The sequence below is a fragment of the Desulfobacter curvatus DSM 3379 genome (genome assembly GCF_000373985.1).
Lineage (GTDB): Bacteria > Desulfobacterota > Desulfobacteria > Desulfobacterales > Desulfobacteraceae > Desulfobacter > Desulfobacter curvatus.
Window position 1 is genome coordinate 1 of sequence record NZ_KB893055.1, and the last position, 56,771, is coordinate 56,771.

Below are 56,771 nucleotides of genomic sequence, written 5' to 3' on the forward strand. Positions count from 1 at the left end.
TGACTTAAATTCGAAAATGTCTTTACCGTCTCGCGAATCTGTTCAAGTTCTGCGTTTTTAATCTGCCGACCACACTGGCTTATCACAGCGTTTTCTCCTCAAATGTAACGTTTCGATTGGTGGGTGAACTCACACACATCCACGTTACATTATCAAAAGACCTGCAGAGTGTCTATTATAATTTTGCGACAAAATAATTTTAGATGTCGCTCCGCCCCCCTGATATCATTGATAATAAATTTTGATGCGTCAGCGCTGCGCCTCTGCCATTTCTCTTGATAAATCAGACAGTTTATTATAGACTTAATTGGTTTAACAGTTGACAGAAAAAGGACCCTAAATGAAATTTTCCTTCAATAAAAAGGATATCCTGGAAGTTCTGGCAAGAATTCAGGGTATCACCGGCAGAAAAACAAATTTAAAAATCACCTCCGATATTTTAATCAAGGCAGTTGAGTCAAAGATAACCATCACGGCCAATGACCTTGAAACGGTTTTCATCGGCACCTATGAAGCACAGGTTGACACCCCGGGCATTCTGTCTATCAACTCAAAGAAATTCTTTGAAATCATCAGAGAATATCCCAATGAGAATATCTGCATCAACGAGGTTGAAAACCGGTGGGTTGAAATAGGATCCGGGGATAGTGTTTACCACATTGTCTCCTCGGATTATGAGAACTTCCCTGAAACCCCTGTGATTGAAAACGTCGACTTCATAGACGTTGCCGCCAAAGACCTGAAAAAGATGGTGGCTGTTTCTTCAGTGGTAGGATACCAGAACGAAGAAAAAAGGACCTATGTCCTGGGTACTCTAATTGAAAAGGCTGAGGTTGAAGGAAATCAAGTGCTGCGGATGGTTTCAACGGATTCAAGAAGACTTCACTGTTTTGACGCGCCGTTTAAAGGGAATCTTGATTTTGGAAGTTCCCGAATCATCATCCCCAAAAAAGGGCTGGCCGAACTTGGAAAATTCATTGATTCCGATATCGAAACCATCAAAGTGGGGGTTAAGAAAAATCATTTCGTGTTCCAGCGGGCCAATGAATCCATCATGATCAAACTGCTTGAAGGCGATTATCCGGACTACAAGCTTGTCATGAATATCGAAGACATGATCCCCATTGAAGTTGACCGGGCAATGTTTCTAACCCTGATGAAACGGGTATCCATCCTTACCTCGGAAGATTACAAAAGCGTTATATTCAACTTCACGGAAAACAATTTGACCGTCACCATCACCAACCCTGAAATCGGTGAATCAAAAGAACAGCTTATGGTTGGTTTCTCAGGCGAAGAGGTTAAAAGTGCTTTTAACCCCAGGTATTTCATGGACGCCCTGAATCTGTTCGAAGACGAGATTGTGACATTGAACATCAAAGACAGCAAAAGCCCCTGCATCGTTAAAAGCATGGAAAACGATAACCTTATCTGCGTAATAATGGCCATCCATCTATCATGAATAAAAACCAAGGAAGTAAAGATTACGGCGCAGGCGACATCAAAGTCTTAGAAGGCCTTGAAGCTGTCCGGAAAAGACCGTCCATGTACATCGGCAACGTGGACCTTGAAGGTCTGCACCACCTGGTATATGAGGTGGTGGACAATTGCATTGATGAAGCCATGGCAGGATATTGCGACACGGTTCTTGTCACCATCCACGAGGACATGTCGGTGAGTGTGGAGGACAACGGCCGGGGGATTCCGGTTGAAATGCACGCAACCGAGCATATACCGGCTTGCGAGGTGGTCATGACCAAACTGCATGCCGGCGGCAAATTCGATAAAGACGCCTATAAAGTCTCCGGCGGCCTGCATGGTGTGGGTATCTCTGTTGTCAATGCCCTGTCCGAGCATCTGACCATGGAGGTGTTCAAAAACGGTAAAATTTACAACCAGACCTATTCCAAAGGGCACAAACTCACTGAACTCGAAATCCTTGGTGATACGGAAAAAAGGGGAACCCGGATCACCTTTTCCCCGGATTTCACCATTATGAATCAAAATGAGTTCAGCTATGACACCCTGTCCCGGCGTATGCGGGAACTGGCTTTTTTGAACAAAGGGGTCAGAATTATCATTGAGGACGAACGGTCCGCCCAGAAGGATGACTTTCATTATGAAGGGGGAATTATCTCCTTTGTGGAATACCTAAACCGGTCCTGCACGCCGTTGCATGATCCCATCCACATTGAAGGAGATAAAAATGATGTCCAAATAGAGGTGGCCATCCAGTACAATGATACCTTTAAGGAGAAACTTTACTCTTTTGCCAACAATATCAGAACCATTGAAGGCGGATTCCATGTATCCGGGTTTAAAGGCGCCCTGACCCGTACGGTGAATGCCTATATTTCGGGCAACACCAGTCTGCCCAAAAACATGCAGAGCATCAAGATCAGCGGGGATGACATGCGAGAGGGGTTGGCTGTCATCATTTCGGTCAAGCTTATGGAACCCCAGTTTGAAGGCCAAACCAAAACAAAATTAGGCAACAATGAGGTCAAGGGCATTGTTGAATCCCTGCTCAATGAAAAATTAGGCCAATTCCTGGAAGAAAATCCCAATGTCGCCAAAAAAATCATCGCCAAGGGCGTGGATGCGGCACGGGCCAGGGATGCGGCAAAACGGGCCAGGGAGCTTGCCCGTAAAAAAGGGACATTGCTTGACTCCACACTGCCGGGTAAACTGGCCGAATGCCAGTTTGCCGATCCTGCTGAGCGTGAACTCTTCCTTGTGGAGGGCGATTCTGCAGGCGGGTCTGCCAAACAGGGCAGGGATCGCCGATTCCAGGCCATCCTGCCATTAAAAGGTAAAATCCTCAATGTGGAAAAGGCGCGGTTCGACAAAATTCTTCGAAGTGACGAGATAAAAAATATCATTACGGTGTTGGGCACAGGCGCGGGCAGGGAAGAGTACAACATAGAAAAAATCCGCTATCATAAAGTGGTCATCATGACGGATGCCGACGTGGACGGCTCCCACATCCGGACACTGCTGCTCACCTTTTTCTACCGCCAGATGCCGGACCTGATATCAAGTGGGTATCTGTATATTGCCCAGCCCCCGCTTTTCAGGGTGGGATCAAGGAAAAATGGCGTATACCTGAAGAATGAGAGTGAATACGCCAATTACCTGATCCGCAGGATTTCATCCCAGAAACAGATCGTGATCAACGGCCAGGACACGCCTCTGACCGAGGATGAATTCTATGCGTTCCTGCAAAACATGACAGACTACTACAACAGCATGGACCAGCTTCACAAACGCGATTATGATACGGATCTACTGTTCACTCTGATCAGGGAAGGGGTCAGCTCAAAACGTTTCCTGGAAGAAAAAACAAACCTGGAAGGGTTGTCCCGGATGCTTAAAGATAAAGGCTACACCCCCCGGGAGATTGAATTTGATGAGGAACGCAGCATTTATGAAATGGATATCCTGGACAACACGGGGCAGACAAAGCTGCTGCGTGTGGGAAGAGACATCCTTGGCACCAACGACTACCAGAAAATGCGCCAGGCCTATGAAAAAATAAAAGACTTAAACCAGCCACCCTTTTCCATATCCTCAAAGGCTGCTGATGCAAAAACCGTAACAACCCTTGATGATTTAAACGGCCTTCATGAATTTCTCATGGCCGAAGCCAAAAAGGGGATCAATATACAGCGCTACAAAGGTCTGGGTGAAATGAATGCGGATCAGCTGTGGGAAACAACCATGAATCCGGAAAAACGGATTATGCTCAAGGTGGATATTGAAGACGCGGAAAAGGCGGACGAAATATTTACCCTGCTCATGGGTGAAGAGGTAGAGCCCCGGCGCAATTTTATCCAGAAGCATGCACTGGAAGTGTCTTCCCTGGATTACTAATCAGATAAAAAGGAGAGTTGAATATGGCAGGTTTAAACAAGGTCATGCTTATCGGTAATTTGGGAAGAGACCCTGAAATCAGGTATACCCAGCAGGGATTGGCAGTGGTAAATTTCCCTCTTGCCACCACCGAATCCTGGACCGACAAAAACACAGGGGAGCGCCAGGATAAAACCGAATGGCACAGGATCAAGGTCTTTGGCAAACAGGCTGAAACCTGCGAAAAATACCTGTCCAAGGGCAGACAAATTTATCTTGAAGGCCGGCTGCAGACCAATTCCTGGGAGAAAGAGGGCCAGACACATTACACCACGGAAATTGTCGTTTCAAACTTCATGTTTCTGGGTAGCCGGGATGGTGGCGGTCAGTCCGGCCCAGGGGGGTCCGATTACCAGAGAGGTGGATATCAGAACCAGCCGAATTCAGGCGGTGGGGGTGGATATACCCCGAACCGTCCGGCACCCAATTCAGATAATTTCCAGGGACCGTCCCAGCCCGGCATGCCGGACGGGCCAGACCAATCCATTCCGGATGACGATATTCCATTCTAGACAGTATCATCATCTGAAAAGGCCTCTCATCGGCATTTATTTTAAAAAACAGAGGTAACATGGAACATATCGTAGGTGTAGCAGATATGAAACGCAGCAACCGGACCGATGATACCATTGTGACATACTCGCTTGGTTCATGCATCGGGGTTGCAATATATGATTCCCAAGCCAAAGTAGGGGGGATGCTTCACTATATGCTGCCGAACTCCGCCATTGATCCCCAAAAGGCAAAAAGCAATCCGTTCATGTTCGCTGATACCGGCATTCCAGAGCTGTTCAGACAAGTATATGCCCTAGGCGCCGAAAAATCCAGAATCAGAGTTTTTGTTGCAGGCGGCGCTGAAATTATGGAGCAGGAAGGCATTTTCAATCTCGGCAGACAAAACTATTCGGCACTGATGCAGATATTAAACAAAAATGATGTTTCCATATGGAAACAGGCTGTGGGGGGATATTCAAACCGGACAATAAAAATGGAAATCGCCTCCGGAAATATTTATTTGCAAACATCCGGATTAGGAGAGGTACGGTTATGACCAGCCTGCAAGTACTGATCAAGGAAATAAAAAATCTAAGACCCATCCCTGCCGTGGTCACCTCCCTTTTGGGAATCGTAGATGACCCCAATGCATCCATGAAAGAGATCACCAAAATCATCCGGTACGATCCTGCTATTACCGCAGATGTCCTTCGAACGGCCAATTCAGCATACTTTGGGTTGAAACATCCGGCTGAGACCATCCAGGAAGCAGCCACGATGATCGGCACTGACCGTCTTGTGGACCTGGTAATGCTCAAGGTGAGCGCCCAGGTCACCAAAGGCGCCCAGAAAGGTTATGATTTGCATGAAGGCGCGTTATGGAAATATTCCGTATCGTCAGCCCTCATTGCAAAACAGGTGGCTAACCAATTGGATCTGCCCAATAAAAACAGCATATTCACCGCCTCGCTTCTCAAGGATATGGGCAAAACAGTTCTGGATAAATTTGTCCAGGATGCCTTTGAAAAAATCTACAATCTGGTGATCAATGAAAATTTCAGTTTTATGGAGGCAGAAAAACAAATTATTGGCGTGGACCATGCCGAGCTTGGCGGCATGATTGCCAAAATGTGGAAATTCTCCCCTAAAATGGTCGGCATCATCCGTAATCATCATCTTACCAGTGAGACCATGGTCAGGGACAATGATCTGGCTGTGGTCTATCTGTCCGATTGCATATGCATGATGATGGGCATGGGGGTGGGGGCGGACGGACTTGCCTATCGATTCCACCGGCAGGCCATGGAGCATATTGGCATTTCAGCCAAAGATACATTGAAAATCATCGCGGAATTCACCTACCGGATGGAGGAAGTAGAAGCGCTGTTGAGGGTTGCCTGAAATTAAGGCCGCCTTCTAATGGAATGCGGCCCTTTAAGAAAAACAAAGGTTCGAAATATCCTTAATTTGTATCTGCGTTTACTTTCGCACCTCAATGCCCTGTTCGGCAAGATACTGTTTCACTGACTGAATGGGCACTTCTTCCCGATGAAAAATACCTGCGGCCAATGCCGCTTCAGCCTTCGTGCGTTTAAACACTTCGGCAAAATGAGCTTCACACCCGGCACCGGACGAGGCAATCACCGGAATGGTGACATCGCTGCGCACAGCATTGATCAGGTCCAGATCAAACCCGGAGTTTGTCCCGTCCTTATCTATACAGTTGAGCAGAATTTCACCGGCGCCCAGTTCTTCACAGGCCTTTGCCAGGGCCACCGCATCAAGATCCATGGCTTTGCGGCCCCCGCTCACCGTACACTGGTACCAGCAATATTCCTCACCGTTGGGACCTTGCTCACCGGAGGTCACCTTGACTACATGGTGTTTGGGGGCATCTTCAGGGGATGCAACCCATGCCCTTTTGGGATCCACGGATATCACCACAGCCTGGGCCCCGTAAACCCTTGATATCTCTTCAATGGCTGATTTCTTTGTTTTCTGGCCGGATTCAAGGTATGCCATGGCGATATGAACCGCATCCGATCCAATGGAAACCTTATCCGCACCTGCCCTGAAATACCGGGCCGCAACATCCAGGGACGAATAGTGCCGGCCCTGGGCATCGGTGAATTCCCGGATACCGCCGCCAATGGTCAAGGGTACAAACACCTGCTTTGATGTTTGTTCCAGGACCTTCAGCATGGGCATATCCTCCAGTGGAAAATCCCTGAATCCTGTTATATTTAAAAAGGTGATCTCGTCAGCACCCTGCTCGTAATATTTCCGGGCCAACGCCACGGGTTTACCAAGATTTCTAACACTGCCTTCTTCTCTGACATCGTATTGATCCCCCTTGGTGACCACCAGATCTCCATTGTCGTTAGACCGGACATCGAGACAGGCAATCACCCTTTTTGACAGGCCTTTGGCCGGTATGTCCGCAGGCCCCCGGGCTTTAAGGCTGTCGGAATGAATAAAATTATCAAGCAGCTTCATGCCGGCGGCCCCACTTTTTTCCGGGTGGAACTGGGTACCGATGACATTGCCCTGCTGTACCGCCGAGGCATAGGGATAATCATAGGTTGTGGTGGCCAGGATAACACCGGGATTCTCGGGTACGATATGGTATGAGTGGACAAAATAGAATTTTGTATCCGGGTCCACCCCGTCAAGAAAAGGGGAGTCCTGTTTGATATGGATGCCGTTCCACCCGATGTGGGGCACGGACAGTTCAGTTCTAAAGCGTTTCACCCGGCCTTTGAAAAACGCGATGCTCTCATTGGTGGAGACCAGTTCTTCCTCACTGCCTTCAAACAGGGCCTGCATGCCCACGCAGATACCCAGGAACGGCCGGTCAGCGTTGAGATATTCGCGCAGGGGCTCAACAAACCCACGCTCATGAAGGATTTCGAGCATGGCTCCGTAATTTCCCACACCGGGAAAAATGAGCCTTTCAGCTGCCAGGATATCTTCAGGTTTCTCAACCATTTTAATGCTGCCGCCCATTTTTTCCACAGCATTGATCAGGCTTCGGACATTGCCGGCCCCATAGTCTAATACGGTAATCTTCATAATCTTATTCCAGCCGCGTTTTTTTCATTAACACCTATGATCTATGCTGCGCCCAAAGGCAGCAAAATAGAAAAGATAACCAATTCCCCCATAGGTGTCCAGTTCATTTTAAGGATAAATCCGGGTTAACCGCATGTAAAAAATATTTGTTTCCGCTATCCGGGATCATATTCCATCTGCCGGGCGGTCTTTTCGGACAAAGTCCTGTTATGAAGTATTTTGACCAGATGTAAACTCATATCGATACCTGCAGAGATGCCTGCAGAGGTGAAAATATTGCCGTCTTCCACCCATCGGACATCCCGGCGAACCCGAAGTTCGGGAAACCGTTGCTGCAAAGCTGGAATATCTTCCCAGTGGGTGGTAACGTTGTGGGTTGTTACGACTTCGGCTGCGCCCAAAAGAAAAACGCCGGTGCAGACAGACGCTGTATACCGGGCCAGATTAGATTGATTCTTAATCCATTCCAGTACATGGGGCTTTTGAAGCTCCTTATCCGGAACGCCGCCTGCCACAATCAAAAGATCAATAACAGGGTGGTTGGAAATACCGTAGTGAGGGATAACCTGGTATCCGCCCCGGGCCCGAACGGCTTTTGGGGTCTCACCGACCAGGAACACATTGAACGGATCATTATCAGGGCAGACCCTGGATGCGGTGGTAAAGACTTCAAAAGGCCCTGAAAAATCCAGGACTTCCGCCTCGTCATATATGTATATTCCAACGTTCATAACATTTCTCCTGCAATCGCGTAAATGCGCTTGAAAGGTGGTTTTTTACAAAGAGGAGCTGAAAGTAATGAGTATAAACCAAATACAAAATCACTTGCTACGCTTAGCCCTATGAAAAAGCCAACCAAAAAATGTTAAATGATCGTTTCACTGAATTAATTTGTAATCTTTTGAACGGCATTTAGTAAATTTGAAAAAGAGGCTGAATGAAACTCGTCTAAATTATTACAAAATGATCAAAATTTTACAATACTTTGTTAAACGAAAACCATATAAAATCACTCTATCCTTTATTAGCACTGTATAAGTTCTCATTCTCAACCCGACTTTTAAACTTTATTGAAGATCATTGTTATTTTCAATAATAGTATTAAGGCATGGACTAAAAATCAATGGAGCCAGGGGTTCTCGGAAAAGCAATCACATCCCGGATATTGGAAATTCCGGTAATCATCATTAAAAACCGCTCAAACCCCATGCCGAAACCCGCGTGGGGCACTGTTCCGAACCTGCGGGAATCCAGGTACCACCAGTAGGCTTGCTTATCAAGGCCCATCTCATCCATCCGGGCTTCCAGGGGGTCTAAGCGCTCCTCCCTCTGGCTGCCTCCGATAAGTTCGCCGATGCCCGGTACCAGAAGATCCATGGCGGCCACGGTTTTGCCATCATCGTTCATGCGCATGTAAAAGGGTTTGATCTCTTTTGGATAATTGATAAGAAATACCGGTGTCTTAAAATGCTCTTCCGCCAGAAACCGTTCATGTTCAGACTGCAGATCAATGCCGTACTCAACCGGATATTCGAATGTTTTGCCGCTTTTTTTCAAGACTTTCACGGCGTCGGTGTAAGAGAGCCGGGCAAAGGGTTTGCTGACCAGGGTTTCCAGCCGTTGCCCCAGGGTTTTGTCCACAAAACGCATGAACAGGTCCAGATCCTCTTTACAATATTCCATGGCATGGTTGACCAGGTATTTAACCAACTCTTCAGCATGGTCCATATCCCCGTCAAGATCACAGAAGGCCATTTCCGGTTCCAGCATCCAGAACTCTGCGGCATGGCGCCGGGTATTGGAATTTTCCGCCCTGAAGGTCGGGCTGAAAGTATAGACATCGCCCAGGGAAAGGGCAAACATTTCGGCTGAGAGTTGGCCGGATACGGTGAGATTGGCTTCCCGGCCGAAAAAGTCCCTGGAAAAATCCATTTTCCCTTGTTTCTGAACATCAGCCGGATCCAGGCCAGTGACCCGGAACATCTCTCCTGCCCCCTCGCAGTCAGAGCCTGTGATCAATGGAGAGTGAAGATAATAAAATCCCTTGTCCAGATAAAAGGCATGAATGGCCTGGGCCATTCGGGATCTGATCCTGAAAGCCGCCCCGTATTTGTTGGTCCGGGGCCGCAGGTGGGCAATGCTACGTAAAAACTCGTCGGTATGCCGCTTTTTCTGCAACGGATAATTTTCCGGCGCAATGCTGATGACATCCACAGCAGTGGCCTGGATTTCCCACTTCTGGCCCTTGCCGGGGGATGCCACCAGTGTTCCGGTTACTCCGGCTGCGGAACCTGTGGTCAGTTTTTCCACCTGACCGTATTCAGCCAAACCGTTTCCGGCAATCACCTGGATGTTGGCCAGGCAGGAGCCGTCATTGAGCTCAATAAAACTAAAATCCTTTGCGTCTCTTTTGGTCCGAACCCATCCCTGCACAAAGACCTCACCGGGTGAAGCGGCCATGTCCAGCACAGCCTTTATCTTGGTTCTTTTCATTGCAATTTCCGTTTTAAAAATATATAATATTTGATTTTAAATTAGACAAAGTAAAGGTTAGAATATAAATAAAATCAGTATCATGCACGAGCAAAATTATCAATACATCCTTAACCGGGTCCAGACCCCGACCCGGTATTCCGGCAGTGAAATCAACACCGTAAAAAAAGACCTGTCCCAGGTTGACCTGACCTTTGCCCTGGCCTTTCCGGATTTGTATGAAATCGGTACATCCCACTTTGGGCTTCAAATCCTTTATTCCATCCTGAACAACCGGGAAAACATTGCAGCAGAAAGGTTTTTTGCCCCGGCCCCGGATATGGAAGCTTTGATGCGGGAAAAAGAAGTGCCCTGCCTCTCCATGGAGAGCCGGATCCCCTTGGACCAATTTCATATCATTGGTGTCAGCCTGTTGTATGAGCTCAATTTCACCAATATTCTGACCCTGTTTGACCTGTCCGGCATCCCCTTTTATGCGGACCAGCGGGATGACAGCTTTCCTTTGATCATTGCCGGCGGCCCCTGTGCCTTTAACCCCGAACCCCTGGCTGATTTTTTTGATGCCTTTATCATCGGGGACGGGGAAGAGTCGATCACCCAGGTGGCAGATACCGTTATTGCGTTTAAAAAAGAGGGCGACGGAAACAAAAAAACCTTGCTCAGGATGCTTTCCCAAATTGAGGGCGTGTATGTGCCGTCCTTTTTTACCGTATCCCGGGATGGCGCAGACCACCAGATTCTGACCCCGCTCTATGAGGACCACACCTGCATCAAACGGGCCATCGTGCCTGAACTGACCTTTGCCGATTTCCCCATTTCCCCCATCGTGCCCTTTGGCAAACCGGTGCATGACCGCCTGCGCCTGGAAATCGCCCGGGGATGTTCCAGGGGCTGCCGGTTCTGCCAGGCCGGAATGATTTACAGGCCCGTGCGAGAACGAAGCCTGGAAGACCTTCTTAAAATCACCAAAACCTCCCTGGCAACCACGGGCTACTCGGACATCTCCCTTCTCTCTTTGAGTACCGGAGATTATTCGCAACTGCCGGCACTCATGGAAGAGCTTTTGATGCTAAGCCAGGGCCAGTGCAATGCCATCAGCCTGCCGTCCATCCGGGCGGAAAAGCTGACTCCCCAGCTCATGGAGCTGATTAAAAGTGTCCGTAAAACCGGCTTTACCATTGCACCCGAAGCCGGGACCCAGCGCCTGCGGGATATCATCAACAAAAACCTCTCCGAAGAGAGCATTGAAAAAACTGTTCAGAATGCCCTGGCCCTGGGCTGGAAAAACATCAAGTTGTACTTTATGACAGGCCTTCCCTTTGAACAGATGGATGACATCCAGGGTATTGCAAATCTTACCCGGCGCCTGGCCTCTACCTATACCAAGGGAAAGCAGATGATCAATGCATCTGTGACCTGCTTTATTCCCAAAGCCCACACTCCGTTCCAGAACCATGCCCAGATGACCTTGGACCAGACCCTTGAAAAACTGCAATACCTCAAGGACAATCTGCGGCACCCCAAGGTAAAGCTCAAATGGCAGGATCCGAAGATGAGTCTTTTGGAAGGGGTATGGGCCAGGGGAGACCGGGCCCTGTCGGCGCTTCTGGTCAAGGCATTTGAACTGGGATGCCGCCTGGACGGATGGAGTGACCACTTCAATTTCAACCTGTGGGAACAGGCATTTGAGGCCACAGGCATTGATCCGGCCTTTTATACCACCCGCCAAAGAGCACCTGGTGAGCCTCTGCCCTGGGACCACATTGATTCCGGCATTAAAAAAGAGTTCCTGGAAAGCGAATTTAAAAAAGCCGAAGAGATGGCCCTGACACCGGACTGCCGGGAGAACGCCTGCACCGGGTGCGGCATTTGCAACTTTAAAACCATTGCACCTGTGGTTCAAAAAAATAATGCCGGACAGGAGGCGCTTTTAGACCCCCCCCTGGATAAACAAACAGGAGGGCAGCCGGAGCGCTTACCGGACGATGCGTTTATCAAATATGAATTGAAATTTTGCAAACTGGAAGACGCCAGATTTTTCGGTCATCTGGAAATGGCCACCATTTTCCAGCGGGCGGTCAAGCGTACAGGCTTTGCCGTAAAATATTCCAAGGGGTTTAACCCGTCCATGCGCATGTCCTTTGCCACCGCCCTGCCCCTGGGAATGGAAAGTGAAGAAGAAAGTCTTTACATCTATCTTGAAAAAGGATTAACGCCCGGCAGAATCATGTCATCCCTGAACGCTCAGTTGCCCCGGGGTATTGCGATTACAGACTGCGCGCTTTTCCGTAAATCATCGCAAAACCCGACACCCCGGGACACCTATCAGATCATATTTGAAGCACCCTGTATCGGCCAGCCCGAACTGGACCGGTTTCTGGGCCTGCCTGAATTTATGGTTGAAGATATCAGCAAAAAGGGTAAAATTCGAAAAACAGATTTACGAAAAGCGCTTTCATCCGTCCGGCTGATTTCCCCTATTTGCCTTGAAATGGCGCTGACATCCTATAATGCACGCATCGTCAGGCCTGCAGAACTTCTGGCCGGGGGATTTGGTATTGATGATACAGCGTTAAAGGATGCAAAAATAAAAAAATTGAAGAGTTAATGTAATGTAGACCATAAGGATTTGTTATGCTCAAAGAGCTTGTTGTCAATTGTGCTCCCCATGAAACCCGGGTCGCCCTGCTGGAAAACGGGACCATAGTCGAGGTATTTAATGAACGCAGGGATGACACAAGTATTTCAGGAAATATCTATAAAGGCAGGGTCCAGCGGGTGCTGCCGGGTATGCAGGCCGCGTTCGTGGATATCGGATTTGACCAGGCGGCCTTCCTCTATGTGGATGACGTATTGGATTCGGCCAGTCTTAAGTTGTGCAGGCAACTGGAACAGGACGCGGATGCAGAAGAAAGAGATGATGACGGACTGGCGGTTGATGAAATGGACGAAGAGTCCGAGTCATGGAAAGCCCCCGCACCGGAATGCGCCATCCAGGGACTGCTTGTTGAGGGTCAGGAAATTCTGGTCCAGGTGGCAAAATCATCCATCGGATCCAAGGGCCCACGGGTCACCACCCATATTTCCCTGGCCGGCAGGTACATGGTGCTGATGCCCACGGTGGATCACATCGGCATTTCCAAGCGGATCACGGACGAAACCGAACGGACCCGGCTGAAGGACATGCTCAAAGGGCTGCGTAAAAACAATTTCGGCTATATTTTCAGGACCCAGGCCAAAGACATTGATGAACTCACCTTGTCAAAAGAGATCGAATTTTTAAACAATACCTGGCAGGATATCCAGGAAAGAGACCGAACCACATCGGCCACAGCCCTGGTTTACAAAGATCTGAATGCCACCTTTCGGGCGGTCAGGGATCTTCTGGCCAATGAAGCGGACAAACTGATCATTGACTCAAAACAAGAATATGAAAGCGTCCAGAATTTTCTAAAAAAACTGATGCCGGACGTCAACCTTTCCGTTGAACTGTACCAGGGAAAAGAGTCTATTTTTGACGCATACAATATTGAAGGAGACATCACCCGGGCACTGAAAAAAAAAGTCTGGCTCAAATCAGGCGGGTATATTGTCATTGAGCAAACCGAAGCGTTGGTGGCCATTGACGTGAATACCGGACGGTATGTCGGCAAACGAAACTTTGATGAAACCATTTTGAAAACCAACCTGGAAGCAGTCAAAGAGATTGCCTACCAGGTTCGGTTGCGCAATATCGGCGGTATCATCATTATTGACTTCATTGACATGCGTAAAACCGCCCACAAAGACAAGGTCATGGCCCAGATGCACGAAGCCATGAAAAAGGATAAAAGCCAGACCAATATTCTTCCTCTCACGGAACTTGGCCTGGTTCAGATGACGCGCAAACGCACCCGGCGCAATCTGACCAGAACCCTATGTGAGCCCTGTTTTTATTGTAATGGGAATGGCTACCTGCTGTCGGGAAAATCCATCTGCTACAAAATTTACAGGGATCTGGCCGCCGAAGCCAAGGATATGATGGGCAACAGGTTTACGGTAAAAGTACATCCGGAAATTGCCCAGCTTTTCCACGGCAGCGAAAACCATCTACGGGTTTCCCTGGAATCAAAATTTTCAAAGCCCATTTCCATTTACCCGGAACCCCATTACCATATTGAGGAATACCACATATTTGAATCCCTTTCCCCGAAACCTTCGAAAGAAGAGGATTGATCGTACAGATTATTTGATTGCGCCAAGCCATATCATTCTATTCTGTAAATTTTTTATGAACGTTGGGGGTCAGTTTGATTGACATTAATGGATATATGGATTAGTATTCCATGTTTATTGTAGTTTATGCAATTGGTATTGATAACTAATAACAAGACAGGACAAGGAACAAAATTCTATGAAACGCACTTATCAGCCAAGCAACCGAAAAAGAACCAGAAAACACGGATTCCTGAAAAGAATGTCCACCCCGGGCGGCAAACGCATCATTAATGCCAGACGGGCCAAGGGAAGAAAAAGATTGACCACGGTTTAAATCTTTCAGGGGCGTATTGAGTAACTATTCTTTACCCAAAGATGTACGGCTCCGGAAACGGGCCGAATTTTTAAAGCTTTCACAACATGGTAGAAAGATACGAACCAGCTATTTTATAGCTGCTGTTTCCAAGGGAACAGAAAAAAACAATCGAATTGGAATTACCGTATCTAAAAAAGTGGGGAATGCAGTCGCGCGCAACAGAATAAAAAGGCTTGTAAGAGAGTATTTCAGACACAGGAAAAATTTTGTATCCGGAACAAACGACATCAGCATAATTGCAAGAAAAGGTCTGACAGCACTGTCCAATAAAGAGATTTATGAAAAGCTTAATAAACTTTTTGAAAAAATTGCATTGGCATAAATGATCAGACAGCTGTTATCCATATTAATCAGGTTTTATCAGATTTTTATATCGCCGCTCCTTGGCGCCCATTGCAGATATGAGCCAACGTGTTCGCATTATGCCTTGGAAGCGATTCAAAAATATGGCAGCATAAAAGGCAGCGTTTTGGCAACAAAAAGAGTATTGCGCTGCCACCCGTTCCGACCTGGCGGATATGATCCGGTCCCTTAAACCAGCTTTAAAAACAATCTGTTAAGCGCCACCTGCCTTCCTCTTTCTTTACACTTTTAAAACAACCCCTTGTTTTTAGGAGAAAAGATGGATGAGCAAAAACGATTATTATTAGCTGTGGTGCTGTCAATTGTAGTCCTTTTGGGCTATCAATTCTTCTTCGCACCCACACCCCAGCCTAATAATCAAAACCAGGACGCCCCGTCACAGACGATAAATTCGTCTGAATCCGATTCCGCAAAGGTTTCGGACTTTACCCCAGAGGCAGTACCCACACCTACCCCGGTGGCCCAGACCGATTTACGGGACTTTCGTACCATTACGCTGTCCACCCCCTACTACACCATTGCCGTCAGTGAGCACAAAGCGGCGGTAACGAGCCTGACGCTTAAGGATTACAGGGAAACCAATGATAAAGGGGCTCCTGCAAAACAGTTGGTGGCTGAGGAATTGGCCGATCTTACCGGAGGTATCTTTGCCCTTGATACCGCCAAGGGAGGTATCAGGGGGCTGGCCGATGCTGTTTTCTCATCCGATGCGGACAGCACAAATCTTTCCTTGAACCAGGGGGAAAAAAACATTACATTTTCCTGGACAAACCCGGACGGCATTACCGTAAAAAAAATATTAACCTTCAGGGCGGACTCCTACCTTATCCATTGTGACATCATTGTTCAAAACGGCTCCAACATGCCCGTCAACGACGGCATCAGCATTTGCGTCCCCGGTTACTTCAATGACGATATCAAGTCCCGGTCCCGGTTCGCGTTTGAAGGGCCTGTGGCCTACCTGGACAACAAATTTACCACCATCAAACCCAAAGACATTGAAGACAAGGATACCTATTCGGGAATTGTGGGCTGGGTAGGGTACACCAGCCGTTATTTTCTGACCGCGGTGATGCCGGATACCCCGGAGGACGCCACTGTGAAGCTCTCCTTTGCCAATGACGTTGTAACCAACCGGCTGGTTACCCAGATGGCCCGGCTGGATCCGGAGAAACAAAATCAGCAGGCCTTTACTTTGTATATGGGCCCCAAAAGTCATAAAATCTTAAGCCAATATGACAATCTGCTGAAAAAATCCGTAAATTTCGGTTTTTTTGACATCATCGCCAAGCCGTTGCTCATTGCCATGAACTTTATTCATGACATCATCCCCAATTACGGGGTAGCCATCATTCTTCTGACCATCTTCATCAAACTGATATTCTGGCCCCTGGGCACCAAAAGCTACAAGTCCATGAATGAGATGAAAAAAGTACAGCCTTTGATGATGGAGATCAGGGAAAAATACAAAGATGACAAGCAACGCATGAATCAGGAGATCATGGGATTGTACAAAACCTACAAGGTCAACCCGGCTTCCGGATGCCTGCCGCTGCTGGTTCAGATGCCCATTTTCTTTGCCCTGTACCGCATGCTCTATATGGCCATTGAACTGCGCCACGCGCCATTTGTGGGTTGGATTCAGGATCTGTCCGGTCCGGACCGCCTGTTTCACTTTAATTTTGCCATCCCCTTTATGGACGCCCCTTACGGTATCCCCGTACTGACACTTCTCATGGGGGCATCCTTCCTGCTCCAGCAAAAAATGACCCCCACGGCCGGGGATCCCATGCAGGCAAAAATGATGATGCTTATGCCCATATTCATGACCGTTCTGTTTATCAACTTTCCGGCAGGGCTGGTTCTGTACATGTTTGTCAACAACATCATCTCAATGGGCCAGCAGTATTACACACAAAAGATTTTAGCCTAAGGAGGACGCATGAACCAACCTCTTGAATTTACCGGAAAGAATGTTAATTCCGCTGTAGAGGCGGCCTGCAAGCAACTGAATATTCCACCAAAAGAATTAAAATACAATGTGATCTCAACGGGAACAACCGGTATTTTCGGTATTGTCGGTCGCAAAGACGCCCGGATCCGTGTGACGGTTCCGGCCAAGACACAGCAAGACAAGGAAGGCATTCTTTCCATTGTAGATGAAGCCTTCGGGCAGAACAAACCCAAGCCACAACCCAAACAGGCCGCGCCTGCACCCAAAAAGCCGGAACCGAAACCAAGGCAGATAAAAGAAAAAGAGCCGAAGGAGGAGGCGTCTGACGGCCAGGATAAAAAATTTCAGAATTCCGAAAACGAACCCAAACGTGAAGAGGAAGATACGGGCCGGTGGGATGCCCGCCCGGCACCCAGGTCTGAAAGGCCGGACAAAGAGGAACTGCCGCCGGAGCCGGTTTCCCAGGCATCCATTGACCTAGGCGTTAAAACCGTGCAAAAAATGGCAGACCTGATCACCGAAGACGCACATGTTGAAGCCATCACCCAAGAGAACAAACTGACCCTTCAAATCAATGGCGGCAATACCGGCATTCTGATTGGCCGAAAGGGTCAGACCCTGGACGCCATGCAGTTTCTTACGGATAAAATCATTAACCGCCAGAGCGAATCCCGCGTCAGGGTCAAAGTTGACATTGAAGGTTATATGGAGACCCGGAAGGCCAATTTAAAGCATCTGGCTCTGAAAATGGCGGAAAAAGCCAAAAAAACAGGGCGGCCGGCCACCATTAACCAGATGAGTGCCCAGGATCGCCGTATTGTTCACCTTGCCCTCAAGGACGATGCCCAGGTTCGCACCCAGAGCATGGGAGACGGCTATTACAGACGTCTGGTTATTTTTCCCAAAAAGCGCAACGCCTACAGGGGGAAAAAACGGTTCAAAAAGTAAATGACAGATACAATTGCCGCAATAGCCACCCCATTTGGAAGCGGCGGCATCGGTGTTATCCGGATTTCAGGTCCACACGCCTTTGATCTGGCAGCTAAAATTTTTTCAAAGACACCGGCCGATGGGGAAAAAAAGGCACCGCAATTTATTTCCCACAGGGTAAGCCACGGCTTTATATGTGACGGGGACACCACGATTGACGAAGTGCTTGTTATCCCCATGAAAGCCCCGCGTTCCTATACAGCCGAGGATGTTGTGGAGATCCAGGCCCATTCGGGCACCATTGTTCTACGCCGTATTTTAGACCTGCTGTTCAGCCAAGGTGCGCGCCCGGCAGAACCCGGAGAATTTACACGGCGAGCCTTTTTAAACGGACGGATTGACCTGACCCAAGCTGAAGCCGTGGCAGACATCATTAATGCACGATCGGATTCATCCCTGAAATTTGCCGCCTCCCAGAACCTTGGCACACTTGGCCAAAGTATCCGGGACATGATATCCGTCTTGACCCAATTTCATGCCCGGCTTGAGGCGGCCATTGACTTCCCCGATGATGCAGGTGTATTTTCCTACACCAGCCGGGATAAAACAGAACTTCAATCCGTTGCAGACAAAATTGGGGGGCTTATCCAGCAGCACAAGGATGCCTGTTTTTTAAAAACCGGCATACGCATGGCCATCTGCGGTGAGCCCAATGTCGGAAAATCCAGCATAATGAACCGGATTCTGGAAAAGGAAAAATCCATTATCACGGCCATCCCCGGAACCACCCGGGACCCCATTGAAGACAGTCTGATCATTGAGGGCATTCCCTTTGTCGTTGTTGATACGGCGGGCATCCACCAGACAGATGATCTTGTGGAAATCATCGGCATTGAAAAGGCCAGGGACCAGATAGAAGCGGCTGATATTGTCCTTTATGTGATTGAACCGGGAAAACCCTTTCCCGGAAAAACCGTATCAACGATCCTGCCCGAAGATAAGCCGGCCATTTTTGCCATCAATAAAATGGACCTGGCGGATGAACTTGATCTGCCCCAACTGCCTGAAAGATATGCCGACCCAAGTCCAGTGGAAGTCTCGGCACTCACGGGAAAAGGAATAAATACCCTTAGAACAAAACTTCTGGAGACCTGTATCGGCAACCTTGACATTGGGAATGATGCGGTCATCCCCAATCTTCGGCATAAAAACGCCCTTGTCCAGGCCCTTGGGCATATGACCACTATGATGGAAGGACTTGAAAACGGTCAGGAGGAGGAGACCCTGGCACTGGATGTTAAAAATTGTATTGACCAGCTCGGGACAATTACCGGGGACACTGCGCCTCCGGATATCCTTGATGCTGTTTTTAATAATTTCTGCATTGGTAAGTAAAGGTATACCCATGGATTTAGATAAACATTTTGTAAAATATGAAGCGGTTGTCAGCATGGTGGACCAGGTCTTTGACCGGGTTAAAAAGGAGTTCCCCAAAGAGGTATTCTGCAGGGAAAAATGCTCGGACTGCTGCTATGCCATTTTTGATCTGACCCTGATCGAGGCGATCTACCTGAACCACAAGTTTAACGAAAAATTTTCAGGCAATGAAAAATCCGATCTCATTGCCATTGCCGATAAAACAGACCGGGCTTTGGCCAAAATGAAGCGGGATGCCTACAAAAAAGTCAAGGAGGGGGCTGACCAGCTTGAAATTGTGGGAAGAATGTCCCAGGAACGGGTCCGCTGTCCTCTTCTAGGTGAAAACAATTTGTGCCTGATGTACGAGCACCGGCCTATTACCTGCAGGGTATACGGAATACCCACCTCCACGGCAGGGGCATCCCATATCTGTGGCCGGACTAACTTTGTCCAGGGTAAGGCCTATCCCACCCTGAACATGGACAAAATATACACCCAGCTTCAGCTTTTATCTGCAGAACTGGTCAAAGATATTAAATCGACCAATATCCGGATGCATGAATTGCTCATCCCTGTATCCATGGCTATGGTCACCCTGTTTAACGATGAATTTCTTGGAGTAAAAAAAGATGGCTGAAACACACTTCTCCCCCGAGGAAATTGAAGAAAGAAAAAAGGCAATTTTCGATGCCATGGGAAAACGGGGCCAGCGGCAGATTACGAAAATGGGATACGACAAATGGGACCCGTTCCAGGAACCCAAAGATCCCATTGATATTCGCAAGGATAAAACCAAACGAACCTCCCAGCAGCTGATCCGGGAGTTTCTCACAGCCATTGATGCGGATGAATATTCCAACAGCTATGCCCAGGGCGCCCTTGAAATGTGCCTTGGCATCATAAATGAAGAAGAAAAAATCAGGGGCATGTTTGATTTTGGCCAATGGTATACAAGACTGCTTGAAGAAGAGGGACATGATCCCCTTTGACCGGGACCGTGCCCTGGATATTCTGAATAATGCCACAGCACGCCTGACGGCCCGGGCCTATATCCGTGAAATGAGCCGGGAATTTTCCCTGAAACCGTCCCAGGCGAAAAAAGTGCTGAAATCCCTAGTGGATAGTCAGGATGTAGCTTACCAGGATCTATATGGATCCACCTATGTCATGGAAGGCTTTTCAAAACCGGTCCGGATCACGGACCGGTTTTTTATCCTACCTCCTGATGTTGCAAGCATTGCGGGCCCCAATGATATGGATATCCGGATAAGCCCGGGTATCTCCTTTGGTACCGGCCACCACCCCACCACCCGGCTTTGCCTGGCTGCCCTGGACAAGCTTTTTTTCTCAGAAGGGCAGACCGACCATCTTCAAGGCGGTAAGGCAGGGGATATCGGCACGGGTTCCGGGGTGCTGGCCATAGCGGCCTGCCTTGCAGGCATGTCACAATGCACGGCCTGGGAAACAGACCCCAATGCGGTTAGCGAGGCCCGCCGGAATGTTGCGGCCAACGGCCTTGAAAAAAGAATAAACGTCATCCACGACATCATGGCGCCCCAGGATTTAGGGCTCTCCCTTGTTATGGCCAATTTGAGGTTTCCCACCCTCAAGCAGATTGCACCGGACATTTATTCAATCCTTGTACCCGGTGGCAACCTGATTATTTCAGGGGTCAGGGCCTGGGAAATGGACAACCTGAAAACCCATTACGGCGCCATGGGATTTTCCATGGACTGGGAACGTGAAGAAAAGCTGTGGGGTGCCCTGACCCTGACGAAAACGCATTAGAGGAAAGCATGCGACCTGCCATTCAACTTCTTATAACCGTGCTTCTGGTTTTAAGTGTATCCCAGGCCAGGTGTGATGTGTATAGCTGGGTCGACGAAAACGGCGTCCGGCACTTTTCCAATGTCAGTTTGCCCTATGGGAAAAAGGCAACACAAATACCCGAAGCTGTCAGTGCCGCCATAGATCAATCCAATTTTAAAGTTACAAAAGTATTTGACGGGGATACCGTGCAGGTTCAGGGAGAGGATCTTGAATTTCGAATCCGCATGGTGGCCATTGACGCCCCGGAAACCGGTGGATCAAAAAAGAAGGGGCAGCCCTATTCCCAAAAAGCAACAAAAGTTTTACGGCAGCTTATTCAGGGCAAAAAAGTCCGGTTGAAACAATACGGTACCGGCGGGTACAACCGGATTCTGGCGGAAATTTTTTCCCAGGGTCGCAACATTAATCTGACCATGGTCCAGCAGGGCCTTGCCGAAGTCTACCGGGGCAGATTACCTAAAAATCTTGACCCCGATCCTTACAAGAAGGCCGAAACTGATGCCAGACACAGGATGGCAGGTATGTGGTCACAGGGGAAGGCGTATAAGAGTCCAAAAACGTGGCGGAAAGAAAATCCAAGATAGAATCAGGATCGGTTACAAAAATTGCTTCCCGGGTTACATATTTTACACCCGGTATTCTTTTTAAATGAAAGTTTAAATAAGTTCTTGAATTGCTTTCATGTGTTGTTGTGGGTTGAGTCTGGGTGTTGGTAGACCAGATCATCCCCATGGCCGTTATTGCCGGCACAGCGAACTTTTTATCTGGATCGATGACGACGACGTCTCATCCCTATGCACCTTTATCAGTCCGGGCATCACTGTATTGCGTCCGTTGAATTTTGCTTTGTAAAGCATTGAATCGGCATCTTCAACCAATTTTTTGATATCAGCACCATCCCCCAACTGTGCCACGCCAAAGCTGGCGGTCACCCGTATGGTACGATTATTAAAGGGGATGCGCAGTGCAAAAATCTTTTGTCTGAGTCTGTCTGCAAGTTCTATAGCATGGGCCTGATCGGTTTCCGGCAGGATGGCGATAAATTCTTCACCACCGTATCTGGCAAGGAGATCTTCTGTTCGTATATTCCGGCGAACCACTCGGCTGACTTCCTTTAACACCTCATCGCCGCCCAAGTGGCCGTAAGTGTCGTTTACGGATTTAAAATGATCCAGATCAAACATAAAAACGGACAAGGGTTTTCCGTGCCGAGCTGCACCTGAGGCATACCCTTTGAGCTGGGTCTCAAAAGCCCTACGGTTATAACAACCGGTTAAAGGATCTATGGCTGCTGCATCCTGGAGGCGTTGAATCTTAATCTGCCTTGACAGGGCTGCACTACAGCCCTGGAGGACAATGCGGACCACTTCATCATGAAATTCAGTGATGGGCTTGCTGGGCATCATATAGAGCCTTGAATAACAGTTTTCTTCTTTATGGTCGTAATGCACCAGGGAATCCAGGCTGAATTTTTCCAGGCACTCCTCCCTACCTTTATGTATATTCAGATAGGTCAGGTCCTTGGTGTCCTTAACCTGGAAATCTTTTATGATGATTTCTTCTATGGAAGTTTTATACATTCTGGGATCCAGCCACACATCCACCCCGGTATTCTTTTTGTTCACAAAGGCAAAAAGCCTGTACCCAAGAATACCCTTTAGGCAGTCCGCCACTTCATTTATAATTTCCGACGGGGTTGTTTTGCCGTTCAAAGCCACAATATGGCGGGCCAGTTTATTCTGTGCATGAGCCCTATTCAGGGATGAACCGAATACCAGGCCGAAAACAGCAGATAACCGATGGCTGAATCTATCAAGGGTTGCACTCATGGCTCTTCCTTTAATCTATAAATGGGTTCCGTACTTTATTTTTAGAAAAGGAATAAAAAGCAATAAACATGCCAACATTTTTAAACAAAACATTTCACTTTGATTTCAAAATATTACATTCAATCCTGCATTTAACACAAAGCCAACAGACCGGAAAATTTTGCAGGGTTTTGCGTCAGGCTCCTGCCACCTACCGCCAAAGGCCTGACACCAAATGCAGTACGTCCCCTGCAAGAAGATTTCCTTGTCATCTATTGCTTTTTCAAGTTATTTATGAGCTTAAAATTTCAAATGAATCAAACAGGCCTAACTAATGCCGTTTTTTAAAAAAAATAACACCATTCTAAATTCCCCCAGATACAGGAAATTATCACGTAAAATCACCGGTCTTGTGCAGGTCTGGGCCGCTCTATTTATCTTTTTTACGCTGTTACTCCTTTTTTTACCTACCCTAATAGGCAAACCCCTTTGCCTGATTTTTTTCATAATCAACGGATCATTTATCATCCTGCTGCTTTCATGGGTTAAACGCATCCAAATATTTATGCAGGAAACCGGATTAATATTGTCTAATTCAAAGGATTTGATGTGGGCCATGGATTCCCGCCTGAACGTTACAGTCATTTTCGGAGATCCGGAACATATATCCGGTAAAGACGCCATGGCGCTTATAGATAAACCTTTGGCGTCCATTTTACCCGAAGAGGCAAGGGATCAATTCAACGCCCGTGTTCGTGAAAACATACCCTTTTCCATGGAGTGTCTTATTTCCAATGGTGAAAATTCGACACTACCGGTACAAATCCTGGCCGAGCCGATCCATGGGTCCGGGCAGGATACATTTTACGGCATCATACGGGATATCTCAGATCAAAAAGACCTGCAGGCCATTGAAAAAGAGCTTAACAGTTCAAAAAAGTTAGAAAACCTCGGACGCCTTGCCGGCAGTGTCGCCCATGATCTGAACAACATCCTGGCAGGCATTGCCACCTATCCTGAAATACTTCTTCTTGATGAAAATCTGGAACCCAAGGTCCGGGAAAGCCTCACCGTTATCAAAGAATCCGGCCGGAACGCCTCTGCCGTGGTCAATGACCTGTTAACCATTTCCAAGGGGATCAGGGAGGAGTGTCAGGTTCTGAATATCAATACGATTATTGAACGGTTCATGGCGGGCCCAGAATTTAAAAAAATAAAAACCGCATACGAAAAGGTGGAAATTGACATGCACCTTGAACCTGAACTTTTAACCATATCCGGGTCCTATATGCATATTGAAAAAAGCATTATGCATCTTCTGATCAATGCGCTTGAAGAGACTGCGGCAGCGGCAGGCCACGGCACAATCGTGCTTTCAACGGCCAACTATTATGTGACCGAAAAAAAAGACGAACACACAAAACAGGATCTGTCCCCCGGCGAATATGTGATGGTTGAAATTCGGGACGCCGGCAAAGGCATTCCTCAAGATTGCCTGAATAAGATATTTGATCCCTTTTTCATCAAGAAAAAAATGGCCAGATCCGGCACCGGCCTTGGTCTGACCGTGGTAAAAAATACCGCTCTCAACCACCGGGGAGAAGTCTTTGTGACATCTGATAAAACCGGCACAAAATTTACATTGCTGTTTCCGGTTCTTCGCTCGGATCTGCCCATGGCAAATCAACCCGAATCCATAGAGGAAATCAGGGGAAACGGGGAAACCCTTCTGGTTGTGGATGACCTGGAAAGCCAGCGCAAAATTGCCGAAACTATCCTTAAAAATTTAGGGTACAAGGTTTTCAGCGTCGCAGACGGGATTGCTGCCCTTGATTTCATCCTGCATACCCCTGTGGACCTGCTGGTTTTAGACATGGTCATGGCCCCGTCCATTTCCGGGCTCGAAACATACAGACGGATTAAAAAAATCCGTCTGGACCAAAAAGCCATTCTTGCAAGTGGACATTCGGAAACAGAAGATGTATTAAAAGCCCAGTCTATGGGTGCAGGTACCTTTGTTAAAAAGCCCTATACCATATTGGATATGGGCATCGCCGTAAGAGAGGAACTTGACGGATAATGGATATTTTAAAAACAAAAGCGGATATGCAGGCCTGGTCTGCCGCGAAAAAAAAACAGGGAAAGACCATCAGTTTTGTCCCCACCATGGGATACCTTCACAAAGGGCATGTTTCGCTGCTTGAAATAGGCAAACCCTTGAGTGACGAACTGGTTCTGAGCATCTTTGTCAATCCCACCCAGTTTGGCCCCAATGAAGACCTGGACGCCTATCCCAGCAACATCCAAAATGACCTTGACCTGGCACAGCAGGCAGGTGTAACAGCAGTTTTCCTTCCGGACAAAAACGAAATGTACGGGCCTGACTACCAGACCCATGTCTCTTTGGACCATCTTCCCCAATACCTGTGCGGCCGGTCCCGCCCTGTCCATTTCGGTGGGGTGGCCACGGTGGTCACCAAGCTGTTCAACATTGTCATGCCTGATGTGGCGATTTTCGGAAAAAAAGATTTCCAGCAGCTTGCCGTCATCAGACAGATGGTGGAGGATCTGGATTTCAATATCCGAATCATTGGCGGAGAGATCATCAGGGAGAAAGACGGGTTGGCCATGAGCTCAAGAAATGCCTACCTTACCCCGGAGCAGCGTGCATCTGCGGTCTGCCTTTCCCAGGCCATCCGCCTTTTAAAACAAAAGGTTGCCCAGGGCATCCGGTCTGTTCCGGATCTTATCAGGGAGGCCGAAGCCTTTATTCTCTCATTTGACCACACCCGGGTTGATTATATTGAACTGTGCGATCCCAAGACCCTTGAGCCGGTGGAAACCGTCCAGGCAGAAACCCTTGTTGCCATGGCCGTGCAGGTGGGAAAATCAAGGCTGATTGACAATGCGCTTATCGAGCTGGCCTGACCGTTTTTGTCACCGACGGGTTTACCACGACAATGACCCGGCACTGCTTTAAGAAGGTGTGACGTTCGGTTGCCCTGTCCAGGATTTTGACGTCGGCCATGCTCATCACAATGGCACCGGTTTTATCCCCGGTTTTTCTTAACGCCTTGACCACCAGGGGATTTGAACCGGCCCTGTCAGACGCAAGGGCTTGGTCCATGTCGCATGAATAGGCGCAGACCCCGTTCTGAACGGCAAATTCCCGACTTATAAAAACAGAAGAATAAATCTCTCTGCCCTGTTCACTGACAATGGTGGGATAAAGTACGGGGTTTACATTTAACCGTCTTGCATCCACAATCAGCCCGGTATAGGGTTTGGCACCGACAGTGGCTGAAGGTGTGTTTTCAGCCGGTTCAGCCGGAACCTGTTTCAGTTCATTAATTTTGGGAATCTGCCGGATATGATCCGGGAGCACCAGCTGAAGAAATCCACCATAGAATGTAGTTGCCACCCAAACTTTTACATCCAGGGCGGATGTATACAGCTGTCTGCGAACCCTGGCATCCTGGGCAACCTTCTCAATCCCGGCAAGAATGGTATCATGGGTTGATGCATATTCCCCGACCGTGAGATCCCCGGAAATTTTCATCTGTTTAAGAATGGCAATCAGGTTCCGGGTGGCACAAGCCCTGGCAGACCCAGGCATGGTCACCGCCTCGCCTTCGGAATTGATCTCTGGGGCGGCATGGCCTGTGGCCGTGACAAAACCGGTTGTCCAGTCTATATATCCGTTTTCAAGGGATTGACGGCAATGGGAAAAGGCGTTCTCCGTCAACAGAATCATACCCCAGACGACAATCCCCAACACCAGCGTTTGATGGGTTTTCATCCGTTAGGCCTCCTGCCTGATAATGAAAAAGCAAGGAAATGCCGCTCAACCAGATCAGCAAGGGGTTCTATATCCTCCAACCCGAAACACGGTTTTTCTTTGGGCCGGATATCCGTGTCTGTTACAAACGCAACAAGATTGGGATCGTCAAGGCACAGGGGGGCTTCATGGGGACTGTCTTTTCTGAAAATTTCAATCTTGGGAAGCGCAACTGTCTTGAATCCTTCGGCAAGGATAAGGTCCACATCATCCAGATAGTGAAAAATTTTCTCTTCAGCCGGACGGGTATCTTCTTTTACCAGGGCCACCTTTGTATCCGTCACAACAAGAGAGGCAACAGCGCCGGCATTTTTATGCCGCCAGCTGTCCTTTCCCTGCGTGTCAAAATTTAAGTCATGATGGGTGTGTTTCACTGATCCCACACGAAATTCCCGTTCGCTCAGCTCTCGGATCAATTTTTCCATCAAAGTGGTTTTACCTGAATTGGATTTGCCGACAATTAAAACAATTCTGTTTTTTTTTTTGCTGTTCATAATACACAGCCTTGAATTTTTTATTCTTGAACCATGGATTAAATGTCGCTAAGGTATAAAATGTACCTTTAAGAAAGTCAAGAAGAGGAGGATATTATGGATTTATCTTATATTTGTGTTAATCATAATTGTTCGTTCCCAGGAGCAAATTCCTTTGAAATGACGTTTAAATCAGAATACATCATGGATGAGAACAATGTTGCCAGCCTGTTCTGCCCGTTTTGCGGAAGAGAACTCATGCAGGTACGGGTGCCGGATGTATTCCCGGAGAATTTATCAAAAGACAGCACACTATAGCCGGGCCGAATCAAACCTGATTTGTTGCGGTCCGGCTTAAAAAATACGAATGAGCCTCACTCCGTCCAGCCGAAGTCTTGCATTTAGTATCAGGGATTTATAATGCGCCTGGGCGTTGATTACAGCCTCAACTTCTTTACTCGAAATACCGGGGTTAACTTTTGAAAGGGTGACCAGGCGATCCTTTTCCCGGGTCAGCACATCCTCCATTTTAGCTACACCGTCAAGCCGACGTGTCTGTGCTGTTTTTCGGGCCAGGTTCTGACTTTTATCCAGCATGTCCGGGAGGATCTCCTGAACCGCTTGGGGCAAGTCCAGAAACCAACCCGGATCATCTGACAAAAGAGAAGATTCCCAGTCGGCAGGCAGATGCCCAGGGGTTAACGGGGTTCCGGTATGGTCAACCACAACACGAATCGGCAATGCGGGAAGAAATCTCTCGGCCAAAGAAGTGTCCCCATCAGGAAGGTCCAGAAGGAAAAGCGTTTCAAGAACCAGGCCCTGCCTGCCTGCTCCGGAAAGCCTGGCCACGGAAGCCTGCCCCTCACCCTGGGTAATAAAATACTCCATCACCTGGCGGACAAAGGGATGGTCCCAGGTCAAAAAATCAAGATCGTCACGGGCAATGGCCGTTGCCCTATCAAAGGTGACAAACTTGCCGCCGCTCAACGCAGGAAAATTTTCATCGGTCATGCGATCGGGTATGAAAGAGACCACAGAATTCCCCTCAACCTCAGTGATTTGATCGGTTTCGATGCCGTAAACATCCAGCAGATCCTCCACTAAATTGTGAAGGTCGCGGGATTTTTCCGTTTGTTGAATCATTTGAATCAATGCATGGGCAGATTCAGGTTTAAAGGAATTTAACTCAAGAAGAATATGACGGCCCTGGCTCAGGGTCCGGGTGATCTGCTCTACAAAGGCAGCGGTATCACGGATCAAATCAGTCATCTTCTGTTGGATTCCAGGATCAGACGCACCCAACGGCTGTTTATCCGCCTGCGCCATCAATTGACCCACACGGGATTTAAATTGGGTGAATACGGCGTGCAGACCGTTGACGTTCTCCTTAAAAAGACCGAGCCCCTGATCATACCACAGCGCGAGAATCTCATGGGAGGTGTTGCGGATATACGGTACATGGATGACAATTTTTTCTTTTTGGCCAATGCGGTCCACCCGGCCGATGCGTTGTTCTAAAAGCTCCGGATTGACGGGAAGATCATAGAGAAAAAGATGGTGGACAAACTGAAAATTTCTTCCTTCACTGCCGATTTCAGAACAGACCAGCAATCTTGCCCCTTCAGGATCGGCAAACCAGGCGGCCTGACGGTCCCTGGTCAGCAAGTCCATACTTTCGTCGAACCGTGCCGCATCAACACTGACATGTGCTTCAAGCCCCTGGACTAATCGCCTTGCGGTCTGCCTTGAACGGCAAATCACCAGAATTTTTTCAGGCTTTAGAGAACGGCATAGTTGAGCAAGATAGGCGACTCTGGGATCATCGCTTAGATCATCTGCCAAGGAACACGTCCCCCCAAGAGGAATCAGGCTCACCTGTCTTTCAGGAAAGCCTTTTATGGAACGGCGCCTGTTTCTGAAAATGACCCTGCCGGGTCCAAAAGCGTCCAGCAGCGAGTGTGCCGGCTCACCCTGGTCTAATTTTTCCCTGACTTTTTGTGCCACAGCTTTGTAGCCTTCCAACTCTTTTACAAACGCGGAAAAGTCATAATAACGGTAGGGATCTAAGAGTTTTAACTGAGCGAAATGGGTTTCAAGTCCCATCTGCTCGGGCGTTGCCGTAAGCAGCATCAGCCCCCGGGTCTCATCGCCCAAACCGGCCAGAAATTGATACAGGGATGAATTTTCTGCCATATGGTGGGCTTCATCCATGACCACCATATCCCACCCTGCGCTGATCAATGCCTTTTTCACATGATCCGAGGTGCTGATAAACGATTCGGAACAGATCCCCTGCTGATCCAAAAGAAAAGGATTCATGTCAGGCTCAGCCGCGGTCGCCCCTGTTACATAGTCGTCATCAAAAATGCGAAAGATTAAACTGAATTTTCGATACAATTCAATAAACCACTGATGTACCAAGGCATCCGGAACGATAATCAACACCCTTGAAATTTGAGACGTCACCAGGAGGCGGTGGAGAATCAGACCGGCCTCAATGGTTTTACCCAACCCTGTTTCATCGGAGAGCAAAACCCGTGGAAAATACCGGCCGGCCACTTCACCGGCAATATAGAGCTGATGGGGAATCAAATTCACCTGACCACCTAGAAATCCCCTGGCCGGTGATGTCTGATACGCCCCCTGGGCCGATCTGATACGACATCTTAGATCAAACTTGGCGGATGTTCCGGCAAGTCCGGAAAGGAGCTTGGAAAAAGGCATATCCACAGATAGAACCGATGACAATTCATACTCGAAAAGCCGTTTTTTTCCTTGAAGATAGATCAGGATTCCGGCGTTTTCTGCCACTTTTTCAACGGTCATCCGTATGCCGTCTTTTCCACTGATCCGGTCTCCGGGCTGGAAGCGCATCCGTTTGATGGGCGCAGCCGCCCGGCTGTATGTTCTAGAACAGTCCGAACCGGGGAAATGCAACGTAATGGTCCTTGCGTCAAAAGAAAAAAGAACACCCAACCCTAACTCGGGTTCGGTTTCAGAAACCCATCGTTGTCCCTTACAAAAACGGCTTGTCATAAACGATTCGCTCATCCGCGGTCAACTGACCAAATGATAATGGTTTAAAAAGTTGGGGTCTTATGTCATCCTTTCATGGGGAAGTCAAGCACTGTCGAGAGAGTTGACCGGAATGGACCTTCAAAAAGACAGCATAAACCTTCCGACTTGAGATTGCATCCCATTTTGATGATGGACAAAAATAAACCTTGCTGATATGAAAACCCATTTGGTCAATAACGGCCATGGGCCGACCTGGTCTATCGATACCCAGGCTCAACCCACAACAAACAAAGAAAGTAATTCAATAACTTATTGAGACTTTCTTATAACGATCACGGACCGTCCTTGGTCTTTGACCGTGGTTCGGCCCACAACGAATATTGAAACATCTCTGTGGCTTACAGAGAGTTTCTTATAAAACCTCAGCGAGAAATGCGGTATGAAGAACAGAACCAGTATTGAGGATCGCGACCGGCACCTCATGAAAAAATTCCGAAACATTATCGAGGAGAAAGAACAGCGCAAAGAGCAATTCAAGCAGCAGGCTCCTCAGAGACCCTCATGGCCCGTTTTCATGATGGCAGGATTCATCGTGGCGGCAGGTATTATGTTCATGATCTACCGGATGATTCCCGAACGAGCGTTGACGGAGACCCCATCCACCCCGGAAAAAGTGGAGACCGTCTCCCCGAGAAATCCTGCGTCCATGGTTCAAGACACATTAACGGATGTTGAACAACCCGATATTCCCAATGAAAAGCCGTCCCAAGCACTCCCGCCTGAAACGGCCCCTGTTCCGCCGGCAAAAGAGACACCACCGCATTCCGAAATTGTACAGACCTTGGAAAAGGCAGCACCAAAGAAGACACTTCCTAAGATCGTCAGCAGCACTGATGTGACCATTCAAGAACTGGTTATCTGCCGCAGTATCAAAAACAGGCAATATATGTCACCGGAGAACCGTTTTTCCATGGCAAACGATGCAAGACCCGTGGTCTGGACATGGATGAACGTCCTGACCGACAAGCCCCCCCAAGTCCTGAGCCACATCTATTACCTCAATGGCAAGAGATTCTGCCGGGTCATTCTCCCAGCCCCCTACCCCAGGACCCGAACCTGGAGCAAAGTGACATTGAACAAACCCGCGCATGCCGGATCATGGCGTGTGGATGTTGTCAACAGCAGCGGGCAGGTGATCGCAAGAACCGATTTTACCGTTGAAATCTGACAGACGTTTTCACCCTTTGGCCCCTTTCCCGATTCTACCAACAGCCATAAGTGGAGAGGTCAATATGGCCGGAAATGAAACTCAGCGCACAAAACTGACGCCGATACCGGTGTGGCTGATTCGGACAATCCGTCCGTTCCGCCGCTGGGGGCCTGTCTTTTCGGTTTCAAAGGTCATGACAATAGAATCGTTTTTTTTGTATTTTTCCGGTGCTCTGGACTTGATGAAAATGCCGGAGTAACTCAAATCCAGGGCCTGTTCTTTATACAGGGTCCCTTCGTTTATAAAGTCTATAAAACCATGGAAATCAGTTCTGGGGTACCTGCGGCGTTCCGACCCGTCCGAAGCGTCCGGCCGGGGGAAGTCTGTCATGGCTTCTGGGAAATCATCTTCGTCTACGGTTTTATTGTACTTAATGACATAAATATTTTTTGCCGTGGCAGTGTTCGAAGCCAGTTTAAACCGTCTGTAAAGCTTAAGGATCTGGACGCATAAAAAGATCGAGATCAGAGAAATTATGAGGGTGAATATAATGTTCAATGGCGTCATCTATATCTTCCTGAAACGAACACGTAAATTGATTTAATGTACACCGCTGTAAAGAAAGGATCTTCCTGATAAAAGATCATTTCCAGGTGGAAATTACAAGAATAAAAATGGGGACGCATAAATTTACCCGAAAATTCGAGCTGGCCTCAAACGCCTCGGTTTGATCTGCCCAATTTCATATTACGCCCATAACACATTGATATATTTGTTGTTATTACACGGTAGCTTCCGGCCCCTTGCCCGTAAAAAATTATGTATAAGCCGGAATGGAAGGTTGCTTTTCCTTTGATTTTATATAAGAATACCTGTCACTACAGTTTTTTGAAAGGTTCCAATCAATGATCATTGATGCGCACACTCATATATACCCTGACGATGTCGCGCATAGAGCGCTCAGTACTGTAATGGGAAACGGCAATGGGCTTGTGAGTATTCATACCGACGGGACACACGGCGGCCTTGTTTCATCAATGGATAGGGCGAATATAGATTATTCCATCGTACTTCCCGTCGCCACGGGCATAGGACATGGAAAAACATACTCAAACTTATTGACTTGCCATGAAAAATATTTTTGAAAAGATAAAAAAATCCGCCTCCTTGCCCCAGCTGCCCCAGGTAATGCTGCAGTTGATCCGGGCCTGTGGGCAAGAGAAAACGGATATTGACGAAGTAACGCAAATCATCTGCAAGGATGCGGCGCTTACGGCAAAACTGCTGGCCATCATTGCCTCTCCCCATGTAAACCTGGCAAAACAGGTTACTACTATCAAATCTGCGGTGGTGTATCTGGGACTGGATACGGTGCGTAATATCGCCATCAGTTCGTCGGCCATGCAGTTTTTTAAATTCTCCAAAGTCCCAGACAACTTCAACATCAACAGGTTCTGGTATCATTCATACAAATGCGCGGTTCTGGCCCAGCACATCGCCCTTGAAGAAAAGCAAGCCAATCCGGACCAATATTTTTTGGCAGGTCTGCTCCATGATATCGGTACCCTGGTTCTCATGGCAACCTTTCCCAAGGAATACAAGGAGATTCAAGCCAGGGTAAACCAGGGACAAAATGAGTTTGAGGCCCAGGCCGACATACTCAAGACAGACGGCCCAAGGGTCAGTGCCTGGCTATCCAACCAGTGGCACCTGAACCCGATGATATCTGGTGCCGTGGGATTTTTAAGCCCCTCCCCGGCACGCATCCAAGAAGCGCCTGTCCATATTAAGATTCTTTTCATGGCCAACCTCATGGCAGAACCGGAAAGCACGAATGTGACACAGGATGTCCTTTCTTTGACAGACATGCCGGTCGCCGTGTTGAATGACATCGCGGTCCAGGCTGAAAACGAAGTCCGTCAAACGGCGAAAAGCTTGAACCTTGATCCGGGTGATTCGGAACAAGGATATAGTCTTCTGGCCGATGATATTAAAAACGTTTCGCTCTGTTTTGGTACCCTTGACAACCTGCTCAGGGCAAAGGATGTGCCAACGGTGCTTGAAACGGTCCAACGGGGACTGGAAATCATTTTCCATATTCCCCGGATCTTTTTCTTTCTTCAGGACAAAGAAAGGGATCTGCTCACCGGAACCTGCGCAAAAGAGGACCGCCACCACAACATTGTTACAAGCATTGCCCTTGCCATGAACAACAATGGCAGCCTGATTGTAAAATCCGTCAACACGGGCAAAATTACGACCAGCATAGGCCAGGAAAACCTGACCCTCTCAGATGCCCGGATTATCCGCGTTCTTGAAACACCGGCCCTTTATGCCATTCCCATTCTCTGGCACAATGGTTGTTCAGGCGCCATGGTAATAGGCGTGGACAGCGATCTTGCCCACACCCTGGACAAAAACAAAACCTTGATGGAACTTTTTTCACGCCAGGCAGCCATCTGTCTTGAAAATCTTAATTTCCATGAAGCGTATGCCAGGGATATCAGCGACAAAAAAATGGAAGCGTATGCCACGTTGACAGACAAGGTTGTACATGAGATCAACAACCCTGTTACCATCATTAAAAATTACCTTGAGACCCTGAAACTTCAATTGCCGAAAAAACACCCTGCCCAGGAAGATATCAGTGTTGTCAAAGAAGAAATAAGCCGGGTTTCAACCCTGCTTGACGGGCTGACCGCGTTTTCAAAACCCAGGGTGGGGGAAGAACTGGAAACCATTGACCTCAATGAGATGTGCCGTCGCGTGCTGGCAGTGTTGGAAAAATCCATTCTTCTGCCCAGACAGATCCGGATTCAAACCGACCTTGATGACGCCTTGCCAAAGGCTACCCTGGACAGCAACGGATTGAAACAGGTGATTATCAATCTGGTAAAAAATGCCGCCGAAGCCCTCGAAAAAGGAGACGAAATCCAATTTAGAACAAGGCTTGTTCCCGGCTCAGCCAAGGTATTGCTTGATAAAAAAATAAAGCTTCCCGGTGTGGCGCAAATCACCATCCAGGACAACGGCCCGGGCATCCCGTCACATATCAGGGAACGGCTTTTTGAACCCTATAATTCAACTAAGCCCTACGCTTCCAATTCAGGGTTGGGGCTTTCCATTGTTCATTCCATTGTCAGAAAAATGCAGGGACGCATTACCTGTGACAGCAGCCGGGACAAGGGGACCTGTTTCTCTATCCTCATTCCGCTATCCCCCGATACTTGACATAGAAAACAGGAAAAATCAAAGGTCAAGGGCTTTTCTGGAGCGTAGCAATTCTCCAAAGAATAAAATCTGTTATGCTTAAAATTGTTTAATTCTGTATCTGTTAACGAAGTGGTTTTTCTGATATTTTGATCAAAATTTGTAAGGGCGGTTACCGGCAGAATAAAAACCAGTATGCAAAGGATTTTTAAGCGAATCAAAAGACGTATGCCTTGGTTGCCGTACAGGATAAAAAGGAGATAAAATGGATTATCAGTCATTTCTGGCAGACAGAACCCGGCTTATGCAGACCAATGCCATCCGGGAAATTCTCAAAGTGGTATCAAAGCCCGGGATCATCTCCCTGGCCGGGGGAATTCCCTCCCCGCAAAGCTTTCCCATGGATCTTTTTGAGGTGCTGGTTGAAACGGTTATGGCAAAATATCAGTCCCGTGCATTTCAGTATGATCTCACCGAAGGGTTTGAGCCCCTGCGCGAACAGGTCAGCGTTCTTTTGTCCCGGCGCGGGATTATTGCATCACCTGATGAGATAAATATCACCTCCGGCTCCCAGGGCGTTTTAGATGCCATGGGCAAGCTTCTGATCAACAAAGGGGATAAGATCGCCGTGGAATCCCCCACCTATCTTGGTGCCATATCCGCGTTTAATCCCTATGAGCCCGAATATATATCCATGGAGACAGACGACCAGGGGCTGATTCCCCAATCCCTGGATGAGACGCTGGAAAACCATCCAGTCAAACTGATTTACCTGGTTCCCACATTCCAGAATCCCACAGGCCGAACCCTGTCCCTTGAAAGAAGGCAAAAGATTGCCGAGATCATCCAAAAACACAATGCACTGCTTGTGGAAGATGATCCCTACTCTTCGCTTCGTTACCAGGGAGAGGCGGTTCCGGCCATTAAGACCCTGGCGTCGGATAATGTCATCTATGTTTCCACCTTGTCCAAGGTATTTGCCCCCGGGCTTCGCATCGGATTTTATGCGGCTCCTGAATTTCTGCGCCAGTGGCTGGTCCTGGTCAAGCAGGGGGTGGACCTTCACACATCGACCTTTAACCAGGCTCTGGCTGCTGAATATCTGGAAGGCGGATACCTTGATACCCATCTGCCAAAGATCATTGAGTTATACAAACCCAGGCAAAAGGCCATGCTGGCAGCCCTTGAAAAAATGATGCCCAAAGGATATGTCTGCACCCCGTCTGAAGGGGGGATGTTTTTGTGGGTGACCGGTCCTGACGGCCTGGATGACCTGACATTATATGAAAAGGCCGTGGAAAACGGCGTGGCGTTTGTGCCGGGCCGGTTTTTTTATACAGACCCGTCACAGGGCAAAGGCACCATGCGGCTTAATTATACCATGGCGGATGAGGCCACCATTGGAATCGCCATTAAAAAGCTTGCTCAAGCCGCAGGTCAGGAATGAGGCGGAAAAAATCAAAGACCAAGGGCTTTTTGGCAGCGTAGCAATTCTCCGGGGTCACCGGTATGTTTGCCCGGATCATCGGACAACTTAACCGTGGACCGGCCTTCCATGCCGGGTTCAGGCTCTACCCAGGATAATTTGATCACAATATTCAAAGGATCAACCCCCACGTCATTGGTCAGATTGGTGCCGATGCCATAGGAGTCCTTTACCTGTCCCCGGCAGAATTTATGAATTTTAATTGCCCGGTCCACATTCAGGCCATCTGAAAACACAATGACCTTGGTCGCCGGATCAATACCCTTTTCTTTATAATGGCTGATGATGTCCCGGGTAAAGATTTCAGGGTCTCCGGAATCGTGGCGGACACCGGAAAACCGCCCGGCCCGGTCCCGGGTGAAGGCCTTTAAAAAATTGTTCGTAGTAAAGGTGTCGGTCAACGCAATGCCCAGCACATCGGGATAGACCCTAAGCCAGGCATCCATGGCCGCGGCATTGGCCGCGGCATAATCGGTTAAGGCGGCATGGAACATAATCCACTCATGGGCCAGGGTCCCCACCGGGGCAAGCCCGTAAACTCTGGCAAAATGCACATTGGAAGTACCGGTCATGCGATGGTGGTCCAGCGCCAGAACATCCTCAAGGAAATGGGCGTGGTTGGCAATGGAAAACCGCCGCCGGGTACCGAATTCCACAAACGTGAGGCCGGCATTGGCCATCATTTTCGCCTTGGTCTGGTTGCGCTCCCGGATGGCCTGCCTGGACATAATTTCAGGACTGGTGATCTCGAAATAGGTTTCGGAAATGATGGCCATCAGCGGCACTTCCCATAAAATGGTCCGGCACCACGGCCCATCCACCCTGACAAAAAGCGTATGCCCCTGCTGGGAAATTTCCACCTGGTCAGGATCATAATGGTATGCGGCCAGATAATCCAGATACGCTTGGGTAAAATAGGGGCAGGCCTTTTCCAGCCACACCCTTTCTTCACGGGTCAAACTTAACCCTGCCATCTGCGCCACCCGCTCTTTAACCAAGCGCTCAAAGCCTTCAGGAAAAGGGGTTTTCCCCCGGTTGGTCAGTTCATACCCAACCCGGGCCTTGGGATACAGCCGATGCACAGCCTGCTGCATGGTGAATTTATACAGATCATTGTCAAGTATCGTCTCAATCATGGGCCTATACTATTTCTAAAAAAATTTTGTTTGTATATAACAGCCATGGGCTGACCTGACATATCAACGGCCAGGCATAGCTCACAACAAAGTTTGAAAGATCTCTGTAGTTTACACAGACTTTCATATAAAGTACCAAAAGGATTATTTTAGGGTATAATTTTCAAAAAGGACAGAGACTTTATGCAGATAAATACAAAACAGGACCATACCGCCGTAATTGTTGTGGATATCCAACAGGATTTTACCCAGGCCATGCAGGGCAGCCTGGCCGTTGAAGGCGCAGACCAAGAATACCTTGATAGGGCAGAGACCGAAACCCGGCGGCTCAAGGCACTGGGTTACCCCATCTATGCCACCCAGGACTGGCATCCGGCAGACCATATCTCTTTTTTCTCCAACCACGACAACGCCAATCCCTATGATCTCATTGAAATTGAAGGCCGCCAGCAGGTATTATGGCCCCCCCACTGTGTCCAGGAAAGCCCCGGTGCCCGGATTTTGATAGATGAATCCCTTTTTACGGCCATTGTAAAAAAAGGGATGGACCCGGCCTTTGACTCCTATTCCGGTTTTTTTGATGACGGAAAAAAAGATACCGGCCTGGCTGATATCCTCAAAAAGGCCGGCATAAAAAAACTTATCGTTTACGGACTGGCAACGGATTATTGCGTCAAGGCCACGGCCATGGATGCTAAAATGCTCGGGTTTGACGTGACACTGATCAAAGACCTGTGCCGGGGTGTTGCACCGGAAACCACGGCCGCCGCGCTGGAAGAGATGAAAACAGCCGGAGTCGATATCTGCTGAAAACAAATTAAGGAACTTTACACAAAAGGGTTGGCTGATAAATAAGAAACAACTCTCCGAACGCGATATTTGTACCAACATCCTCTTTTTTGAAAAAGGCGGGCCGACCAAGACAGTCTGGTTCTTTGAACACCCCTATCCGAAAGACTACAAATCCGACTCCCGGTCCAAGCCGTTGACCATTGCTGAATTCGATCTTGAAAAAACGTGGTGGGGCGGTGCCGGGCGACGTGGCCGCAAGACCACCGAGCATGCCTGGAAAATCCCGGCCAAGGAGTTGACAGCCCGCAACTATAACCTTGACTGCAAAAACCCGTACGAAGAAAAAGTCAACCACCGCGATCCCCAAGAGCTGATGGCCGCATATCAGGATATCGTGAAAAAACTCAACAAAGCACAGGCTGCGTTGAAAACTGAATTGATGGCCTGCCTCAAGGGAAAAGCATGAACAAGACCCATTTAAAAACGACTGAATACCGCAACTGGCTCAAAGCGATCAAACAAAGGGTAAGGCAGACCCAGGTGAAGGCGGCAGTACAAGTGAATACCTCGCTGTTGACCTTTTATTGGGAACTGGGTGCCGATATTGTGGAGAGACAGAAAACGGCCCGATGGGGCAGCGGCTTTCTGAAACAGCTCAGCCGGGATTTGATGGCGGAATTCCCGGATATGAAGGGGTTTTCTCAGCGCAATCTTGAGAGTGTGAGGCAGTGGCATTTAGCAATCAGGAGAGCGGGGATGAATAAAGAGAACGCCACCCTGGTTGAACAGCACTTCGACACCGCCTTTGCCGCGCCTGACGGTGTTGCCAAATTGCATGAGTTGATCTTGACTCTTGCCATGCAGGGCAGGCTGGTGGAACAGGATACCAACGACCCGCCTGCCAGTGAACTTCTGAAGGAAATCGAGGCCGAAAAGCAGCGATTGATTAATGAAAAGAAAATCAATTTATGGCTCTCTGCGACTCTCTGGAACACCAGATTGACGCCGCAACCGGCAAGCAAACCGAACTCCTCAACGCCCTGATGGCTCAGGTATAGGCCAAAAGATAATCAATAAACGCCTGGTTGGCCCGGGACAGATGACGATTTTCCTTCCAGGCAATATCCAGGTCAAGAAAAAATGGGGGCGAAAAGGAGACGGCGGCCAGATCTTCATCGGCGGCAGCCACCATTTTTAAGAAGGTGGAGATCCCCATGCCTTTTTTAATCAGGGAACGAACCAGGGAAAATAAATTGGTTTGAAACACAGCATCCGGGATATATACGTTTTCTTTGATCAAATCATCCATCAGCTCGCGCATGTAGTAACCGGGGGGATACATAATCAGGGGTTGTTGAAAGTATTCGTCAATGGTGATGGATTTTTTGCCGGCAAAGGGATGATTTGTGTCAACCACGGCCACAATCTCCTCGCGCAGAAACCGCTTGTGGCAAATGCCGTGGGCAATTTTGTACCCGGCAATCACCCCGATGTCAATTTGTCCATGGGCAATCATCCTGTGGATACTGGCGGCCCCGTCTCCGTTTACCGCCACGTTTATTCCGGGATACCGATCCTTAAACCCCATAATAATTTTCGGAAAAAAATGGGCACTCATCATGGGTGGGATGCCGATTTTAACCTCCCCGCTTCCCAATCCTTTAAGCTCGGCCATCTCTGCTTCTGCCGCTTTAAAATTATCAAGAATCAAATTGGCGTGGGTCAGCAGGCGTTTTCCCTCCGGGGTTAAGGAGACGGTCTTCTCCTGCCGGTTGAACAGCGTCAGCCCGATCTCTTCTTCAAGCTTGCGTATGGATATGCTAACGGCGGGCTGGGCAATATGCAATTGTTCCGCAGCCTTGGTGAAGTTCCGGCATTGGCAGACGGCTTTAAAAATTTGTAGCTGGCGGTCATTCAAAATAAACAAATAAAATAATTATATCGTTAAAATAAAAACAATATATTTTACTTATGACCTTGCGGCAAGTATTTTCCTGCCCAGACACTTGATGGGAAAACAACAGCCACAGCACGGGAGGTAAAATGGACGATACAAAATTCATACACAAGGGCAGTCGCCGATACTACCTGGCCAACCTGGCGCTTTTTCTGGCAGGATTTGTCACCTTTGCGAGCCTTTATGACTTTCAGCCGCTGTTTCCCAACCTGGTCCGGGAATACGGCATCACTCCGGCCATGGCCAGTCTTTCGCTCTCCGTTGCCACCTTCTCTCTGGCATTTACACTGCCCTTTTCAGGCTCCCTGTCCGATGCGGTGGGCCGGCGGCCATTGATCATTTCTGCCTCAATTCTGGCACCGGTTCTGGCCTTTGGCGCTGCGGTTCACCACGCGTTTTCAGGCATGCTTTTGCTGCGTCTGGGGCAGGGCATCATCCTGGCCGGTGTGCCGGCAGTGGCCATGGCGTATCTCAACGAAGAGACCGAGCCCAACGCCCTGGGTGCGGCCATGGGGCTTTATATTGCGGGTAACGGCATGGGCGGGATGTCGGGCCGAATTCTGACTGCCTGGTTTACGGATCTTATGGGCTGGCGATGGGCGCTGGTGTCCATGGCATTGCTATGCTTTGTGTGTGGCCTGATAGTCTGGGCCTGTCTGCCTGGGTCACGAAACTTCTCAGGCAAACCCTTTCAGCCCAGGGCACTGCTGGTCTCCATGGCGGATCATCTTAAGAATCCGGGACTGCGAAGATTGTATCTGATCGCCTTTTGCTGCATGGGGGGCTTTGTCACCCTTTACAACTACGTGACCTTCCGGCTGCGGGGTCGTGATTTCAGCCTGAGCCATACCCAGGTCGGTTTGATTTTCCTGGCCTATGCCTTTGGATCGGTCAGCTCCACGGCGATGGGCAACCTGGTAAATACCTACAGACGGCGGCGCATTCTATCCTCGGCACTGTGTATTATGACAATCGGCCTTGTACTGACGGTGGGATCTTATTTGTGGCTGGTGATCGCGGGAATTGTGCTGTTTACCATTGGGTTTTTCGGGGCCCATTCCGTGGCATCGGCCTGGGTGGGTCAGCTTGCCGCCCATTCCCATGCCCAAGCCTCATCATTGTATCTGTTTTTTTATTATCTGGGATCAAGTATCTCCGGCACCATCGGCGGCACCATCTATCACGGATGGGCCTGGCCGGGGGTGGTGGCGCTGATCCTGGCGCTATTGGGCATTGCTTTTATCATCTGCCTGGGTATTCAATCTGTATCGCACTGCCAAAAACCGATTTCACCCCTTGCGCCCTAACCCGACCGTCCCAGTTTGGTGAAGGATCAATCAAAGTAAATGGAACTAACGGTTAATTTTGCTCTGCCCCCATTTATCGCAAAAAGATCGTACTCAAATCCGTTGACAGCGATAAACCAAGTACGATATCTTAAACCCCAAATTATCAGCGTTATTATTCTTAATTAATTAAAATTTAATTTTTTCAATACAACGAAGATTGGAACACCCAATATCTTAAATCTCTATTCGTTAGGGGTTCCTTTTTGAAGGAAAAACCATGATTACAAAAAAATCCGAGCGGCGGACCAGTATTTTGTCTAAGACGTCATTTGTCAGCGGCATCATTATCCTGATCTTTTTAGCGTTCAATAGCTACTTTGCAATCCAGCTTGCATCCAACCTGGCCGGCAACATGATCCAGGTGTTTTCCTCTAAGCAGAAAACAGCCTTGGAAAAGTCCAGGGTACGGATGAAAAAAGCACTTGAAACCGATATGAAGGTCAATCTTGAAATCTGTACAAGCGTGACCCGGGGTTTTTTGTACAATTTTGACCAAGAGGAGCTATTCAAACTTTTGTCCAGCTATTTGAAACTGGACGGCATTGTCGCCATCAAGGTTCTGGACGCCCAGAACAAGCCCTTTGGGGCGGCCTGGAAAGCCCCTGCCATCACCATGGGAGAAACACTTCCTGACACGGCCCAGGTGGACGAAAAATTGTCCATCGTGCAGGATGCCCTTCAAGAAGGCAATAAGGTGGGCAGCGTCCGGATCTATTACACCGACGCTCTGGTAAAGGAAAGCATCAAGGACCGGGAAGCCAATACCCGGGAAAACATTCAGGCCTTCAAAACCATGGCCCAAAAGAATATCGGAACAGCCATTAAGAGACAGATCGCGACTGCCGCCGTGATTATCCTGGCCCTGATCGTCACTTTGGTGATCTGCCTGAAAATCTTCGTGACCCGGCCCATTAACAGCACCGTTGCCATGATACGGGATATTGCCCAGGGAGAGGGGGATCTGACCCGGCGGCTAAAAATCGGGAGCCAGGATGAAATCGGGGCGTTAGCCACCTGGTTCAACCGGTTTATCGAAAACATCCAGAGCCTGGTCCGGGAAGTGTCCGACAATGCCACCACCATCAACCAGGCATCCACGGAATTCTCGGCCTTATCCGAGAGTATGAACAGTCAGGTCGGGGGGCTGTCGGACCGGTCCGTCACCATAGCCCAGGCCGCAGACAACATGAGTTCGAACATGACCTCTGTGGCGACGGCCATGGAAGAGGCCTCCTCCAATATCACCATGATGGCTACGGCCTCGGAAGAGATGTCGTCTACCATCAACGAAATCGATCAAAACGCCGAAAAGGCTAAAAGCATTACGGACAATGCCGTTTCCCAAACCCAACAGGCTGCCGATGAAGTCAAAGAACTGGGTCAGGCTGCCGAGACCATCGGCAAGGTGGTCGAGACCATCAACGATATTTCCGAGCAGGTCAATCTTCTGGCCCTAAACGCAACGATAGAGGCAGCAAGGGCCGGTGAAGCCGGCAAGGGTTTCGCCGTGGTCGCCAATGAGATTAAGGGCCTGGCCAACCAGACGTCCGAAGCCTCGGGTGCCATCAAAGAACAAATCCTGGGGATTCAGAAATCCAGCGGCAAGACCGTGGATGCCATTACCAACATTTTAGGGATCGTATCAGAGATCGATACCATTGTGGCCACCATTGCCACGGCGGTCGAGGAACAATCCACTGCCACCCGGGAGATTTCGGAAAATATTGCCCGCACATCCGCGGGGATCATGGAGGTCAACGAAAATATTGCCCAAGGCTCTTCCGCCTCCCAGGAGATGGCCGGGAATATCGGGGAGATCAAGGAAAGCGCCGGCAGCCTATCCTCTTCCAGCCACAACGTCAAGGCCAATGCCGACAATCTCTCAGAGCTTGGCGATCATCTGGAAGGACTGATGGGGAAATTCAAAGTTTAGGGACACACCCATTACCGCAGTCATTTTTAGGCGGCGTCGAGCAAATTCTTTGCCGGTGCCGAATTCAAAATAGATTAAAAATAAGGAGGTTCAACATGAAAAAACAAGTAATTTTTGGCTTCTGTCTTTTATGCCTGGCCGTGCTCCCCGCCCATGCCCAGGATCTTGAAATCGCGGTAGATAATGCCAATCCGCCTTTTATGTACAATGACGCTGGAAAGGCTGCCGGCCTGTACCCTGCGATGCTGACAGCCATTTTCTCCAAGATGAACGTACCGGTCAAGGTGTCAGCCTATCCTTGGAAGCGGGTCTTGAAAATGGGAAAAGACGGTGCCGCCGGAATCGGGGGGATTTACAAAAATCCGGATCGTCTTAAAATATTTGACTATTCCGACTCGATATTTTCAGAGCGGCTGGTTCTTTTCATCAACAAGGACAAGGCGTTCAATTATTCCGGGGTAAAGGATTTGTCCGGAAAAAAGGTGGGCATCCTGCTCGGATGGAGCTATGGAGCGGACTTTGACGAGGCCAAGGCACAAAAGGCATTTATCGCCGAAGAAGGAAAGTCTGACGAGGCCAACTTCAAAAAGCTGACCCAGGGCTGGCTGGACTGTGTCGTGGCCATCGAATTAGCCGGGCAAAAGCTGATCGCCCAAGAAAAACTCCAGGATAAAATAGTGATGTCCGGCACCCCGGTGGCCATCAATGATACGTACCTGGTATTCGCCAAAAGCTTAGATAAAAAATCACTCCTGACGCAGTTCAATAACGCTTTGGCCGGGATGAAGAACGACGGTTCCTACGACGGCATTATCAAAGGGGTGATCTCGGATTAATCAGAACTAAAAAAGCCATAATCCTGGAGAGAGGGCGCAATGAGGCTTCCATTTTCCACCATAGTGTCCTTTAATGGGCGCCCCCAACCACTTTCCGCAGAAAAATTTGCAAGCTTAAGCAACCCATGGTCGTGAGAATGCAAATTTTTCTGCAACTATCAAACTTAATGAGCACACTCTATTTGAAACTGCGCTCAAACAGATCCTGCATCGCAGCCGCAGCATCATCGGTGAGATTCCGGGTGCCGGTTCCTGTAAAGGTTTTATGGTGAATCAAGGGGGTGGCCATCTTCCAGTCATTATCCACCCAGGAAAACCAGGCCTTCCGGTCCTGCTCGTAGACAAATATCGGACGGTTGAACAATTTGCCCAACTCCACACCCCAGCCGGTGCCTCCCTTAACGGTCTTGTCCGGCAGGATCCACCCCACGGTAAAGATCTGGTATCCATTATTGACCATATGAAAAATGGACTGGATAACCTTTCTGATTCTATTGCCTTTTGAAAAGGACCGACCCAGGCGGGTCGAGACGATATCCATTGAGATATTCCCCTTTTCAAGCTCTTCCTGGTTCAGCAGCCTCACGCCTGCTTCCCTGTCAAGGACATTTCCTTCAAAGGAAAAATTGACTTCCTTGACGCCGTATTTTTCTGCAAGTTTTCCAAATTCGGCTTCAGCGCCCCTGTGTCCCCCACTGTAGAGTGTAAATTGAGACGGATCATTATTCATGGTTGTTACTCCTCACATTAAATGTTCACCAAATTAAAAAAACTGGAATTGGATTTTAATCTTCAATTGAATTCTGTTTCGATAGATTAATTTTTCATCTTATAAAAATCGGTTAAGATAAGCAAGCCGGAACCTGTGTCAAGAGCATAAGATTTAAAAATATTAATTTGAAGGCAGACACAAATGGGGATTAACCTAAAACCTGGGTTGCAAACCCGTGTGACCATGGTACACTAAGGAGCCTAAACTTATAAAATCCCCAACAAGGTTTTGCGGCAATTTACTACAGCAGCAACCTTGAGTGCCTTAAAGCTGAAACCCTCATGACGTCTGCAACGTTGGGGAAACCTTTTTCCACCATTAAACAAATAACGAGGTCGTTTCTGTGAAATCAAAAGCCCTTGAAGTCAACCTTTCAGATACCCGGGCAGATGTCACCATTGATGATCGGTATCTTCTGCTCCTTGATTTTTTTAAAGGATACGTAGGCATTATCAACCGCCTGGAAACTTTTTTAAAGGAATTATCCCACCCCTACCGGAACTGGGCCTTCATTGTTAATGAGTCCCGGCATTTCTCCCTTCACTATTTTCATTTATATTCCAGCGAGCCGGATGGACGAAAGGTCCTTGATCTGCTCTGTGATATTTTTAATTCGGCATTTGAATCCGTACCTGATTCTGAAATCAAATCCAATGCTGCGGACAATCTCATGCAGATTCTGCATTATATCGCCAAATCCGGGCCACAAGGACTCGAAGTGCTCAATGGTACACTGATCCATGAAGTTGAACGTATTCTATCCCTGGATGACGCTGATTTCTTCTTTTTTGTCTGCTCCTATTACCAGCCCGACGCCATAGTCAAGCTGATGACCAAAAACGATGCACTCCCGGACGATCCTAATTTACGATCTGCCTTAAATAAATTTTTAATTCGCTTTTTTGATCTCTCTTTTGCATTCTGGCTCAGTCAGGATGACCCTGTGGCCTGGATGAAAAACAATATGGATGAATGGCGCGGCGGGCCGGATATGCTCACGCTTTTGGAGCCGGTATCCCGGGAGCGGATTCAAAAACAGCAACAGACCTTGATGCAGATAAAAGCCCTGCCGGCCGACGACATGAACGCCTTATCCGCCTTGATGGAACTGACCGGACACAGGGACCATATCAAACGGTTCAGGGAGATACCCCGGCAAATTTTTTCTTTTGCCCCGGAAAAGACCTTTGGAAAATATGTTAAGCTGACCTTTCTGTTTTATATTATTCATGCACCCGGCCTTTCCATTATACACAGAGAAGCGTTGGGCGATATTCACCGCACCCTGATTACCCTGATCGGAGAACGGGGGGATTATAAAAAAGACATGGTCATTGTTGACCAAACCTTTGCCCTGCTCAAGGAGCACAAAGGACGGTATCCGGAAACCGTGCTTGAATGCATCCATAAAATCGGGGATGCCGTATACAATACCGACGAAATCGAGCTGATCAATCATTTCATTGACCGGTCCGTGGACCATGGGTTTCAGTTCCCGGATATTGCAGGCACCGGAGAAGACTGGCAGATCAAATGCAATGTGGCCCATGTGAAAAATATCCGGGTATTTTTAACCCTGGTGGCCAGGCACCCGAAAAAATCCAAACGCCTGCTGTCGGCTTTGATCACCTCCCTGGCCGTGGGCGGCGTGTTTATCCGGGACACAGACCTGTTTCCCCGGGACATTACCACATTCCTCAATGCGGACATAGCACCGGTGTATAATCTGGTCAAACAGCTAGCCCGGCTGCTGCCCACCTTTTTCAATGAAATCGGTGCCGAAGGAGAGCTTCGGGATACTTCCACCCGTCTGGATGAATCGGTGTTTCGCAGGGACAAGCTGATCCATTTCTTACGCAAACAATGCCATGTGGAAAGCTCATCAAGAATCGTGGATTTTATCCGGGAAGTCATGATGTTCTGGAAAACCCTGGATAAAACCCCGCTTAAACCCTACCTGCCCCCGTCCATCTATAATACTATCCAAACCAGCGGAAAATACATTGACGGTACCCATGCCGTTTTCCGCACCCTGGCCCGGAACAAGTTGAACACACCGGTTGACTTTCTTGCCGTCCCACAGGCCGACATTGAGGCCATCATTGAAAAGACAGAAGACGCAACCGACCTGGATAAGGAACGGGTTAAACTGATTATCCGGTTCCACGCCCTGCTCAATGAAAAATACGGTATTGAGAACCTGGATCTTGCGAACTATGTCAACACCCATATGTCCCAGGGCCTTCCAGATCCCCGGGATATCCTCCATGCCCTGAATGAAACTGATCCGGAAAGCCGTATCGGCGGACTTTTATCCTATATGGCGGAACTGAAAAACATTATTTTGTCCAAGGAAAAATTTGCCGTAAACGAATCCATTTACCACAAGCGCCACATTGCCGTTGACATCCCGTCCATGTACGGGTCTTACAGCGAGGCCAAATTTGATGCCCTGGGCATGACCCTGAGACTTGAAAACCTCATCAATGTACTGTTTGAGGATCTCATCGACAGCATTGACCTGCGATTGATCACCAAGCCCACCTTTGTAAAAATCTTTTCCGTTCTTACGCTCTTCCGCCAGGCCCTGGCCCTGGACGGCATTATATCCAACAAGCTGGATACCCAGCTGGAATTTTTGAAATACGCAATTAATATTACCACCTGCTCCTTTACCCAGTACCTGGATATTTTCAAGGGATTTACCCGGGCGGTGGCCGATGCAGTCAACGACCATTTTAACAATCTGCACTCTCTGAATCTGATCAATCTGGACAACCGCATCGGCCGGGAAAACATACTTGAAAAATACCTGCCCGAAGGGTTGGGGCCGGCGGCCAACATTCCCAACACACCGGCCGCCGCCAAAATGGCCAAAAAACTGGACCAGCGGGTGGCTGATATTTTTTTCCGGGACCGGATTGCCACATCCCTTGGACTCCAGCAGCTGGATGTATTTTTAAACCGGATTTTAAATACCCTGTTCCGCCAATCCGAACGGCTGACCCAGGATGAACTGTCCGCCCTTCTCAACTACGATCCCAAAGCGGCGGTCTGCTCCATTGATGCCGGGGAGCTGTTCAGCAACAATATCATTTACCTGGGCAACAAGGGCTTAAATATCATAGAACTTAAGCGTCTGGGGATTAAAGTGCCCAACGGATTCATCATCACCACAGAGGTGTTCAAATGCCTGGATCTCATTGACAACTACATCCCGGCATCGGTGAATTTTCAGCAGCTGGTGGCCCATATGCTTGCCCAGCTTGAAAAGGCGGAAGGGAAAAAATTCGGGGACCCGGAAAACCCGTTGCTGCTGTCCGTTCGTTCGGGATCATCCATTTCACAGCCGGGGATGCTGGATTCATTTTTAAACGTAGGCATTAATGAACAGATTGCCGAAAAAATTGCCGAAAAGTCGGGGAACCCCTGGTTTGCATGGGATTCATACCGCAGATTTATCCAGGCCTACGGCATGGTTTTCGGTATCCAGAGAGACCGGTTTGATGCCATCATCAGAAGCCATAAAGAAAAAGCCGACATCCGCTTCAAACGGTACTTTACAGGGGAGCAAATGCACGAAGTGGCCCTGGAATACAAGCAGCTTTTGCTGGACCAGGGCGTAGAGCTGCTGGAATCCCCCATGGACCAGTTATTTTTGTCCATTAAAAAAGTATTTTCATCCTGGAACTCCAAACGGGCTAAAAATTACCGGAAAATCATGGGGATTTCAGATGACTGGGGCACGGCTGCGACGGTTCAGTCCATGGTGTTCGGCAATCGTTCCAGGGAATCAGGCTCCGGTGTGGTGTTCACCCACAGCCCCAAACTGCCCGGGGACGCCATCCGGCTGTGGGGGGATTTTACCATTGGCAACCAGGGGGAAGATGTGGTATCCGGTTTAGTGAAAACCCTGCCAATCTCCGAACTGCAAAGGGAAATGGAAGGCAGGGGCGTAAAAATAAGCCTGGAGGAACGGTTTCCTCTGGTGTATGAAAAACTAAAAAGCATTGTTCTGCAGTTGATTTATGAAGAAGGCTGGAACCCCCAGGAAATGGAATTTACCTTCCAGGGACAGGAAGTTGAAGATGTATTTATTCTCCAGGCCAGAGATCTGTCTTTACGGGATAGAAAAAAAATCAAGCGGTTTGATGCTGCGCCGGACAAGCTTGAAAAAATACAATTAGGCCAGGGAATCGGGGTATCCGGAGGTGCCATGAGCGGCAGAATTGTATTCTCCCTGGAAGAGATAGACGGCTTCAGGCGCCAGGACCCGGATACCAGCCTGATTTTGCTTCGCAATGACACCGTGCCCGATGACATTCTGGAAATTGATGCGGCAGACGGCATCTTGACGGCCAGAGGGGGACTGACCTCCCACGCCGCTGTGGTAGCGTACAATCTCGGCAAAACCTGCGTGGTGGGGTGTAAAAATCTGATCTGCAATGAAGAAGCACGCTTTTGTGAACTCAATGGTGTAACAATGAATACAGGGGATTTCATCAGTCTGGACGGCCATAAAGGCATTGTCTACCAGGGACAGATGAAAATCAGTAACCACTTAACCTCAATCTAAAAAAGGCAAAGGAAACATGAGCACAGACGCACCAAAGATCCTGGGCATTAACGGACTTGGAAGAATTGGAAAGCTGACATTATGGCACCATGCCGGCAGAAAATTTTTTGATGAAATCGTTATCAATGTGGGTCGGGAAGTCGGCACCGGCATGGATGATCTCATTCATTATATTGAACGGGATTCCACATACGGCCGTCTGGAGGCATTTCTACACGGCTTTCGGGGAGAGCCTGTTATCACGGATGTTGATCCGGATTCCGGAACCTTTATGGTGAATGGGGTAAAAATAAGAATTCTTTCCACAGACCGCAATCCAAAAGATATCGCATGGGCGGATCATAATGTGGAACTGGTGGTGGATACCACGGGCCAGTTTCTTGATCCCAATCTCGAATCAAATGCGCCAAAGGGCTCCATCCGGGGACACCTGGAGGCTGGTGCCAGGAAAGTTATTGCGTCGGCGCCCTTTAAACTGAAACAAGGGGCCGTGGTTCCCGATGATGCCGTTACAACGGTGATGGGTATCAATGACAAAGACTATGACCCTGTCCGCCACTGTCTGATTTCCAATGCCTCCTGCACCACCACCTGTCTTTCCCATATGGTCAAGCCGTTGCTGGATGCCTTTGGCCTGGATCGGGTGCTGTCCGCATCCATGGCCACGGTTCATGCGGCCACAGGCTCACAGGAGGTGCTGGACCGGTTGCCCAAAACCGGAAAAACCGATCTGAGAAAAAACCGGTCCATCATGAATAACATCATTTTGACCACCACAGGTGCAGCCAAGGCGTTGCAACAGGTGATCCCGGAAATGGCCAGTATCGGTTTCATTGCCGAGTCTGTGCGTATCCCCACCGCCACCGGATCTTTGATCGTTCTGGTCATCAACCTGCAGGAAGAACTGGACACGCCGCCGGTCAGAAGGGACGTGATCAACCAGATCTATCAGGACACGGCCAAAAAACAGTCCGACGGTTATCTGATCTTCACGAACAAACAGAATGTCTCCTCGGACATCATTGGTACCCCCAGGGCGGCGGCAGTCATCGAGGGCCATGAAACCCACACCCGCACAGCGTCTATTTCCATTAACCTGGGACATATGCAGGGTATTGACAAGGAAGTGCTGGAGAGTATCAAGGATCGTGTCGGTTCCATCCAAGTCACCCAGGCGGTCATTTATGGATGGTACGACAATGAAATGGCATCTTATGTCAACATGCTGGGGGACAGAACCGTAACCGTTGCCGAGTCCATGGAATAAGGGGGCTTGGTTTGTCTAAAAACTCCCTTTTTGGTATTGCTTTACAAGGTTAATTTCAATGTCATAAACTCAAGCGTTACGTATTTTGTTTTACCATGAAGGGCATGAAAAGCATGAAGAATATACCGGAAAATCAATCTTCATGCTTTTCATGGTTTTAATCTGCGATGTTTCAGCGGGGCACCTTAAAAACTTTTTCCAGAATATTTTCCATGGGGCAAAATCCGGTAAATGCGGACTGGACAAGATTTATCCCCACAAAGGCTGTGAACAAATACCAATAAGGCGAAACCAGCCATCCCAAAAACAGGGTGATAAGAACAACACTGCCGGCAATGGCGCGGATATAATCTTCCATTTTCATGACAATTTCTCCTCGTATCGTACGATTTCGTAATTTTTAAAAAGATATGTGGAATTCACACAGATCTTTCAACGAGGGCTGAACCACAGTAAGAAAACCAGGTCAGCCCATGGTTTAAAGTAAGGACAAATTATAATGCCGTCAAGAAACCGGGAAATCTATCTTTACCGGACTGACAGGAATTAAATGTAACTTGGCGTGAGGCGGGCGGCCCAGCTGCCATTTGCTATTGGGTCAGACGGTCTATTTTTGCCGTTAAAAGGTCTAAAACCGAATCATTCTGACCGCTGCCGGGGAAGATGATGTCCGCGTATCTTCTGGAAGGCGCCACAAACCGGTCGTGCATGGGTTTGACCGTTTCGAGGTACTGGCGGACCACGGATTTCCGGGTGCGGCCCCGGTGCTCAATATCCCGGGTCATTCTCCGGATGAACCGGATATCCGGGTCGGCATCCACATAAACCTTAAGATCCATCATCGCCCTTAAGGCTGGGTCAGTAAAAATTAATATGCCGTCAATGATGATGACAGGGCAGGGACGGATGGTGAGCGTCTGCGCCAGCCGCAGATGGGTGTTATAATCATATTGGGGCGCTGTTGCCGACTGCCCGTCAAGGAGCGCCCTAAGCTGTTTGGCTAAAAGGGCTGTGTCCAGGGCATCGGGGTGGTCATAATTCACCGGGGCTCGGTCGGACGATGGCAGGTGGGGATGATGTTTATAGTACCAGTCATGCCGGATAACGGTAACGCGGTCAGGTCCTGTGTGTTGCAGTATCCTATTGATGAGCCAGGTTTTTCCGGACCCGGAGCCTCCTGCAATACCGATCACATACGATTGCGGTCTGTCCATGTCATAGTTTCCTGTTGCTGCCCAGTGTTGTAAAACCTTTTTTCAGTATAAAAAAGGTAAACCGGTATCCTGCCAAAATCAATCTTTTTCAGAGTCGTCAAAAGGTGTGCCAACCTGTCTTTAAGGATTTGCACCCCACAATGCTTCTGTTATTCAATGCTGTTTTTAAAAAGGCCTGGGCGGCAGCTGATACCATTATGACCTTGGCATTACTCATTTCCCTTGTGCCTATCATGCGAACACATGTTTTAAAAATTCAGATTAATGCAAGGGATCTAAAATTGGGATCATTCAGTCTAAGTAGTTCCTGTAGAAAAACGACTGTTTTGCCCAAAGCCGGTCGAAACAATTTTGCGTAGCTTCTTTGTTGCGTTTGGGGTCAAACGTCGTTTATTTTTCAATTTTGTGGGATTTATGGTTCTCAACTATCTCCTTGGGTACAATCTGTTGGATCTGATTCGTTTTTTTATAAAAACGATGCTATTTTTTGCAGATTAAAAGTCACTATACTCAGGCTCACATAGTTTTGGAAGCCTTTCCACCCCGTCCAGTTGCATCGTTTTAGACCATATCCACGCATCAGCCCAGAGATAAGCCCCTCAATACCGGCCAGATAACGTTGAAGCCGCTTGAACCAGCGTTTCTTTTCTATTTTTTTTAGGTGCCTTGGATCTGTCCAGGTTTACATATGGACGCCCTTCTGACGCCTGAATCATATGCTGTTTTTTCATTATCTGCATTGAAAAACCGACGGTTTCCCGCCAAAGCTCGGGGAGCATGGGCATATTGCCTTTTATGCTTTTCAAGAATATCTGAGACCATGTCTCCGTCACAAGGATTCCCCCGGTAACATTTATACTGGGTTATGATTCCGCTTTTACCAGAAGCGACCGAAACCTTATGATCAAACTCTGCCGGGACTGCGATTGACAGGTTTGCTTATCTGAACATACTGTAACATTTCGTTTTACACTTTTGGCTTTCGGTTCTACATGACTTTCTGCATTCTTTATAGGTATTAATGGTATTAATATTGATACAATTACGTTCACATTTAGTTGCTTCATCACTGCATGTTGATGTACACTTTTTTATAATCTTTAACTGATCTTTGTCATGACCTGTTTTTTTTATAATTCGTCTTGCTCTGCAACAATCTGATTGGCCATTTATAGTGCAAGGAGAATATCCTGAGGGACAGTCTGCCATAGAAACTGAAACCATACTGAAAAATGTGATGATAATTATGCCTACAATCGCAATCTTTGATACTGTCATCATTCTTTCCTTCCCAGCACTAAGCTGTGAATATTAATTTGGGGATAATACGAAACATAATCTCATAGGCCTAGCAGGTTCTATTTGTGAAATCAAGCTTAAAAGTAACCGTCTAAATGTTAGGTATACGATAGAAAAGAATATCATCGTTTTCCAGTTTGATGATTTTTTCTGGTGAAAAAGGTGTTGTCCAAACTTTATAATTTCAAGTGGTTATGTTTGGATAATGTTTTTTGGATGGGCGCTATCGTCCAGGCACCGACTAAACAACCGGTGCTTTGGCGTGGCTACATCTTTCCAGCCGAATGCTTTTTAAAAGACCGCCAGGAAGTACCGATAGTTTTGGATGGTTTTTTTTTGAATTGAGCTTTTGGTACGCCATAAAATTTTTGATTGCTTGTGACATTTTCATGGTGATGCCCTCCTTTAAAGATGTTGTTATCATCCTGGTGGATCAGGATAAAGACAGTATAGTATACAAAATTTCCGGGGTGAAAAACTGGGATTTTTTTTAGAAACGCTCGGGAAATGCCTGCATCGTGGGCATGTGCACTTGATCTGTTATTGGTCGGGAGCTTTGAGCTTCAAATAATCCGGTTCAATACCATAAGTGATAGGCTTGGTATTACTCATTGATTAAACAAGATAATTCCAATACAGCCTATAGCAGATAAATTTTGCGTTTTATACCAAAATCGTATATCGTTTTAGTATTTCCGCAGTGTTATCATAAATTCGTAACTATTATGAGGAGATTAACATGTTAAATATCCCGCATAAAATCAAACTGGTCCTATGGATCTGTGCCCTCGTGATAACAGGGTTTTTCGTAGTTCAGATTTTCAATGGCGATGCCCAATATCCTGAAAAAGCACAGAAGCTATTTTATCTTGCCATTATATTAAGTGTGATGAATCTCATCCTTCTAAAGCTGAACTACAGCAAGCAGCGATTGATTTTCTATCTGGAAGGATCATTGGATGCAATGGCTTTCCCAGTGACCACGACAGATATGAATATGAAATGGGTATTTGTTAACAAAGTTACGGAAACATTATTAGCCCAACATAATTTGAATAAAAGAAGTGTAATTGGTAAACATTGTTCAAATTGGCAAGCCGATATCTGTGAGACAGAAAATTGTGGGATCAGCTGCCTTCGAAAGGGGAGGCAGACGACTCATTATAATCAAGAATATCCTGATGCACCCAGCACATATATGCAGGTCGATACACACTATATCAAGGATGACACTGGGAAAAAGATTGGTCATGTGGAATTGGTCACCAATGTCGATTCAATGAAACAATTATCAGAAACTGCTAAGATCTTAACACCATCCTCTGAGTCTTTGCTTGAAGTATCAAAGCAGTTTGAACAAAATTCTCTTGACACGTCACAAAGATCTGATTCCGTGGCGGCAGCATCTGAAGAGATGAGTTCAAATATGCAATCCATGTCCAGCGCCATGGAAGAAACAACGATGAACATGAATCATGTAGCCTCAGCAGTTGAAGAAATGAATGCAACCATTAATGAAATTGCAAAAAATTCTGAAAACGCACGAAGTATGACAAACCTTGCTGTGGAGCAGGGGAAGAATGCGTCTGTTCAAGTAAGCAAACTTGGAGAATCAGCAAAGATGATAGCCAGTGTTACCGAAGTCATCTCAGACATTTCAGAACAAACAAATTTGTTGGCATTAAATGCCACCATCGAAGCTGCCAGAGCAGGAGAATCCGGTAAAGGGTTTGCTGTTGTTGCCGCCGAGATAAAAGAACTTGCAAAACAAACATCTGATGCTACTGAAGAAATCAAACGAACAGTTGAAACTATTCAGACTTCAACCGACGGTACCGTCTCTGAAATTGAGAACATATCAGATGGGATAAATGAAATTAATGATATTGTTTCTTCTATCGCCTCTGCTGTTGAAGAGCAGGCTGTTACAAGTCAGGAAATGGCCAAAAATGTCGGGAATGCTTCTTCCCGAGTCGCCGAGATAAACGATAACATAAACCAGAGTTCTTCGGTATCAACAGAAATTGCTGAAGATATTACTGTTGTGCATGAGTCTGCGAGCCAGATTGCCCAAAATAGCTCCAAATTGACATCCAAGGCAGAAGAATTAGCGTCCTTAGCTAAGAAGCTATCTGCTATGGTCAGTGATATTTAACTAAAAGTATCATGGGTCCACTACAATTTAAGATATAAAGACGTGTTGACTATGAACTGAACCGATGCGCGGAATTGGCCATTTTAAAACATCCCGGTTGCATAAACCCTAAAAAGACTCCCTACAAAATTTGCCGGAGAACGGGGGGCGCAGAGGTCCATGGTCCCCTTCAATCAAGTTTCTAAGCATTTTCTATTCTCATTAAATAAGCTTACAATATTCCATATCTATCCGTAAGGATGAGATTTTCTCACCAAATCAAGGAGGTAAAAAATGCCTAAAAGTCTTAGAACTCAATTTATGGATTACATGACATTAAATCGTTATTCACCATGGACCATCCAGCACTATATAGACATTGTGAGGAGGCTTGCAGAATATTTTAACAAATCGCCAGACCTGATCACCCAGGAAGAAATTCAAGAGTATCTACTTTATCTTTATCGGGAACGTAAGCTCGAATGGGGAACTTGTAATACTCATTTATCCGGTTTGTCGTGTTTTTACAAAAATGTTCTCAAATGGGAAGAGAGAAAATTTAAACTGCCGCCACGGCCCAGAACTCGAAAACTCCCTAATGTGATGAACGTCGAAGAGGTTAAAAGGCTGTTTGAAGCGGCAGCCAACCTTAAACACCGAGTTTTTTTAAAAACGGTTTACAGTGCCAGACTCAGGGGAAAGTCCGGGGGGGGGTTGTCCGACCAAAAAACGGAGCCTGATCGAAGGGTAGTCTTCACCTCGGACCCTTGATTTGATCTTCCAGATTTTCGATCTTGATCACCAATAACAAAAGTAGCAAACGCCGCTTCTAAATGGGTGTAGGAGTCCTTAAATACCATTAAAGCTCAGATTCCCAACCTGAACCCCAATACCATATTTTGTGGCACCGGTTCAAATTTCGAAATTACATTTAATGTTCTATAAAATTGAATTTGACGGATGCCGACCCAAAAAGCTGATAGGGGCGGCGGTTGGAGTTACGAAAGACGTGGCCAGCTTTTTGGGGTCGACCCTCAGCCAATTGTTAGTTGCCCTCTGTATTGTGCTGTTGATTATTCTGGGGCAATGCTGCCACACACAATATCGAGATAGCAGTTATCCAGAAGTAAATATTCTGCGACAATTATCTTGTCCGGTTGACGACAATTACCTTGACCGGTTTGTCGTGATAAAACCCCAGACACTAAAATTCACTTAATTGGAGGTGCAATCCCGTGTCGGGGAAATCAATAACCGAACAACAGATAAGGATATACATGTCAGCAAGAAGCAAAGGGACTATTCAAATCACAGCAGCCGCAAAGGCCGGAATATCAGATCGTTCAGGACGTAGAATCGAAAATGGCAATATTTCTCAAGGAGACAAACCCATGCGTCATTGGCGTACACGCAAGGATCACT

At 47.9% G+C, this 56,771-nt stretch carries 48 protein-coding genes; 33 read left to right on the top strand and 15 right to left on the bottom strand.

The features are described 5' to 3' along the window. Positions 1-340: 340 nt before the first annotated feature. The 5 genes from dnaN to B147_RS0111805 are packed head-to-tail and all read left to right on the top strand — an operon-like array spanning position 341 to position 5,808. The gene (dnaN, locus tag B147_RS0111785) at positions 341-1,462 is read left to right on the top strand and encodes a DNA polymerase III subunit beta (protein WP_020587402.1); all 1,122 of its coding nucleotides are present in this window, start codon (positions 341-343) and stop codon (positions 1,460-1,462) included. After that, entirely contained in the window at positions 1,459-3,873 is a 2,415-nt protein-coding gene (gene gyrB / locus B147_RS0111790; protein WP_020587403.1) for a DNA topoisomerase (ATP-hydrolyzing) subunit B, read from the top strand. Before dnaN ends, gyrB begins: the two co-directional genes overlap by 4 nt. Positions 3,874-3,896: 23 nt before the next feature. Further along, a complete protein-coding gene (locus B147_RS0111795; protein WP_020587404.1) occupies positions 3,897-4,424 on the top strand; it encodes a single-stranded DNA-binding protein in 528 nt (175 codons plus the stop codon). 59 nt (positions 4,425-4,483) lie between these two features. Beyond that, a complete protein-coding gene (locus B147_RS0111800; protein WP_020587405.1) occupies positions 4,484-4,963 on the top strand; it encodes a chemotaxis protein CheD in 480 nt (159 codons plus the stop codon). Further along, the gene (locus B147_RS0111805; RefSeq protein WP_020587406.1) at positions 4,960-5,808 is read left to right on the top strand and encodes an HDOD domain-containing protein; all 849 of its coding nucleotides are present in this window, start codon (positions 4,960-4,962) and stop codon (positions 5,806-5,808) included. The genes B147_RS0111800 and B147_RS0111805 overlap by 4 nt, the downstream gene beginning before the upstream one ends. Before the next feature lie 78 nt (positions 5,809-5,886). On the opposite strand, the gene B147_RS0111810 is transcribed toward B147_RS0111805, so the two are convergent. The 3 genes from B147_RS0111810 to asnS form a co-directional block, all read right to left on the bottom strand. Continuing rightward, on the bottom strand, positions 5,887-7,479 hold the full coding sequence (locus tag B147_RS0111810) for an imidazole glycerol phosphate synthase HisHF (protein WP_020587407.1): 1,593 nt from the start codon (positions 7,477-7,479) through the stop codon (positions 5,887-5,889). A gap of 155 nt (positions 7,480-7,634) precedes the next feature. Then, the gene (locus B147_RS0111815; protein WP_020587408.1) at positions 7,635-8,210 is read right to left on the bottom strand and encodes a DJ-1/PfpI family protein; all 576 of its coding nucleotides are present in this window, start codon (positions 8,208-8,210) and stop codon (positions 7,635-7,637) included. A 382-nt stretch (positions 8,211-8,592) separates the two neighbouring features. Further along, positions 8,593-9,972: an asparagine--tRNA ligase gene (gene asnS / locus B147_RS0111820; RefSeq protein WP_020587409.1), complete on the bottom strand. Its 1,380-nt coding sequence runs from the start codon at positions 9,970-9,972 to the stop codon at positions 8,593-8,595. Between the two features lie 82 nt (positions 9,973-10,054). Between asnS and B147_RS0111825 the strand changes: the two genes are divergently transcribed. The 12 genes from B147_RS0111825 (at position 10,055) to B147_RS28225 (ending at position 21,625) form a co-directional block, all read left to right on the top strand. Beyond that, entirely contained in the window at positions 10,055-12,580 is a 2,526-nt protein-coding gene (locus B147_RS0111825; protein WP_020587410.1) for a TIGR03960 family B12-binding radical SAM protein, read from the top strand. Between the two features lie 26 nt (positions 12,581-12,606). After that, positions 12,607-14,187, top strand: a complete 1,581-nt coding sequence (locus tag B147_RS0111830; RefSeq protein WP_020587411.1) for an Rne/Rng family ribonuclease — start codon at positions 12,607-12,609, stop codon at positions 14,185-14,187. Positions 14,188-14,365: 178 nt separating this feature from the next. After that, positions 14,366-14,503, top strand: coding sequence for a 50S ribosomal protein L34 (gene rpmH, locus B147_RS0111835; protein WP_004070715.1), 138 nt, complete (start codon positions 14,366-14,368; stop codon positions 14,501-14,503). Between the two features lie 16 nt (positions 14,504-14,519). Next, on the top strand, positions 14,520-14,867 hold the full coding sequence (gene rnpA, locus B147_RS0111840; protein ID WP_020587412.1) for a ribonuclease P protein component: 348 nt from the start codon (positions 14,520-14,522) through the stop codon (positions 14,865-14,867). Continuing rightward, a complete protein-coding gene (gene yidD / locus B147_RS31185) occupies positions 14,868-15,080 on the top strand; it encodes a membrane protein insertion efficiency factor YidD (protein WP_085931435.1) in 213 nt (70 codons plus the stop codon). It abuts the gene before it with no gap. An 87-nt stretch (positions 15,081-15,167) separates the two neighbouring features. Next, on the top strand, positions 15,168-16,841 hold the full coding sequence (gene yidC, locus B147_RS0111845; protein ID WP_020587413.1) for a membrane protein insertase YidC: 1,674 nt from the start codon (positions 15,168-15,170) through the stop codon (positions 16,839-16,841). 9 nt (positions 16,842-16,850) lie between these two features. Then, positions 16,851-17,810: an RNA-binding cell elongation regulator Jag/EloR gene (jag, locus tag B147_RS0111850; protein ID WP_020587414.1), complete on the top strand. Its 960-nt coding sequence runs from the start codon at positions 16,851-16,853 to the stop codon at positions 17,808-17,810. After that, the gene (gene mnmE, locus B147_RS0111855; RefSeq protein WP_020587415.1) at positions 17,811-19,187 is read left to right on the top strand and encodes a tRNA uridine-5-carboxymethylaminomethyl(34) synthesis GTPase MnmE; all 1,377 of its coding nucleotides are present in this window, start codon (positions 17,811-17,813) and stop codon (positions 19,185-19,187) included. A gap of 10 nt (positions 19,188-19,197) precedes the next feature. Further along, positions 19,198-19,848 (top strand): YkgJ family cysteine cluster protein, encoded by a 651-nt coding sequence (locus B147_RS0111860; protein WP_157237866.1) that lies wholly within the window; start codon positions 19,198-19,200, stop codon positions 19,846-19,848. Continuing rightward, entirely contained in the window at positions 19,841-20,200 is a 360-nt protein-coding gene (locus tag B147_RS0111865) for a hypothetical protein (protein WP_020587417.1), read from the top strand. Before B147_RS0111860 ends, B147_RS0111865 begins: the two co-directional genes overlap by 8 nt. Then, entirely contained in the window at positions 20,187-20,999 is an 813-nt protein-coding gene (locus B147_RS0111870; RefSeq protein WP_020587418.1) for a 50S ribosomal protein L11 methyltransferase, read from the top strand. Before B147_RS0111865 ends, B147_RS0111870 begins: the two co-directional genes overlap by 14 nt. Positions 21,000-21,007: 8 nt before the next feature. Further along, on the top strand, positions 21,008-21,625 hold the full coding sequence (locus tag B147_RS28225; RefSeq protein WP_020587419.1) for a thermonuclease family protein: 618 nt from the start codon (positions 21,008-21,010) through the stop codon (positions 21,623-21,625). 153 nt (positions 21,626-21,778) lie between these two features. On the opposite strand, the gene B147_RS0111880 is transcribed toward B147_RS28225, so the two are convergent. Further along, positions 21,779-22,870, bottom strand: coding sequence for a GGDEF domain-containing protein (locus tag B147_RS0111880; RefSeq protein WP_020587420.1), 1,092 nt, complete (start codon positions 22,868-22,870; stop codon positions 21,779-21,781). 565 nt (positions 22,871-23,435) lie between these two features. On the opposite strand from B147_RS0111880, the gene B147_RS0111890 reads away from it, so the two are divergent. After that, complete coding sequence (locus tag B147_RS0111890; protein ID WP_169400713.1) at positions 23,436-24,929, top strand: hybrid sensor histidine kinase/response regulator; 1,494 nt, start codon at positions 23,436-23,438, stop codon at positions 24,927-24,929. Beyond that, a complete protein-coding gene (gene panC, locus B147_RS0111895; protein WP_020587423.1) occupies positions 24,929-25,777 on the top strand; it encodes a pantoate--beta-alanine ligase in 849 nt (282 codons plus the stop codon). The genes B147_RS0111890 and panC overlap by 1 nt, the downstream gene beginning before the upstream one ends. On the opposite strand, the gene B147_RS0111900 is transcribed toward panC, so the two are convergent. Together B147_RS0111900 and mobB are read right to left on the bottom strand one after the other, a co-directional pair. Beyond that, positions 25,761-26,648 (bottom strand): hypothetical protein, encoded by an 888-nt coding sequence (locus B147_RS0111900; protein WP_020587424.1) that lies wholly within the window; start codon positions 26,646-26,648, stop codon positions 25,761-25,763. The genes panC and B147_RS0111900 overlap by 17 nt on opposite strands. Beyond that, on the bottom strand, positions 26,645-27,181 hold the full coding sequence (gene mobB, locus B147_RS0111905) for a molybdopterin-guanine dinucleotide biosynthesis protein B (RefSeq protein ID WP_020587425.1): 537 nt from the start codon (positions 27,179-27,181) through the stop codon (positions 26,645-26,647). Before mobB ends, B147_RS0111900 begins: the two co-directional genes overlap by 4 nt. A gap of 159 nt (positions 27,182-27,340) precedes the next feature. Between mobB and B147_RS0111910 the strand changes: the two genes are divergently transcribed. Continuing rightward, a complete protein-coding gene (locus B147_RS0111910) occupies positions 27,341-27,478 on the top strand; it encodes a hypothetical protein (RefSeq protein WP_020587426.1) in 138 nt (45 codons plus the stop codon). Positions 27,479-27,514: 36 nt separating this feature from the next. On the opposite strand, the gene B147_RS0111915 is transcribed toward B147_RS0111910, so the two are convergent. Beyond that, on the bottom strand, positions 27,515-30,196 hold the full coding sequence (locus B147_RS0111915) for a helicase-related protein (protein ID WP_026259623.1): 2,682 nt from the start codon (positions 30,194-30,196) through the stop codon (positions 27,515-27,517). Positions 30,197-30,617: 421 nt separating this feature from the next. On the opposite strand from B147_RS0111915, the gene B147_RS0111920 reads away from it, so the two are divergent. Next, complete coding sequence (locus B147_RS0111920) at positions 30,618-31,406, top strand: DUF2914 domain-containing protein (RefSeq protein ID WP_020587428.1); 789 nt, start codon at positions 30,618-30,620, stop codon at positions 31,404-31,406. Positions 31,407-31,487: 81 nt separating this feature from the next. Here the strand turns inward: B147_RS0111920 and B147_RS0111925 are convergent, their stop codons facing one another. Continuing rightward, positions 31,488-31,955, bottom strand: coding sequence for a PilZ domain-containing protein (locus B147_RS0111925; RefSeq protein WP_020587429.1), 468 nt, complete (start codon positions 31,953-31,955; stop codon positions 31,488-31,490). Positions 31,956-32,516: 561 nt separating this feature from the next. On the opposite strand from B147_RS0111925, the gene B147_RS0111935 reads away from it, so the two are divergent. Both B147_RS0111935 and B147_RS0111940 read left to right on the top strand, forming a co-directional pair. Then, positions 32,517-34,619: an HDOD domain-containing protein gene (locus B147_RS0111935; protein ID WP_020587431.1), complete on the top strand. Its 2,103-nt coding sequence runs from the start codon at positions 32,517-32,519 to the stop codon at positions 34,617-34,619. A gap of 244 nt (positions 34,620-34,863) precedes the next feature. Further along, on the top strand, positions 34,864-36,045 hold the full coding sequence (locus B147_RS0111940) for an aminotransferase-like domain-containing protein (RefSeq protein ID WP_020587432.1): 1,182 nt from the start codon (positions 34,864-34,866) through the stop codon (positions 36,043-36,045). 11 nt (positions 36,046-36,056) lie between these two features. Here B147_RS0111940 and pncB read toward each other — a convergent pair whose 3' ends face one another. Next, positions 36,057-37,220: a nicotinate phosphoribosyltransferase gene (gene pncB / locus B147_RS0111945; protein WP_020587433.1), complete on the bottom strand. Its 1,164-nt coding sequence runs from the start codon at positions 37,218-37,220 to the stop codon at positions 36,057-36,059. A gap of 183 nt (positions 37,221-37,403) precedes the next feature. On the opposite strand from pncB, the gene pncA reads away from it, so the two are divergent. The 3 genes from pncA to B147_RS32455 all read left to right on the top strand — a co-directional run bounded on the left by pncA (position 37,404) and on the right by B147_RS32455 (position 39,056). Beyond that, positions 37,404-38,030 (top strand): bifunctional nicotinamidase/pyrazinamidase, encoded by a 627-nt coding sequence (pncA, locus tag B147_RS0111950; RefSeq protein WP_020587434.1) that lies wholly within the window; start codon positions 37,404-37,406, stop codon positions 38,028-38,030. A gap of 67 nt (positions 38,031-38,097) precedes the next feature. After that, positions 38,098-38,478, top strand: a complete 381-nt coding sequence (locus B147_RS0111955) for an N-6 DNA methylase (protein ID WP_281167885.1) — start codon at positions 38,098-38,100, stop codon at positions 38,476-38,478. Next, positions 38,475-39,056, top strand: coding sequence for a DUF1016 N-terminal domain-containing protein (locus B147_RS32455; protein WP_020587436.1), 582 nt, complete (start codon positions 38,475-38,477; stop codon positions 39,054-39,056). The genes B147_RS0111955 and B147_RS32455 overlap by 4 nt, the downstream gene beginning before the upstream one ends. A gap of 4 nt (positions 39,057-39,060) precedes the next feature. Here the strand turns inward: B147_RS32455 and B147_RS0111965 are convergent, their stop codons facing one another. Further along, positions 39,061-39,939 carry a LysR family transcriptional regulator gene (locus B147_RS0111965; RefSeq protein WP_245569001.1) on the bottom strand — a complete coding sequence of 293 codons (879 nt, stop codon included), beginning with the start codon at positions 39,937-39,939 and terminating at the stop codon, positions 39,061-39,063. Positions 39,940-40,055: 116 nt separating this feature from the next. On the opposite strand from B147_RS0111965, the gene B147_RS0111970 reads away from it, so the two are divergent. The 3 genes from B147_RS0111970 (at position 40,056) to B147_RS0111980 (ending at position 44,087) form a co-directional block, all read left to right on the top strand. Further along, a complete protein-coding gene (locus B147_RS0111970) occupies positions 40,056-41,276 on the top strand; it encodes an MFS transporter (RefSeq protein ID WP_020587438.1) in 1,221 nt (406 codons plus the stop codon). A gap of 259 nt (positions 41,277-41,535) precedes the next feature. Beyond that, positions 41,536-43,251 (top strand): methyl-accepting chemotaxis protein, encoded by a 1,716-nt coding sequence (locus B147_RS30270; RefSeq protein WP_020587439.1) that lies wholly within the window; start codon positions 41,536-41,538, stop codon positions 43,249-43,251. Between the two features lie 95 nt (positions 43,252-43,346). Next, positions 43,347-44,087 carry a substrate-binding periplasmic protein gene (locus B147_RS0111980; protein WP_020587440.1) on the top strand — a complete coding sequence of 247 codons (741 nt, stop codon included), beginning with the start codon at positions 43,347-43,349 and terminating at the stop codon, positions 44,085-44,087. 178 nt (positions 44,088-44,265) lie between these two features. Here the strand turns inward: B147_RS0111980 and B147_RS0111985 are convergent, their stop codons facing one another. After that, complete coding sequence (locus tag B147_RS0111985; protein WP_020587441.1) at positions 44,266-44,817, bottom strand: hypothetical protein; 552 nt, start codon at positions 44,815-44,817, stop codon at positions 44,266-44,268. A 385-nt stretch (positions 44,818-45,202) separates the two neighbouring features. On the opposite strand from B147_RS0111985, the gene B147_RS0111990 reads away from it, so the two are divergent. Together B147_RS0111990 and B147_RS0111995 are read left to right on the top strand one after the other, a co-directional pair. Then, the gene (locus tag B147_RS0111990) at positions 45,203-49,435 is read left to right on the top strand and encodes a PEP/pyruvate-binding domain-containing protein (protein ID WP_020587442.1); all 4,233 of its coding nucleotides are present in this window, start codon (positions 45,203-45,205) and stop codon (positions 49,433-49,435) included. Positions 49,436-49,451: 16 nt separating this feature from the next. Then, positions 49,452-50,702 carry a type I glyceraldehyde-3-phosphate dehydrogenase gene (locus B147_RS0111995; RefSeq protein WP_020587443.1) on the top strand — a complete coding sequence of 417 codons (1,251 nt, stop codon included), beginning with the start codon at positions 49,452-49,454 and terminating at the stop codon, positions 50,700-50,702. Between the two features lie 172 nt (positions 50,703-50,874). On the opposite strand, the gene B147_RS0112000 is transcribed toward B147_RS0111995, so the two are convergent. The 4 genes from B147_RS0112000 to B147_RS31760 form a co-directional block, all read right to left on the bottom strand. Beyond that, the gene (locus B147_RS0112000) at positions 50,875-51,066 is read right to left on the bottom strand and encodes a YgaP family membrane protein (RefSeq protein ID WP_020587444.1); all 192 of its coding nucleotides are present in this window, start codon (positions 51,064-51,066) and stop codon (positions 50,875-50,877) included. A gap of 226 nt (positions 51,067-51,292) precedes the next feature. After that, a complete protein-coding gene (gene udk / locus B147_RS0112005; protein WP_020587445.1) occupies positions 51,293-51,916 on the bottom strand; it encodes a uridine kinase in 624 nt (207 codons plus the stop codon). A 466-nt stretch (positions 51,917-52,382) separates the two neighbouring features. Then, positions 52,383-52,568 carry a transposase gene (locus B147_RS33505; protein ID WP_083927887.1) on the bottom strand — a complete coding sequence of 62 codons (186 nt, stop codon included), beginning with the start codon at positions 52,566-52,568 and terminating at the stop codon, positions 52,383-52,385. An 888-nt stretch (positions 52,569-53,456) separates the two neighbouring features. Next, positions 53,457-53,606: a hypothetical protein gene (locus B147_RS31760; protein WP_020587448.1), complete on the bottom strand. Its 150-nt coding sequence runs from the start codon at positions 53,604-53,606 to the stop codon at positions 53,457-53,459. A 348-nt stretch (positions 53,607-53,954) separates the two neighbouring features. On the opposite strand from B147_RS31760, the gene B147_RS30275 reads away from it, so the two are divergent. Both B147_RS30275 and B147_RS28240 read left to right on the top strand, forming a co-directional pair. Next, positions 53,955-55,370 (top strand): methyl-accepting chemotaxis protein, encoded by a 1,416-nt coding sequence (locus B147_RS30275; protein ID WP_020587450.1) that lies wholly within the window; start codon positions 53,955-53,957, stop codon positions 55,368-55,370. Between the two features lie 273 nt (positions 55,371-55,643). After that, complete coding sequence (locus tag B147_RS28240; protein ID WP_020587451.1) at positions 55,644-56,120, top strand: site-specific integrase; 477 nt, start codon at positions 55,644-55,646, stop codon at positions 56,118-56,120. Positions 56,121-56,771: the final 651 nt, after the last annotated feature.

Bases quoted from the DNA above. Each gene is read 5' to 3' on its own strand.
- B147_RS0111815 (WP_020587408.1), bottom strand. From the start codon at position 8,210: ATGAACGTTGGAATATACATATATGACGAGGCGGAAGTCCTGGATTTT.
- dnaN (WP_020587402.1), top strand. From the start codon at position 341: ATGAAATTTTCCTTCAATAAAAAGGATATCCTGGAAGTTCTGGCAAGA.
- B147_RS0111940 (WP_020587432.1), top strand. From the start codon at position 34,864: ATGGATTATCAGTCATTTCTGGCAGACAGAACCCGGCTTATGCAGACC.
- B147_RS32455 (WP_020587436.1), top strand. From the start codon at position 38,475: ATGAACAAGACCCATTTAAAAACGACTGAATACCGCAACTGGCTCAAA.
- B147_RS0111795 (WP_020587404.1), top strand. From the start codon at position 3,897: ATGGCAGGTTTAAACAAGGTCATGCTTATCGGTAATTTGGGAAGAGAC.
- B147_RS0111825 (WP_020587410.1), top strand. From the start codon at position 10,055: ATGCACGAGCAAAATTATCAATACATCCTTAACCGGGTCCAGACCCCG.
- B147_RS30275 (WP_020587450.1), top strand. From the start codon at position 53,955: ATGTTAAATATCCCGCATAAAATCAAACTGGTCCTATGGATCTGTGCC.
- B147_RS0111865 (WP_020587417.1), top strand. From the start codon at position 19,841: ATGGCTGAAACACACTTCTCCCCCGAGGAAATTGAAGAAAGAAAAAAG.
- B147_RS28240 (WP_020587451.1), top strand. From the start codon at position 55,644: ATGCCTAAAAGTCTTAGAACTCAATTTATGGATTACATGACATTAAAT.
- B147_RS0111910 (WP_020587426.1), top strand. From the start codon at position 27,341: ATGACGTTTAAATCAGAATACATCATGGATGAGAACAATGTTGCCAGC.
- gyrB (WP_020587403.1), top strand. From the start codon at position 1,459: ATGAATAAAAACCAAGGAAGTAAAGATTACGGCGCAGGCGACATCAAA.
- yidC (WP_020587413.1), top strand. From the start codon at position 15,168: ATGGATGAGCAAAAACGATTATTATTAGCTGTGGTGCTGTCAATTGTA.
- mobB (WP_020587425.1), bottom strand. From the start codon at position 27,181: ATGAACAGCAAAAAAAAAAACAGAATTGTTTTAATTGTCGGCAAATCC.
- mnmE (WP_020587415.1), top strand. From the start codon at position 17,811: ATGACAGATACAATTGCCGCAATAGCCACCCCATTTGGAAGCGGCGGC.
- pncB (WP_020587433.1), bottom strand. From the start codon at position 37,220: ATGATTGAGACGATACTTGACAATGATCTGTATAAATTCACCATGCAG.
- B147_RS0111830 (WP_020587411.1), top strand. From the start codon at position 12,607: ATGCTCAAAGAGCTTGTTGTCAATTGTGCTCCCCATGAAACCCGGGTC.
- B147_RS0111900 (WP_020587424.1), bottom strand. From the start codon at position 26,648: ATGAAAACCCATCAAACGCTGGTGTTGGGGATTGTCGTCTGGGGTATG.
- B147_RS0112000 (WP_020587444.1), bottom strand. From the start codon at position 51,066: ATGAAAATGGAAGATTATATCCGCGCCATTGCCGGCAGTGTTGTTCTT.
- B147_RS0111970 (WP_020587438.1), top strand. From the start codon at position 40,056: ATGGACGATACAAAATTCATACACAAGGGCAGTCGCCGATACTACCTG.
- B147_RS0111995 (WP_020587443.1), top strand. From the start codon at position 49,452: ATGAGCACAGACGCACCAAAGATCCTGGGCATTAACGGACTTGGAAGA.
- B147_RS0111915 (WP_026259623.1), bottom strand. From the start codon at position 30,196: ATGACAAGCCGTTTTTGTAAGGGACAACGATGGGTTTCTGAAACCGAA.
- yidD (WP_085931435.1), top strand. From the start codon at position 14,868: ATGATCAGACAGCTGTTATCCATATTAATCAGGTTTTATCAGATTTTT.
- B147_RS0111935 (WP_020587431.1), top strand. From the start codon at position 32,517: ATGAAAAATATTTTTGAAAAGATAAAAAAATCCGCCTCCTTGCCCCAG.
- udk (WP_020587445.1), bottom strand. From the start codon at position 51,916: ATGGACAGACCGCAATCGTATGTGATCGGTATTGCAGGAGGCTCCGGG.
- B147_RS0111880 (WP_020587420.1), bottom strand. From the start codon at position 22,870: ATGAGTGCAACCCTTGATAGATTCAGCCATCGGTTATCTGCTGTTTTC.
- B147_RS30270 (WP_020587439.1), top strand. From the start codon at position 41,536: ATGATTACAAAAAAATCCGAGCGGCGGACCAGTATTTTGTCTAAGACG.
- B147_RS0111805 (WP_020587406.1), top strand. From the start codon at position 4,960: ATGACCAGCCTGCAAGTACTGATCAAGGAAATAAAAAATCTAAGACCC.
- B147_RS0111920 (WP_020587428.1), top strand. From the start codon at position 30,618: ATGAAGAACAGAACCAGTATTGAGGATCGCGACCGGCACCTCATGAAA.
- B147_RS31760 (WP_020587448.1), bottom strand. From the start codon at position 53,606: ATGAAAATGTCACAAGCAATCAAAAATTTTATGGCGTACCAAAAGCTC.
- rpmH (WP_004070715.1), top strand. From the start codon at position 14,366: ATGAAACGCACTTATCAGCCAAGCAACCGAAAAAGAACCAGAAAACAC.
- B147_RS0111870 (WP_020587418.1), top strand. From the start codon at position 20,187: ATGATCCCCTTTGACCGGGACCGTGCCCTGGATATTCTGAATAATGCC.
- B147_RS0111985 (WP_020587441.1), bottom strand. From the start codon at position 44,817: ATGAATAATGATCCGTCTCAATTTACACTCTACAGTGGGGGACACAGG.
- B147_RS28225 (WP_020587419.1), top strand. From the start codon at position 21,008: ATGCGACCTGCCATTCAACTTCTTATAACCGTGCTTCTGGTTTTAAGT.
- jag (WP_020587414.1), top strand. From the start codon at position 16,851: ATGAACCAACCTCTTGAATTTACCGGAAAGAATGTTAATTCCGCTGTA.
- B147_RS0111860 (WP_157237866.1), top strand. From the start codon at position 19,198: ATGGATTTAGATAAACATTTTGTAAAATATGAAGCGGTTGTCAGCATG.
- asnS (WP_020587409.1), bottom strand. From the start codon at position 9,972: ATGAAAAGAACCAAGATAAAGGCTGTGCTGGACATGGCCGCTTCACCC.
- B147_RS0111980 (WP_020587440.1), top strand. From the start codon at position 43,347: ATGAAAAAACAAGTAATTTTTGGCTTCTGTCTTTTATGCCTGGCCGTG.
- B147_RS0111810 (WP_020587407.1), bottom strand. From the start codon at position 7,479: ATGAAGATTACCGTATTAGACTATGGGGCCGGCAATGTCCGAAGCCTG.
- B147_RS0111925 (WP_020587429.1), bottom strand. From the start codon at position 31,955: ATGACGCCATTGAACATTATATTCACCCTCATAATTTCTCTGATCTCG.
- B147_RS0111800 (WP_020587405.1), top strand. From the start codon at position 4,484: ATGGAACATATCGTAGGTGTAGCAGATATGAAACGCAGCAACCGGACC.
- pncA (WP_020587434.1), top strand. From the start codon at position 37,404: ATGCAGATAAATACAAAACAGGACCATACCGCCGTAATTGTTGTGGAT.
- panC (WP_020587423.1), top strand. From the start codon at position 24,929: ATGGATATTTTAAAAACAAAAGCGGATATGCAGGCCTGGTCTGCCGCG.